The sequence below is a fragment of the Rhodocytophaga aerolata genome, from assembly GCF_030503435.1.
Classification (GTDB): Bacteria; Bacteroidota; Bacteroidia; order Cytophagales; family 172606-1; genus Rhodocytophaga; species Rhodocytophaga aerolata.
Map to the genome: position 1 here is coordinate 1 of NZ_JAUKPO010000037.1, position 57,671 is coordinate 57,671.

The 57,671-nt window shown below is 41.2% G+C and carries 49 protein-coding genes (1 of these 49 running past the window's edge); 29 read left to right on the forward strand and 20 right to left on the reverse strand.

Annotated features, from left to right (window positions below; all coding sequences use genetic code 11):
- Positions 1 to 344: 344 nt before the first annotated feature.
- Positions 345 to 1,907, reverse strand: coding sequence for a sensor histidine kinase (locus tag Q0590_RS31355; RefSeq protein WP_302041613.1), 1,563 nt, complete (start codon positions 1,905 to 1,907; stop codon positions 345 to 347).
- A 512-nt stretch (positions 1,908 to 2,419) separates the two neighbouring features.
- Here Q0590_RS31355 and bla point away from each other — a divergent pair.
- Positions 2,420 to 3,286 (forward strand): subclass B3 metallo-beta-lactamase, encoded by an 867-nt coding sequence (bla, locus tag Q0590_RS31360; RefSeq protein WP_302041614.1) that lies wholly within the window; start codon positions 2,420 to 2,422, stop codon positions 3,284 to 3,286.
- A 351-nt stretch (positions 3,287 to 3,637) separates the two neighbouring features.
- On the opposite strand, the gene Q0590_RS31365 is transcribed toward bla, so the two are convergent.
- Positions 3,638 to 4,639: a TIM barrel protein gene (locus tag Q0590_RS31365; RefSeq protein WP_302041615.1), complete on the reverse strand. Its 1,002-nt coding sequence runs from the start codon at positions 4,637 to 4,639 to the stop codon at positions 3,638 to 3,640.
- A 92-nt stretch (positions 4,640 to 4,731) separates the two neighbouring features.
- The gene (locus Q0590_RS31370) at positions 4,732 to 7,539 is read right to left on the reverse strand and encodes a PQQ-dependent sugar dehydrogenase (RefSeq protein WP_302041616.1); all 2,808 of its coding nucleotides are present in this window, start codon (positions 7,537 to 7,539) and stop codon (positions 4,732 to 4,734) included.
- A gap of 148 nt (positions 7,540 to 7,687) precedes the next feature.
- Here Q0590_RS31370 and Q0590_RS31375 point away from each other — a divergent pair, with 148 nt between their 5' ends.
- The 3 genes from Q0590_RS31375 (at position 7,688) to Q0590_RS31385 (ending at position 9,890) form a co-directional block, all read left to right on the forward strand.
- Complete coding sequence (locus tag Q0590_RS31375) at positions 7,688 to 8,461, forward strand: NUDIX hydrolase (protein ID WP_302041617.1); 774 nt, start codon at positions 7,688 to 7,690, stop codon at positions 8,459 to 8,461.
- Positions 8,462 to 8,703: 242 nt separating this feature from the next.
- Entirely contained in the window at positions 8,704 to 9,492 is a 789-nt protein-coding gene (locus tag Q0590_RS31380; RefSeq protein ID WP_302041618.1) for an RpnC/YadD family protein, read from the forward strand.
- A gap of 92 nt (positions 9,493 to 9,584) precedes the next feature.
- The gene (locus tag Q0590_RS31385) at positions 9,585 to 9,890 is read left to right on the forward strand and encodes a hypothetical protein (protein WP_302041619.1); all 306 of its coding nucleotides are present in this window, start codon (positions 9,585 to 9,587) and stop codon (positions 9,888 to 9,890) included.
- Positions 9,891 to 10,079: 189 nt separating this feature from the next.
- Here the strand turns inward: Q0590_RS31385 and Q0590_RS31390 are convergent, their stop codons facing one another.
- From Q0590_RS31390 to Q0590_RS31400, 3 genes are all read right to left on the reverse strand, one after another.
- A complete protein-coding gene (locus Q0590_RS31390) occupies positions 10,080 to 11,222 on the reverse strand; it encodes a bifunctional nuclease domain-containing protein (protein ID WP_302041620.1) in 1,143 nt (380 codons plus the stop codon).
- A 305-nt stretch (positions 11,223 to 11,527) separates the two neighbouring features.
- Entirely contained in the window at positions 11,528 to 12,034 is a 507-nt protein-coding gene (locus Q0590_RS31395) for a hypothetical protein (protein WP_302041621.1), read from the reverse strand.
- A 162-nt stretch (positions 12,035 to 12,196) separates the two neighbouring features.
- Positions 12,197 to 12,634, reverse strand: coding sequence for a UPF0158 family protein (locus tag Q0590_RS31400; protein ID WP_302041622.1), 438 nt, complete (start codon positions 12,632 to 12,634; stop codon positions 12,197 to 12,199).
- Between the two features lie 402 nt (positions 12,635 to 13,036).
- On the opposite strand from Q0590_RS31400, the gene Q0590_RS31405 reads away from it, so the two are divergent.
- The 8 genes from Q0590_RS31405 to Q0590_RS31440 all read left to right on the forward strand — a co-directional run bounded on the left by Q0590_RS31405 (position 13,037) and on the right by Q0590_RS31440 (position 25,817).
- Positions 13,037 to 13,837 carry a GNAT family N-acetyltransferase gene (locus Q0590_RS31405; protein ID WP_302041623.1) on the forward strand — a complete coding sequence of 267 codons (801 nt, stop codon included), beginning with the start codon at positions 13,037 to 13,039 and terminating at the stop codon, positions 13,835 to 13,837.
- An 84-nt stretch (positions 13,838 to 13,921) separates the two neighbouring features.
- Positions 13,922 to 14,440 (forward strand): hypothetical protein, encoded by a 519-nt coding sequence (locus Q0590_RS31410; protein ID WP_302041624.1) that lies wholly within the window; start codon positions 13,922 to 13,924, stop codon positions 14,438 to 14,440.
- Complete coding sequence (locus Q0590_RS31415; RefSeq protein WP_302041625.1) at positions 14,440 to 15,135, forward strand: hypothetical protein; 696 nt, start codon at positions 14,440 to 14,442, stop codon at positions 15,133 to 15,135. Before Q0590_RS31410 ends, Q0590_RS31415 begins: the two co-directional genes overlap by 1 nt.
- 433 nt (positions 15,136 to 15,568) lie before the next feature.
- Positions 15,569 to 19,630 carry a hybrid sensor histidine kinase/response regulator transcription factor gene (locus tag Q0590_RS31420; RefSeq protein ID WP_302041626.1) on the forward strand — a complete coding sequence of 1,354 codons (4,062 nt, stop codon included), beginning with the start codon at positions 15,569 to 15,571 and terminating at the stop codon, positions 19,628 to 19,630.
- Positions 19,631 to 19,799: 169 nt separating this feature from the next.
- Positions 19,800 to 22,235, forward strand: a complete 2,436-nt coding sequence (locus Q0590_RS31425; protein ID WP_302041627.1) for a TonB-dependent receptor — start codon at positions 19,800 to 19,802, stop codon at positions 22,233 to 22,235.
- A 93-nt stretch (positions 22,236 to 22,328) separates the two neighbouring features.
- Positions 22,329 to 23,408 carry a hypothetical protein gene (locus tag Q0590_RS31430; protein ID WP_302041628.1) on the forward strand — a complete coding sequence of 360 codons (1,080 nt, stop codon included), beginning with the start codon at positions 22,329 to 22,331 and terminating at the stop codon, positions 23,406 to 23,408.
- 2 nt (positions 23,409 to 23,410) lie between these two features.
- A complete protein-coding gene (locus tag Q0590_RS31435) occupies positions 23,411 to 24,904 on the forward strand; it encodes an MBOAT family O-acyltransferase (RefSeq protein WP_302041629.1) in 1,494 nt (497 codons plus the stop codon).
- Positions 24,905 to 25,166: 262 nt separating this feature from the next.
- Positions 25,167 to 25,817 (forward strand): HAD family hydrolase, encoded by a 651-nt coding sequence (locus Q0590_RS31440; protein WP_302041630.1) that lies wholly within the window; start codon positions 25,167 to 25,169, stop codon positions 25,815 to 25,817.
- A gap of 302 nt (positions 25,818 to 26,119) precedes the next feature.
- Here the strand turns inward: Q0590_RS31440 and Q0590_RS31445 are convergent, their stop codons facing one another.
- Positions 26,120 to 26,419, reverse strand: coding sequence for a hypothetical protein (locus tag Q0590_RS31445; protein WP_302041631.1), 300 nt, complete (start codon positions 26,417 to 26,419; stop codon positions 26,120 to 26,122).
- Positions 26,420 to 26,430: 11 nt separating this feature from the next.
- Complete coding sequence (locus Q0590_RS31450; protein ID WP_302041668.1) at positions 26,431 to 27,459, reverse strand: papain fold toxin domain-containing protein; 1,029 nt, start codon at positions 27,457 to 27,459, stop codon at positions 26,431 to 26,433.
- A gap of 401 nt (positions 27,460 to 27,860) precedes the next feature.
- Here Q0590_RS31450 and msrA point away from each other — a divergent pair, with 401 nt between their 5' ends.
- Complete coding sequence (gene msrA, locus Q0590_RS31455; protein WP_302041632.1) at positions 27,861 to 28,352, forward strand: peptide-methionine (S)-S-oxide reductase MsrA; 492 nt, start codon at positions 27,861 to 27,863, stop codon at positions 28,350 to 28,352.
- Between the two features lie 342 nt (positions 28,353 to 28,694).
- Here msrA and Q0590_RS31460 read toward each other — a convergent pair whose 3' ends face one another.
- From Q0590_RS31460 to Q0590_RS31475, 4 genes are all read right to left on the reverse strand, one after another.
- On the reverse strand, positions 28,695 to 29,387 hold the full coding sequence (locus Q0590_RS31460) for an aspartate/glutamate racemase family protein (protein ID WP_302041633.1): 693 nt from the start codon (positions 29,385 to 29,387) through the stop codon (positions 28,695 to 28,697).
- 906 nt (positions 29,388 to 30,293) lie between these two features.
- Positions 30,294 to 31,004, reverse strand: coding sequence for a class I SAM-dependent methyltransferase (locus Q0590_RS31465; protein WP_302041634.1), 711 nt, complete (start codon positions 31,002 to 31,004; stop codon positions 30,294 to 30,296).
- 695 nt (positions 31,005 to 31,699) lie between these two features.
- The gene (locus Q0590_RS31470) at positions 31,700 to 32,188 is read right to left on the reverse strand and encodes a hypothetical protein (protein ID WP_302041635.1); all 489 of its coding nucleotides are present in this window, start codon (positions 32,186 to 32,188) and stop codon (positions 31,700 to 31,702) included.
- A gap of 1,710 nt (positions 32,189 to 33,898) precedes the next feature.
- The gene (locus Q0590_RS31475) at positions 33,899 to 34,570 is read right to left on the reverse strand and encodes a hypothetical protein (RefSeq protein WP_302041636.1); all 672 of its coding nucleotides are present in this window, start codon (positions 34,568 to 34,570) and stop codon (positions 33,899 to 33,901) included.
- Positions 34,571 to 34,722: 152 nt separating this feature from the next.
- Here Q0590_RS31475 and Q0590_RS31480 point away from each other — a divergent pair, with 152 nt between their 5' ends.
- The 4 genes from Q0590_RS31480 (at position 34,723) to Q0590_RS31495 (ending at position 38,369) form a co-directional block, all read left to right on the forward strand.
- Complete coding sequence (locus tag Q0590_RS31480) at positions 34,723 to 35,016, forward strand: hypothetical protein (RefSeq protein WP_302041637.1); 294 nt, start codon at positions 34,723 to 34,725, stop codon at positions 35,014 to 35,016.
- A 432-nt stretch (positions 35,017 to 35,448) separates the two neighbouring features.
- Positions 35,449 to 36,273 (forward strand): class I SAM-dependent methyltransferase, encoded by an 825-nt coding sequence (locus Q0590_RS31485; protein WP_302041638.1) that lies wholly within the window; start codon positions 35,449 to 35,451, stop codon positions 36,271 to 36,273.
- A 378-nt stretch (positions 36,274 to 36,651) separates the two neighbouring features.
- The gene (locus tag Q0590_RS31490; RefSeq protein WP_302041639.1) at positions 36,652 to 37,392 is read left to right on the forward strand and encodes an SDR family oxidoreductase; all 741 of its coding nucleotides are present in this window, start codon (positions 36,652 to 36,654) and stop codon (positions 37,390 to 37,392) included.
- Positions 37,393 to 37,436: 44 nt separating this feature from the next.
- Complete coding sequence (locus Q0590_RS31495) at positions 37,437 to 38,369, forward strand: helix-turn-helix domain-containing protein (protein WP_302041640.1); 933 nt, start codon at positions 37,437 to 37,439, stop codon at positions 38,367 to 38,369.
- A gap of 167 nt (positions 38,370 to 38,536) precedes the next feature.
- Here the strand turns inward: Q0590_RS31495 and Q0590_RS31500 are convergent, their stop codons facing one another.
- The 5 genes from Q0590_RS31500 to Q0590_RS31520 all read right to left on the reverse strand — a co-directional run bounded on the left by Q0590_RS31500 (position 38,537) and on the right by Q0590_RS31520 (position 45,601).
- On the reverse strand, positions 38,537 to 40,660 hold the full coding sequence (locus Q0590_RS31500) for a xanthine dehydrogenase family protein molybdopterin-binding subunit (RefSeq protein ID WP_302041641.1): 2,124 nt from the start codon (positions 40,658 to 40,660) through the stop codon (positions 38,537 to 38,539).
- A 92-nt stretch (positions 40,661 to 40,752) separates the two neighbouring features.
- Complete coding sequence (locus tag Q0590_RS31505; RefSeq protein WP_302041642.1) at positions 40,753 to 41,760, reverse strand: FAD binding domain-containing protein; 1,008 nt, start codon at positions 41,758 to 41,760, stop codon at positions 40,753 to 40,755.
- Entirely contained in the window at positions 41,757 to 42,578 is an 822-nt protein-coding gene (locus Q0590_RS31510) for a 2Fe-2S iron-sulfur cluster-binding protein (RefSeq protein ID WP_302041643.1), read from the reverse strand. The genes Q0590_RS31505 and Q0590_RS31510 overlap by 4 nt, the downstream gene beginning before the upstream one ends.
- A 687-nt stretch (positions 42,579 to 43,265) precedes the next feature.
- Positions 43,266 to 44,312: an MBL fold metallo-hydrolase gene (locus tag Q0590_RS31515; RefSeq protein WP_302041644.1), complete on the reverse strand. Its 1,047-nt coding sequence runs from the start codon at positions 44,310 to 44,312 to the stop codon at positions 43,266 to 43,268.
- A gap of 398 nt (positions 44,313 to 44,710) precedes the next feature.
- Entirely contained in the window at positions 44,711 to 45,601 is an 891-nt protein-coding gene (locus Q0590_RS31520; RefSeq protein WP_366970574.1) for an SDR family NAD(P)-dependent oxidoreductase, read from the reverse strand.
- A gap of 217 nt (positions 45,602 to 45,818) precedes the next feature.
- Here Q0590_RS31520 and Q0590_RS31525 point away from each other — a divergent pair, with 217 nt between their 5' ends.
- Complete coding sequence (locus Q0590_RS31525) at positions 45,819 to 46,367, forward strand: TetR/AcrR family transcriptional regulator (protein WP_302041645.1); 549 nt, start codon at positions 45,819 to 45,821, stop codon at positions 46,365 to 46,367.
- Positions 46,368 to 46,508: 141 nt separating this feature from the next.
- Here the strand turns inward: Q0590_RS31525 and Q0590_RS31530 are convergent, their stop codons facing one another.
- The gene (locus Q0590_RS31530; RefSeq protein ID WP_302041646.1) at positions 46,509 to 47,603 is read right to left on the reverse strand and encodes a D-2-hydroxyacid dehydrogenase; all 1,095 of its coding nucleotides are present in this window, start codon (positions 47,601 to 47,603) and stop codon (positions 46,509 to 46,511) included.
- A gap of 461 nt (positions 47,604 to 48,064) precedes the next feature.
- Here Q0590_RS31530 and hmpA point away from each other — a divergent pair, with 461 nt between their 5' ends.
- Positions 48,065 to 49,279: an NO-inducible flavohemoprotein gene (gene hmpA, locus Q0590_RS31535; RefSeq protein ID WP_302041647.1), complete on the forward strand. Its 1,215-nt coding sequence runs from the start codon at positions 48,065 to 48,067 to the stop codon at positions 49,277 to 49,279.
- A 446-nt stretch (positions 49,280 to 49,725) separates the two neighbouring features.
- On the opposite strand, the gene Q0590_RS31540 is transcribed toward hmpA, so the two are convergent.
- On the reverse strand, positions 49,726 to 50,199 hold the full coding sequence (locus Q0590_RS31540) for a hypothetical protein (RefSeq protein ID WP_302041648.1): 474 nt from the start codon (positions 50,197 to 50,199) through the stop codon (positions 49,726 to 49,728).
- A 358-nt stretch (positions 50,200 to 50,557) separates the two neighbouring features.
- Here Q0590_RS31540 and Q0590_RS31545 point away from each other — a divergent pair, with 358 nt between their 5' ends.
- From Q0590_RS31545 to Q0590_RS31590, 10 genes are all read left to right on the forward strand, one after another.
- A complete protein-coding gene (locus Q0590_RS31545; RefSeq protein ID WP_302041649.1) occupies positions 50,558 to 50,791 on the forward strand; it encodes a DUF2249 domain-containing protein in 234 nt (77 codons plus the stop codon).
- A 15-nt stretch (positions 50,792 to 50,806) separates the two neighbouring features.
- A complete protein-coding gene (locus Q0590_RS31550; RefSeq protein WP_302041650.1) occupies positions 50,807 to 51,118 on the forward strand; it encodes a cupin domain-containing protein in 312 nt (103 codons plus the stop codon).
- Positions 51,119 to 51,124: 6 nt separating this feature from the next.
- On the forward strand, positions 51,125 to 53,002 hold the full coding sequence (locus tag Q0590_RS31555) for a cbb3-type cytochrome c oxidase subunit I (protein WP_302041651.1): 1,878 nt from the start codon (positions 51,125 to 51,127) through the stop codon (positions 53,000 to 53,002).
- A 2-nt stretch (positions 53,003 to 53,004) separates the two neighbouring features.
- The gene (locus Q0590_RS31560) at positions 53,005 to 54,021 is read left to right on the forward strand and encodes a cbb3-type cytochrome c oxidase subunit II (protein WP_302041652.1); all 1,017 of its coding nucleotides are present in this window, start codon (positions 53,005 to 53,007) and stop codon (positions 54,019 to 54,021) included.
- A 49-nt stretch (positions 54,022 to 54,070) separates the two neighbouring features.
- On the forward strand, positions 54,071 to 54,331 hold the full coding sequence (locus tag Q0590_RS31565) for a hypothetical protein (RefSeq protein WP_302041653.1): 261 nt from the start codon (positions 54,071 to 54,073) through the stop codon (positions 54,329 to 54,331).
- Between the two features lie 10 nt (positions 54,332 to 54,341).
- A complete protein-coding gene (locus tag Q0590_RS31570; RefSeq protein WP_302041654.1) occupies positions 54,342 to 54,749 on the forward strand; it encodes a cytochrome C in 408 nt (135 codons plus the stop codon).
- 1 nt (position 54,750) lies between these two features.
- On the forward strand, positions 54,751 to 55,146 hold the full coding sequence (locus Q0590_RS31575) for a group III truncated hemoglobin (RefSeq protein WP_302041655.1): 396 nt from the start codon (positions 54,751 to 54,753) through the stop codon (positions 55,144 to 55,146).
- 80 nt (positions 55,147 to 55,226) lie between these two features.
- Entirely contained in the window at positions 55,227 to 55,712 is a 486-nt protein-coding gene (locus tag Q0590_RS31580) for a hemerythrin domain-containing protein (RefSeq protein ID WP_302041656.1), read from the forward strand.
- Positions 55,713 to 55,750: 38 nt separating this feature from the next.
- Positions 55,751 to 56,200 (forward strand): RrF2 family transcriptional regulator, encoded by a 450-nt coding sequence (locus Q0590_RS31585; protein WP_302041657.1) that lies wholly within the window; start codon positions 55,751 to 55,753, stop codon positions 56,198 to 56,200.
- A gap of 80 nt (positions 56,201 to 56,280) precedes the next feature.
- A complete protein-coding gene (locus Q0590_RS31590) occupies positions 56,281 to 56,583 on the forward strand; it encodes a hypothetical protein (RefSeq protein WP_302041658.1) in 303 nt (100 codons plus the stop codon).
- Between the two features lie 30 nt (positions 56,584 to 56,613).
- Here the strand turns inward: Q0590_RS31590 and Q0590_RS31595 are convergent, their stop codons facing one another.
- A protein-coding gene (locus Q0590_RS31595) for a Fic family protein (protein WP_302041659.1) crosses the window boundary here: on the reverse strand, positions 56,614 to 57,671 show its 3' portion. 64 nt of this gene lie beyond the right edge of the window; the window shows 1,058 of its 1,122 coding nt (coding positions 65-1,122); its start codon lies beyond the right edge, outside the window — the gene reads right to left on this strand; its stop codon occupies positions 56,614 to 56,616.

Sequence of the window (57,671 nt, forward strand, 5' to 3'; positions counted from 1 at the left end):
TTAGATGTAACTAAACCACGTAAGAGTTTTAATTCTCCACTTCCTTTTAACTTTGTAGGTGTTCAGATAGGACTTCAATTTAATTTACTTGAATTTTAGTTACTCTTTATTGAAAGGTCTTAACTTATGCAATCCTGCTTGTCAAAAAAAATAATCTTTTATAAAATGAAAGCTAGAAAATTTATATAATTAGGCTCCTTGTTTTTTTGACACTTGTATAGAAGAAAAACTTGAGGATAGATCATGAAGAAAGATTGCTTATTTAGTTTCTCAGAAGGGGTAATTGTTTTAAACTTTCCAAATCTAATTAATATTAATTATCCTATCTCTTCTGTACTTATCATTCATAATGGAACCCTATTGGGCAAGGTCAGCGAAAAAAAGGTTCCTTTTCTAAACTGGCTTTTAAGGGTAATACTTCCTTGCAAGACGTTTACTGCTTGTTTGACAATATAAAGACCTAAGCCTGATCCTTCTGATTGGTCGGTGGCTCTAAAAAACATATCAAATAAATTGCCTTGATAAGCTTCTTTCACTCCTACTCCATTATCCTCAAAGATTATTCTCCCTTGAGAAGGGGAAATGTCAATTGTAATCTTTAAAAAACTCTCATCTTTTGAAAAGTCCTGATACTTGATGGCATTTGAGAGTAAATTGGAAAAAATCATTTTCAGCCTGAAAGCGTCTGAGTAAAAGATTTCTCCATCCAGATGGGTAGAAAGTTTGAGCCGCTCCACTCCTGTAGGGCTTGAGAGTTCTGCTAAACATTCCTCAATAAGGGTGGGAAAGTGGATGTGTTCTTCTTTAACTGGCGTACGTGCATTTCTAGAATATGCCAGCATCGACTTAATAAAGGCATCTAATTTTAGCACTCTTCCTTCTATTAATTCCACATACGCCATTTTGGTCTTTTCCTCCTTTTCCCCTCGGATTATGGTGACTAAGCCCAGGATAGATGTTAGGGGAGCCCGTAAATCATGGGAAGTTTTGTAAACAAACTGATCAAGCTCAAAATTCTTCTCATGGAGCTCCTCTAAGGTAGCTTCTAGCATACTTTGGCTTTGTTTTACCTCTTCTATATCAGTATAGGTACCAAACCACTTGAGAATACTGCCATCCTGATCCTTGTAGGGTAATACATCTACTTGAAACCACCGATAGATTCCATCCTTGCGGCGCAATCGGAGCTGGATCTGGTAGCTAGTTCCATTAGTCACTGCCCTTTGCCGAGCCTGTAAGGTGGGCACTACATCTTGAGGATGAAGCGCTTTTGTCCATCCATCGCCTAAGATTTGCTCCATGGATAAACCTGTATAGACTAGCCATTGCCGATTCACAAAGTCAGCCCCTCCATCAGATGCATTACTGAACACAAGGATAGGAATTTCATTGACTAAGAAGGTATATTCTTTGGAGATAATTTCTTTAGCCAGTTCTGCTTGCTTATGCTTAGAGACATCCTGTATGGCTCCTACCATGCGAACTGCTTTGTTTTGGGAATCATACACGACATACCCTCGCTCCAGCACATAGGCATAGGAACCATCCTTTCTGCGGAACCTGTACTCTTCTTGCCAATGGCTTCCTCCGGTCTGAAATAGAGCTTCCAGACTTGCCTCTACTCGCTGTTTTTCTTCGGGATGCAAATGAGAGGACCAGAAATCAATCGTATGTGCAATAGATGCCCGATCATATCCTATGAGCGTAAGAAAGCCTTCACTCCAGGAAAGGTGGCCTGAAAGCAAATCCCATTCATAGACGGCATCATTGGTGGCTTTCAGGATCAGCTCTTTTTGTTCTTCTGCTTTGGTAAGGGCTTTTTTCAAGCGAATAATTTCTTCCAGGAGCTCTTCCCGGGAGAACTCCTGGAAAGAATCTTTAATTAAATTATCTTCTGGTAGTTGCATAGACTAGGTAAATAATAGGGTTCACACAGGTAAGGGCAAAATACTACATCAAGGTAGCAATAAAATCGTGCTTTAATTCCTTTAAATCAAAGCTTTATATAATAAAATAGCTCCTGGCAAAGAAAGTATTTTTTTGAATAGTAGTAACAAGGACTAATAAAGGAAGGGGCCTGTCGACCAGTGCTGTTTGGTTGATAGCAATAGATTGCCCGTCAAGTAGTAAGTCAATCTCCCAAAAAGGCTGCCTTGCAAATAGAATTGTGTATGTTAATACCCTTGACTCATTGGACATAATGCTAAATCCAAAATGGGTATGACAAACATTGTTAGGCCTCCTTTTCGGACAGAAGCCAAGAAGAAAATTTAAATGTGATTTTTCCCGCTATTGTTGATGAGTTACCTGAAAGGGGGAATTATTTTGACCACCCCTATGTACAAAGCCGAATAAAAATCACACATAAAGAAGATTTTTTAATTAAGTTGGGGCAAAAAGAGTATATCAACCCGAAAAGATGTTAAAAACACTAATACTATTTATAAATCTTTCGATTCTCTGCTTTGAAGCACTCGCTCAACAAGTCATAGAACCTAAATCCACCCCTAGAGAATGGTCTACCCCTTACCCACCTTTTCAAATTGCCGGTAACCTCTATTATGTAGGTACGTATGACTTAGCCTGTTACCTGATTACAACTCCAGAAGGAAGTATTCTTATCAATACCGGACTTGCCTCTTCACAGCCACTGATTAAAGCCAGTATTGAATCATTAGGCTTTCAGTTTTCAGCTATCAAAATCCTGTTAACCACTCAAGCCCACTATGATCACCTGGGAGCCATGGCGGCTATCAAAAAAATAACCCGGGCCCAAATGATGATCAATGCAAAAGATGCAGCCGTATTGGAAGATGGGGGCAAGTCGGATTACGCCTTGGGAGGCCAAACAAGTACCTTTGAGCCTTTACAGGCAGAGCGTTTATTGCAAGATGGGGATACTGTCACACTCGGCGATATGCAGCTTGTCATGCTTGATCATCCGGGTCATACGAAAGGTTCTTGTAGTTTTCTCTTCAATGTAAAAGATGATCAGCGCACTTACCGGGTGTTGATAGCCAATATGCCTACGATCGTTACAGACAAAGACTTTACCCAAATACCTGAGTACCCAGATATTGCAAAAGATTATGCCTACACCCTAAATGAGATGAAAAAGCTCTCCTTTGATATTTGGCTGTCCTCGCATACAAGTCAATTTAGTCTTCATAGCAAACACAAACCAAATCAGAGCTATAATCCGGCTGTTTTTATTGATCAAAAGGGCTATCAAGCAGCCATTAACAACCTGCAAAAGGAATTTCTCAGCAAGAGAAAAGCCAAGTGATCCGGTTTTATGATAGTTAATTTATTCGCCCTTTTATTGTAACTGTTTATGTGGACAAGAGGGGAAAGTGATCAAATTATTATCTTCCCCTCTTGCCCTATTTTACTATTAATAGGAATAATAAAGGGGGATATAAATTAACTCCCCCTTTACAGGTACTCCATTATAAAAATAAAAGTGGGCGAGAGGGGAAAAATTCATGAAATAAAATTTGGGTGTACAGTTTTCACCTCTTTCCCGCTTCTTTCAGAGGGTATTATTTGTTAAGCTATCTGAACTAAGTAATTAGCGCATAGAGTAAAGGTACAAATTTTCTGTATTTTCCTGTAGAGTAATTATTGTACTAACCGGCTAATCGAGGGATGCGCCGACTTTTTCCAGCAGGCGTTTGGTAGCCATAATACCTTCATATTCGCTCAAGTAATTTCCTTTACCGCCTGACATTTGCTTGATAAAAGCCCCTTCATATTCTATTCCTATATACCCCTTAAACCCAGACTCTTTAATAATTTTTAACATTCTGGTGAAATCGGTTTCTGTATCGTTGCCTTTGTCGTCGAACACATGGGTTTTGGCACTTACACCTTTGGTATAAGGCATCAATTTCTTCACACCCTCATATTTATCATACTCGGCAATCACTTTGGTTTTCATAAAAGCTTCTATGGTTTGTGCTTCCGGTTCTGTTCTTCTAATGAAATTGCCAAAATCAGGCAGTACGCCAGCATAGGGATTTTTTACTTTTTTCATCACCCCTACCAGCCAATCTGGGTTGGTAGAAGGACCAAAATGATTTTCTACAATGATGGCCATTTTATTCTTTTTGCCATAGTCTACCAGTTTGCCATATCCTTCAATAGCAGCTTTGGCAACCTCTTCATCCGTTCCTTTCCCGTTCAGATTCACCCGGATGGCATAACACCCTAGGAACTTGGCGGCATCTACCCACTTATAATGATTTTCAACGGCTTTATTTCGTTCAGCAGCATCCGGGCTACCCAGATCGCCTTCACTATCTACCATAATGAGCACATTCTTAACGCCTAAGTCATCGGTGCGCTGCTTGAGTTCTTTCAGGTAGGCCTGGTCTTTGGCTTTGTCCTGAAAAAACATGGATACATATTCTACATTGCTGATCTCAAAGTCGTTTTTGGCCATAGCCGGAAACTCCATGTTGGTCATTTTGCCGCCCATCAGCAAACCTGCCAGGGAAAATTCGGCCAGAGATATATCAAAAAACAGTTTTTTATCGGCAGGCTGTGCATTCAATAATTCGGGCCAAAGGGCTGTAAGACCGAGGCCGGCAGCACCTACACCTACTTTTTGTAAAAATTCACGACGGGATGATTGCATGGTATAAGAAGTTTAAAGATTAGGAAGAAAATAGAAAAGTGGCCCTATTTCTGCATCTTATGGATGAAGCAGAAATAGGGCAGGGATAAGCTTTACTCACCTGCAGCGGCAGATCCGTTGGTATTGTTATGGTATTGAAGCGTATATAAAACAAACAAGGGCTGATTTTTTACCTTTTCGTTTTTGAATACATAGTATACATCATGTACGCCACTCACATTAGTTAATTTTGCTTTTACCTGTTGTGGCGGTGTGCTCATTACTGGTGTGTTGGTGTTAATAATTTGGGAAGTTTCGCCGATCAGCTGGCCGGTAGGTGAATCCAGACGGATTTCTATTGTACCCCCTGCGGCATTGAGCTGGTCTTTGGGCGCTGCCACAGTAAACTCGATCTGATTGATATTAGTTAAGTCGGTTTTGCTGAACCCCACATGGCCGCCTGCACCCATCACAATGACCATCTCAACCGGAAACCCAGGTATTTTAAATTTTTGAATGCCTTGCGTTTTATCTGCGGTGGCAGCCGTTACTTTCGGATTACGCAATACCAGTACTTCTTCCGCTTTGGCTGGTGGCACCCCATTGGCCCCTTTATCGGTATAGGCGGCTCTTACAATAAACACGCCCTGGTCGCCAGCATTCTCAGGGACTTTGGTGGTATACGTGCCTTTCAAGGGTAGATTCACTACTGGTTTTTTCTCCACATCCAGGCTCAGTACATATTGAATGATGTCTTTGGCATCACTCAGGGAGAGTTGTGGATGGGCTGTCATGACGGCATCTCCCCATACACCGCCACCCCCTTGTATGACCTTAGTAGCCAATTTGTTTACGGCCTCCGGATCATTTTTGTACTTTTTAGCCACCGAAATATAGCTGGGGCCTGCTGATTTTTTATCAAGCATATGGCAAGATTTGCAATCACTTGCTTCCATAAGTTTTTTGCCGGAAGCAAAGGTAACAGAGGCATCTGCGGTGCGGTGTCCCTGGGCAATTTCTGCCTGATCAAAGCCTTCTTTCAGATAATCTATGGTGAGGGCTACCTGTGATGGAGAGATTTTACCATTTTCCAGACTGCCATCTTCTTTGTCATTCACCTTTACTTCATAGGTAAAGGATTGATTGGGGAAATAGAAAGTTTTGTTGCCTTTTCCCCTTTCGAAAGACAAGGTAGGGGCTTCATTTCCGGCTTTGATTTCCGTTTGAGCGGTAGATTTCTCTCCCTGCGCATCAGTTACTGTGAGTATGGTCTGATATACGCCTGGTTTATCAAAGGTAAAGGCAGGGTTAGCTTCCATAAAGGTTTTAACCACGGCTCCGGCCTTGTCTGTTATTTTCCATTCATATGTCAGGGCATCTTTATCAAAATCCTGCGTACCTTCGGATGAAAACTGAACGGCGAGCGGCGTAGCACCTAATTTTTTATCTACCGACATTTGTACAATCGGTTTGCGGTTGCCGCCATTGTATTCAATGCGAACCAGCCTGGCATCGTCATTTTCCTGAAACCAGCCGGTGCCGTATTCCAGCATATACATATCTCCTTCCGGGCCAAATTCCAGTTCAATAGGATTGCTAAACTTGTAGCTGGGCATAAAACGCTCCATCCGCAGGTAGTTGCCATCGGAATCCAGTGTAACAGCCATGATCCATCCTCTCATCCATTCGTAAATGAACAATTTGCCATTATAATAATCCGGAAAAGGACGTTTGGCATTCTTGAAGTCTTCTTTGTAATACACTGGTCCGGCCATGGCACTTCTGCCACCAGTTCCCAGCATTGGAAAAAGAATAGATTCAGTGGCTGGATACCAGACCATGGCTCTCTGGGCTGGTGGAAGTTCGGTAAGGCCGGTGTTGTTGGGGGAATTGTTGATTGGCTTAGCTGGGTCGAATTGAGTGCCTGGCTTGCCGGTAGAGAAATCAAAATCCCAGTAGGCTTTATTGTTTCCTACAAAATATGGCCATCCGTAATTACCGGCTTTTCTGGCTTGGTTAAATTCGTCCACGGCCTGCGGACCCCTGTAAAGGGAATCTACCCCAGAATCCGGACCCACATCTCCCCAATACACGAATCCAGTTTTTTTGTCTACGGAAATCCGGTAGGGATTGCGGTGGCCCATAGTGTAAATTTCAGGCCGGGTTTTAGGGGTTCCTTTCGGAAAAAGATTGCCCTCAGGAATAGTATAGGTCCCATCAGCTTCCGGATGAATACGGATAATCTTGCCTCTCAGGTCGTTTGTATTGCCGGAAGATTTCTGGGCATCCCAGGGACTTCTTCCCGGACGTTCATCCAGAGGGGCATAACCAGTGGCTCTGGGGCTGGTATTATCGCCGGTAGAAACATATAGATTTCCTTTGCCGTCAAAGGCAATCGATCCGCCTGTATGGCAGCATTGTTCCCGCTGAACAGGCACTTCTAAGATTACTTTCTTTGAATCCATTACTAGTTCGTCGCCCCGGAATTCGTAGCGGGTAAGAATATTCTTAGGTTCATCTCCGGCAGGCGAATAATACAGGTAGATCCAGTTGTTTTTCTCATACTGAGGGTCTAAGGCCAGCCCCAGCAAGCCATCTTCCGCTTCCGACTGGTTGCCATCTTTAAAAATGTATTTGGTGCTGACCGGAATTTTAGCTACCACTTTAACCTGCTCAGTCGTAGGATTGTATAGTTTCACATTCCCTTTCCGCTCGATAAACAGTACCCGGCCATCTTTAAAAACAGCCAGTTCCATGGGTTCATCCAGTTTTTGGGCAAGCACTACTTTGGTAAACCGGTTTTCTTCCGGAACCTGCGGCGGTGTATCTTCAGGTTTGTACATGTACGACCACAGGCCGAATGCTACGGTTGGGCAAAGCAGAAGCAAAGCAGCCCTACGGAAATAAGAAAAAGTATGCATGATGATATATAATTATAAAATATTATTCAGGGAAGCTGGTATAACCGGAAGCAGATAATGATGCATAAAAAGCATATGGCAGATACAATATTAAGAAAAATTTCTAATGTGTGTCAAGTACACAATAGATTATATTTATATTTGATCTATGAATGCTCCAACATCTATAAAAGAGTTTTTCGAGAGTGGCTACCGGCAGTTTCTGCCACATGTTTCCATTGACTGTGCCATTTTTGGCTTTCATGACAACCAGCTGAAAGTATTGTTGTTAAAGATGAAAAATGTAGAAGGCTGGTGTTTACCCGGAGGTTTTATCCAATGGGCAGAACCAGCCAATGAAGCAGCCCAGCGGATTTTGCAGGAACGTACTGGTATCAGTCAGGTATTTTTGCAGCAGTATTACACGTTTGGTGAACCTGAACGGAATAAAGAGCCCAATTTAAAAGACTTAATAGATAGTCTTAACATTGAGCCAGCAGAAGATAACTGGTTATTTCGCAGGACCATATCTATTGGCTATTATGCCCTGGTTGAATTCTCGAAGGTGACTCCAACAGTTGATCTGCTTTCAGACGAGTGTTGCTGGTGGGATATGCATGAACTTCCAAAATTACTGTTTGACCATGACCTAATGATCGGACAAGCCCTTCAGACACTGCGGATGCAGCTTAATTTTCATCCGGTAGGTTATAACCTATTGCCTGAAAAATTCACCATGCCTGAACTGCAAAAACTCTACGAAACTATTCTCGACCGCCCTTTAGACCGGCGGAATTTTCAGAAGAAGATGCTTTCTCTGCGTATTCTGGAACGTATGGATGAACGGAAGAGTGTAGGCCCTCATAAATCTCCGTACTATTACCGTTTTGATAAAAACAAATATGATCAGGCTTTACAAGCCGGAATCTTGTTGGGATTTTAAAAATAATTAATAGTAAAATAAGCCATTGCTAGTTTTGTAGTATCCTTAAAATAAGGAAAAATGGAAAAAGAGCAAATTTAGTATCCAGATTCTTAAGTTACCTGAAAGGGGGATATGTTTTAACTCTCCTGTTATCTCATACACCATTCGTAAAAATGATTTGCAAGGCAAGCTATAGAAAGCAGCGGTATTTATAAAATAGTTGAAAAGTAGTATCTTGGCTTTACAAACTGACTGATACCTTGGCTAACGATTACGATAAAATACTCAAGGAAAACATTGCTTCCGTATTCTTGCCCTTAACTGAGAAGTACCTCAACATCCGCATTAGGAAAAGTGAAGAACTAAAAGACAAACTACAAACCACTATTGAGAAGGAGCCTGACTTCATTCGCATTGTAGAAACGGATACCAATGAAAGATTTATTTTACACTTAGAATTTCAGAGTGTAGATGAAGAAGGCATGATCTATCGTATGCAGGAATATTATGGTATCATGAGAAAGAAATATGGCTTATCTGTCAAACAGTTTGTTATTTACTTAGGGCAGAAAGCTTCTAAAATGCAGACACGGTTGGCCCCTGATGAAGTCTTCTCAGGATTTACCTTAAAAAGTCTACGAGATTACTCCTATCAACAGCTATTGGCTTCTCAAGTGCCGGAAGAAATCATACTAGCCATCTTGAGTGATTTCGGGAATAAAAAGCCGGTAGAAGTACTGCAAGCCATATTAGGCAAGCTCAAAGAAATTAGTGGAGAGGAAATCTTGTTACGAAAATATATCAGGCAATTGTCAATTTTAGCCAGATTACGTAACTTAACTAAAGAAACGCAAAAACAGATTACAGACATGGGACTTACCTATAATATTACAGAAGATTATCTCTATCAGGAAGGGTTAGAAAAGGGAAAAAAAGACCTGATCATTGAAATGCTGAAAGATGGCACCTTAACCATGGAGAAAATTGCCTCATTAGCCAAAGTTTCAGTAGAGTATGTCAAGCAGGTGGCCAAAGAGTTAAAAAAGTAAAGGTCCTTTACAGCTCTATATTTCTACTAAGCAATCTAGCATTTCACCGCCAGGCAGAAACTACCTGAGTGGAAAATCATTCTAATGATAGTATGAGCAGAAAAGAGATAGAAATTAATCTTGAGGATGTGGAATTGATCATGGGTGAAACTATTCAATTTTTGAGTAACTGTATAGAAAATTGTTTCTGCAGAAACTGTAATCCATCTTTAACCACTATCACCAACTACCGCTTCTTCTTAAATGAGTTAGAAGATATTATTCTAAAAGGAGAATGCATCAAATGTAGCTCTCCCGTGGCTAGATATATTGAGACGGGTGAAAACAAGGAAAGTGCAGGAATGGCCAAGCATATCCGGGAAATTGTAAAGAAATACAAAAAGATAAAAAAACAGTAATAGATTCCCTTCCCTAACAGTAGTTGATTCTATCTTTGATCAGTAGATTCATAAAAGTAGTTAAATAAACTTCCATTTTGGGGTAACTCAAGAAGGGGGCCAGAGGGGAAATAATATTTTAAAACTTAATTTTCCCATTTTGCCCATCCGTGAAGTTTCAAGAAAGGGGACATTAATTTAACCTCTCTTTTATGCTTCCTTGAAAGTAAATTCTATGACTTTATCCACTGCCTGTTGTAATTCTTGTTGAGTTTTGGCTTTGGCTCTGACCTTATCCGGCATCAGCTTTCTGTTTCTCTCCTCAACAACGGAAATCAAGGTGGCTATGCCTATTTCTTTAGCAGGGGTATGTCTATATTTCTCAGGCACCGGAAAGCCTACTTGATCTACTACTTTTTCTGATACATAGATAGGGCTGTCAAATAGTAAGGCAAAAGTGAGTGCATCACTTGGCCTGGCGTCAAATTCCTGCAATTTTTTTCCATTACCTACTTTTATAGAAGAAACAAATACCCCATCGATTATATCATAGATATAGATGCTATCCATTTGCAATTTATGCGCTTTTATCAGGCTAGCCGTCATAGTAAAGACAGAGGGTCTGGGAGAATCTATGTGTTTAAGAGCCATCACCATCTCCATAGCTTCGCTAGTAGCAATGATGATAAGGAAAACTTTTAGATTATCTTCTTCCTGTAGCAGAATAGAGCAGTGTTCCTGATTTGTTGTGCCAATAATAATATCCACAATTCTTACTTTTTTCATTCGCTGTCTTTGTTTTAAAAGTTGATGATAATGATATAACTCGGTATAGTCTTGCAGGGCTTGTTTCAAACTTTGTCTTCCTCTGTGTAAGCGTACCTTTACTGTTTCTATAGATAGGTCACATTCCTGTGCTATTTGTTTTATGTTCTTATCTTCAAAGTAAAAAAGCTCTATGATCTTCTTGTAAACAGGGGTAAGGGAGTCAATGTGTTTACATACAATTTCCCGAACTGCTTGTATGTCTTTATTTTCTTCTACTTGTTGAAGCTGTTGAGAATAGTTTTCTAGAGAAAGATAGCTATGTTGCCTCTTCTTTAAATAATTATTGACTACGTTTTTGACAATCCCTAAAAGCCAAAATCTAAAAAGGGATTTATCTTTTAAATTACTTAGACAGAAATAGGCTTGCATACAAGCTGTTTGTAACAGGTCTTGAGCTAGATCGGCATCTTTTACCATCTGCTTAGCTTTACGCAGACACTCCGGGTAATATTTTGCTATAAGCTTATTGAAGGCAGTTCTATCCTCACTTAGGACTTGATCTATCAGAAAAGTATCCTCATTCATTTGTTAAATTTACTGTAAGTGGCTTAACATCAAGGAAAGGTTACAGAAGGTATGGTAAATTTTTAATATGAGGTTGAAAATATGAAATGAAGGTCAACAGTGATATACTTAAATGTACACAATCAGTAGTTAAACCCATAAAGCAGTGGCTGTATGTATAAGTAAAGCCAATAAGGTAAAAAGTAGAGATATTGGAGTAAGTTAAAAAAATATCCCCCTTTCATGTGACCGACAAGCTCGGTAATTATTTTTATAAATAAAGAATTTTTCCATTAAACATGCCTGAAAACTGGGGCCTTTCAATTCTATTGTTTTCTGTCATTTATTTTCCACCACTCTTTTCCCCATTTACTTTCCATTTTCCTAGCACCATCAGAAATCAGTCTATATAATGGATTGGTGTCGACAAAATCATTCAAATCAGTTTCTCGAAATTCTGAAAAAGGTATTCCAAGTATGTTGAAATACACCTTTGTCCAATCTACCATGCTGCTGGCAGTAACGGAAGAATCTTTAATGTATATGGTTGCTATATGTAAATACAGGTCACTTTGGTCATTGTCTTCCTCTTGAATATAAAAGTCTTTTGTATTTAGTTCATTGAAATAGATTTGGGCAAGACCACTTTCCAATTGTAAAGTCTTAAAGTCATCTTTCATAAAATATTCTGTAGCTATTATGCTTATATCGACGATTTTTCCGACCCACTTATTCCCTTCATTATCGTTTGTTATAGGTCTTACATATACTGACTGCAGAGGGCTACTATCCGTATCTAGCCATTTCTTTTTAAAATAATATATCCATTTCATTTTATAATTTTTATCTTCAGTATTTACAGTTCCTGGTACACTCTTACTAAAAATTATGTGAAGTAACAAACCAAGTGCTGACCCATATTAGCCCCATTGCTGTAACACATTACCATGAGGCAGAGCTAGTTATCGTATGGACGCACTATTATGGGCAGGCCTTTATTCCTCCCATGCTTGATTGAATTGATCAATCTTAACCTTGACCCAATCAATCATCTTCTGGTTCTTGAAAGCAAACCAGATTTGCCGATATTCTCCGGAGTTATCGATTTCGTGTTTGAAGTGTTGAAATGGCTTTTTCTGACTCAAGGCCCGGTAGAGCTGTTCTTGTAAGCTACTTGAAGTAAGCTGTTGGGCAAAATCCTCCATGAGCTGAAAGCCTTCTCGAGAATCCATGCCTTCAATCTCTAAGTAATCCTGCCCATTTTCTTCTACTTTTTGCATTTCCTCCTGGTAAAACTCTTCGTCAAAGTCCAGGTATTTGAGTGGGTCTGGATAGCAGACTAATTCCTGAGTATGCATATGAACAAAGCATTTTTCTCCTATCTCCAATCGTTCAGTTATTTCCTTGATCTGTTCTTTACTCAATTCTATCATTTTCCTTTCTTTTTGCTTATGTCTATAGATTAGCTTAATATAACTATTTTGCTAAAGTGATCCAATAATAATCATTGTTGTAACAACTGTGGATAAAGCTAGCCCGGCTTATTGGGTGAGCAACAGCATCCATCTTATCCACAAGCTAGGCAGCCGGGGCATTCTGTTTAAGAAGGCAGCAAGTAACAATCCTTTTATTCAGATGATCATTTAGGCAATATGCTGAATTACTCGTATGGGATATATACTTTAACTTAAATTGAAGCTTTTGTAAGCTATTAATTTAGCTTACAAAAGCTCTTAACTTTGTGGACACTATTTGGGGGAAGGCCGGTGAGCAAACAATAAAATAAAATATCTATTTGAGCAACCTTACTGCTTTCTACTAACAGAAAAATGAACATGTACATAGAACCTTTTACACCTACAGATCTTACCTCTTTGGCTGGTCTACAACCAGAAGGTTGGCCAGACATTGTCCCTGCTTATAGCTTCTATGTAAATTCCCCATTTTGCTTTCCCATCAAAGCAGTACTCAATACTAAAATTGTGGGTATTGGCACTACCATTATGCATAAATACACTGCCTGGCTGGCTCATATTATCGTTGATTCTAAACATAGAAATAAAGGCATAGGAGGGCGAATTACACAAAGCTTGGTGGAGAGCTTGCAAGCAAAAGATTGTGAGACTATCAACCTGATTGCTACTGACCTGGGTGCGCCGGTGTATGAAAAAATTGGCTTTGAAACACAAACGCACTATTTGTTTTTTAACCATCTTAAATCAGATCCTAGCTGGCAGATTTGTCCACATATTTTTCCCCTTACCGCCCATTATAAAGAGCAAATAGCCATCTTAGATCAGCAAGTAACAGGAGAAGAGAGAATGATGCTCCTTGAGCCTTATCTGACCAGCGGATATATTTATCAAGATAAGCAGGGAGTAGAAGGATTTTATTTGCCAACCTTGGGAGAAGGCTTGATCATAGCAAAGACCAATATAGCCGGAATAGAACTACTGAAACTGCGTCTTGCGACAAAAGATCATGCCGCTTTCCCGGTGGATAATGTAGAAGCTACTCAATTTTTGTATCAACATAACTTTAAAGAAGTTAGGAGTGCTAAACGCATGAGCTTAGGCAAGAAAAGGCCGGGGCTATACAACAGCCTCTACAATAGAATTGGAGGTAATCTCGGATAAAACACAACGTCTCAACATACGCCCCTTTTTGTATTACTAATAATTCCTCATATATTGCATATCGCAATTTGCGATATGCAATATATGAGGAAACATAAAGGAATGCGCCCACAAGATGTAGTGATCTTGCTTAAAATAGTGGCTCAAGATACTCAGGTCTGGAACTATCTTACACTGTCTTATGGACTTTCAATTAGTCAATCAGAAGTTTCTGAATCTTTGCATCGGTCTGCTTTTGCAGGTTTAATAGATAATGAGAAGAAATCAGTCTACAAAAAGGCGCTCTTAGACTTTCTTATCTATGGAATAAAATACGTTTTTCCAGTAAAACCTGGTGCTATTGTGAGAGGTATGCCAACTGCTCATTCAGCAAGGCCATTATCAGAAATCATTACCTCAAGTGAGATATACGTGTGGCCGGATGAAGAAGGGATAGCAAGGGGCCAAAGTATAGAACCTTTATATAGTAGTGTTCCTAAAGCAATTAAAGGAGATGTGCGCTTGTATGAACTGTTAGCTCTAGTAGATGCCATACGGGTAGGTAAAGCGAGGGAACGGAATATAGCTGTAGAGGAGTTAACCAAAAGAATGACATATAGCTAATGGTACACAGCAATATTGTACAGCTGCAAGCAGTAGCGAACGGGTTAAGTTCCTTACTAGATGAGGTAGTCTTTGTAGGAGGTGCAACTGTGGGATTATATGCCACTGATCCGGCCGCAGCAGAGGTTAGGCCAACAGATGATGTAGATTGTGTGATTGAGTTAGCCTCAAGAAATGCATTATATATTTTAGAAGATAGACTTCGTGTTATTGGCTTCCGCAATGATACAAGAGGGGGAGCACCTATTTGCAGATGGCTATATCAAAGTATAACCGTAGATATTATGCCTACTGATCCACATATTCTAGGATTTAGCAATCAATGGTATAGAGATGGGATCAAACAGGCCATTTGGTATAAACTACCAAATAGAGAATCTATTCAAATTTTTACTTCGCCTTATTTTATAGCTTCTAAATTAGAAGCCTTTAGGTCAAGAGGGGAGAAGGATATACGTACCAGTACAGATTTTGAGGATATTATCTATGTCTTTGATAATAGGCCATCCTTAGAAGAAGAAATCCGGCAAGCACCAATTACTGTAAGAAGTTATTTGCAAGATCAATTGGGCATGTTGCTTGCTAGCAAAGAAACCGATGAAGGTATTTATTGTGCATTACCAGTAGGATCAGGGGAAAAGCGGTTGAAAAGGATCAAAGATATTATGTATAAGGTAGTAAACCACTCCAATTGAATTACTCAAATTGCCTACTTGGATGCAGTTATAAAAACCTCCCCTTTCAGGTAACTCATCGATCAAGAATAAAGCAAATAATTTTACATGATCTTTTTCTACTTTTACTATTATTCTTTTCCCCTATTATTAGGATCTCATAAACTTATCATTGTCAATGTTAGCGAGAAAAATGATTTATAATTTATAAAGTATCTTCTAAAAATGTTGGAACCAATGCATCAAGCTAAATAATTAACAATTAACTATTAATCAAGCCAGTATTTTTAAGTAGTATATGGAAAAACTCTAAAGTTTAATTAAATTATATTCAGATTCAGTATGAGCTATGGGATTGCTGCTTCGAATATTTGCTATCCTTCTATTTTTGCATGTCCAAGCGTTGCTCGTAGGACTAATGCTCTGCTTTGCACAGGCTCAACCTGTCAATTTTATGCCTGCCCCTTTGCCGGAGGAAACTTCTTTTGGATTAATTACTGGCATTACCCAGGACAAACAAGGATTTATATGGATCAGCTCCAATTCTGGTGTTTTCCGCTTTGACGGGTACCGCTGGACAAGCTATCTTGATCCTGCCTCTCCAGTTAACAACCGTAGCGAGTGTATTTTTGCTGATGAAGATGGACCAATCTGGGTAGGAACTTTCTCTAGAGGGCTTTTTCAGGTAGACCCTGCGACAGGTGTATTTACACATGTCCGGTTAGGTACAAAAGCAGATTCTTTAACAGCAGGCAATTCCTTTGTAACGGTTCTCACCCAGGACCGGAATGGGAAGCTTTGGGTGGGTACCAATAATGGACTCTATCACCTGAACCCTAAGACCGGCCATTATATTCATTACCAGCATGATCCTGCGGATCCGCAGAGTTTGAGCCACAACCATGTGCGGGTGGTGTATGAAGACCGGAATGGAACTATCTGGGTAGGTACAGGCAGTCCCTGGGAATCATTACCCGGGGAAGGAGGATTGAACCGGCTCAACCCTAAATCCGGGATATTTACCCGTTATCTGCATAATCTACATGATCCTTCAAGCTTAGCTCATAATCAGGTGCGGGCTATTCTGGAAGATAGCCGGGGTACTTTCTGGATAGGCACTTTTGGCGATGGACTACATACCATGGACCGGGAAAAGGGCACTTTCAGGCGCTATCCGGCAGATACCCTTCATCCGGAAAAGCTCAGCCGTCCTTTTCCTTCCATCCAAGTACCTATGCCCTCCACTGTTGGCCTCACTACCCAGGATGGTGTTACGTTTATTCATGAAGATGCAGCAGGAAATATCTGGATCGGGACAAACGGTTCCGGGCTGGTGCACTATGCACCAGCAACCCACACAGTAACCCGCTACAACCCAATGCCTGGCCGCCCGGGCACACTCCAGGAAGCTGGCCCCTGGTGGGCACATACTTCAAGAGAGGGGATGTTATGGATTAGTACATATTTTGAAGGACTCTACCGGGTTGATCCACTGAAAAAACCTATCCCTTATCACCATATGGGATTCCCGGTTGCAGGTATTGCACAAGACACTTCCGGCAGGTATTGGCTGGGCACGCCTAAAGGACTTATGCTATGGGATACAAAAACCGGTATCAGGCGTCATTTTGTACATAATCCGAATGATTCAACCAGCTTAAGGAATGATACCATCCGTTCTTTACTCAAAGACCGCCAAGGAACATTGTGGGTAGGAACCCCAAAAGGCCTGCATCGCTTTGACAGGACTACCCAGGGTTTTACCCGTTTTCTGCATGATCCAAACAATCCCCATAGTTTACGCGGTAATTTCATTACTAACCTCCGCCTGGATAGAAAAGGCATGCTATGGGTAGGATCCGTACAAGGCCTGGACAGATTAGATCCGCGTACAGGTGGGGTAACGCATTATCCATTTACCGGAGGTCCGAACAAAGCTACCAGAATCACGGCTTTGCTAGAAGCAAAAACAGGCGATCTATGGGTGGGAGTCTATACCAATGGCATTTACCGCTTAGATCCCGAATCCGGTAAATATGCGCATTTCCTGGGCGATGCCATTGTTTTTACCCTCTGCCAGGATCACAGGGGTATCATATGGGCAGGTACAAATAATGGGCTTTTCTACCTGGAGGCTGATTCAGGTGATTTTAAGGCTTTTGTAAACCCCAATACAGGCAAAGGCATGCCACCCATGAAAACTATTATTGAAGATGATTACCATTCACTCTGGTTAAGCACCACTATAGGACTTATCAACTTGAATGAGAACCGCACCCAAATGCAGATTTATGGGAAGGACTATGGTGTAGATGGCGGGCAGTTAAGCAATTTTGCTATCCATAAAAGTCCAACCGGAGAATTATTCTTTGGTAGCCGGACAGGATATTTTACTGTTTCACCGGGTGAACATCTGAAACGGGATACCTTGGGCCCGCAAATAGCTATTACTGATTTTAAAATAGGGGAAGAGTTAGTGAAGCCAGGGGCAGAAAGCCCGCTTCAGGAGCCGCTTTCTGTAGCGAAACAAATCACGCTGCTTTACCATCAGAATTCCTTCACCTTTGAATTTGCAGCCATGCATTATGCCAATCCAGGGCAGAACCGCCATTTATTCCGCCTGGAAGGCTATGATGATGTCTGGCGTAGGGCGGGCAGTGAAAAAACGGCTTATTATTATAATGTACCTCCGGGCTCGTATACCTTCCGGGTAAAAGCAGCCAGCAGCCAGCAGGTATGGGCTGAAAAAGCCATTACCGTTGTGGTGCTGCCGCCCTGGTGGCTCACTGATTGGGCGTATGTAGCCTATGGAATTTTACTATTGGTACTGTTGCTGCTGGCACGGAATCAAATTATCCGGCAAGAAAGACTCAAAGCAGGTTTCCGCATCAAACAAGTAGAAGCAGATAAGTTAAGAGAACTCGATAGCCTCAAATCCCGGTTATTCTCCAACATTTCACATGAGTTCCGTACGCCACTTTCCCTCATCCGCGGAACCATTGAGAAATTATATAAGAATGAAGCTTCTTCCGAGCACAATTCCGATTATCAGCTGATCGACAGGAATGCTAGCCGACTTTTACAGTTAGTTAACCAGCTGTTGGATCTATCCAAGATAGAAGCTGGCAAAATGCAGGTAGATAGGCAGCCTTTGGATATAACCGGTCTTTTGAAGCAAATGGCTAGTTCATTTGTGTCCCTGGCCGAAAGCAAAGGTATTACCTACCGGTATTACTTGCCGGGTGAGGTTACTTATGCCGCAGCAGATGCAGATAAACTGCAAAAAGTAATCACTAACCTGCTATCAAATGCCTTTAAGTTCACGCTTTCAGGCGGAAGTGTCATCTTGCGGACCACATTGGAAATTACGGCTGCGCATGCTGCTACACTGCGCATCACGGTGGAAGACACCGGTATCGGTATTTCAAAAAGCAAACTACCCCACATTTTCGACCGCTTCTATCAGGCAGATAACTCAACTACCCGGCCCTATGAAGGCACCGGATTGGGTCTGGCGTTAACCAAAGAGCTACTGGATTTGCTTGGAGGCAGCATAGCGGTAGAAAGCACAGAAGGAAAGGGTACCGTATTTTCTGTTGAACTGCCCCTTGCCTTACTGCCTGCCTCTGCTGTTGAAGAGCCACAAGTCCAAACAACCGCGCAGGAAAACCCTGCTGACAGTGCAGCAATACCTCTCACTGCTTCAATAAACGGCAAAGCGGAAGGCAGCAAACCACAGCCGGAAACGATTCTTATCGTAGAAGATAATGCAGACCTGCGCCAGTTCCTGAAAGAAAGCCTGACCTGTCAGTATACTGTATTGGAAGCCGGAAACGGAGAGCAAGGTGTTGAGCAGGCACTGGAAAAAGTACCCGATCTGGTGATTTCAGACCTGATGATGCCTGGGATGGATGGTATTTCCCTTTGTGCTACACTTAAAACCGATATGCGCACCAGTCATATACCCCTTATTCTGCTCACGGCAAAAGCAGATATGGAAAGCAAACGGCAGGGGCTAAAAACCGGAGCCGATGATTATCTGACCAAACCGTTTTCTATCGAAGAGTTGCACCTCAGGGTGAAAAACCTGATTGAAGGCAGACGGAAGTTGCGGGAGTTGTTTAGCCGGCAGGTAAGCCTGGAACCTAGCGAACTAGCCGTCACCTCCACCGATACCCGTTTTCTGCAGAAGGTAATGGCGGTCATAGAAGCCAATATGGCTAATACAGCCTTTGATGTGGAAATGCTGAGTCGGGAAGTGGGCATGAGCCGGTCTAATCTGCACCGCAAACTTATGGCGCTGACCGGGCAAGCAGCCAATGAGTGTATCCGCACCATCCGCTTAAAAAGAGCCATCGGTTTATTTGACAAGGGAATTGGCAGTGTAGGAGAAGTAGCCGCACAGGTCGGGTTTAACAGCTTAAATTACTTTGCCAAGTGTTTCCGGGAAGCCTATGGCATGACTCCCTCCGAATATATCCATAAGAAAACCACTGCCGGGCAGCCGCAGGAATAACTAACAGTCCTTCCATCTGTGCAAATCCTGTCCTGACCAATGGAACAATTGTGTCAAAGACTAGAACAGGTGTTGCAAGCAACCAAAATTCCCTTCTTTTCAACATCAGTGCTCACCTGAAAGCACCTTTTAAACTTAGGTTTGGGTAGTACCAACAAAGGGATTACCTATGAAACCTATGCATGTTACCCCGTTATTTATCATCTGGTTCGTTCTCCAGTACTCTGGCTTTGCTATTGGTCAAACCTATCTGGCAGGCACGATACAAACCAGTGAAAAAGAAGGCATTCCCTTCGCAAATGTGCTGCTTCTGCAAGCAAAGGATTCTTCATTGGTAAAAGGCATGGTGAGCAGCCAGTCGGGCAAATTCAGGTTGGATCATATACAGGAAGGTACATACCTGCTGATGGCTTCCATGATAGGTTACAAGAAAACCTATTCTTCCCATTTTGCCATTTCTGCTGAACACCCACAGGTAGAGTTGCCTGCTTTGATACTTTTGCCGGAAACCAGGCAACTGGAACAAGTAACCGTAATAGCGCAAAAACCTATATATGAACAGCAAATTGACCGCACCATCATACATGTAGCCAACAGCATTATATCGGGTGGCAGTACCGCTTTGGAAGTATTGGAAAAAGCCCCGGGCGTAACCGTAGACCGGCGGAACGATGGCATTTCCCTGCAAGGCAAAGATGGTGTGCTCCTAATGATTGACGGGAAACAAACCTATCTGGCGATGGCCGATGTAGTAGCGATGCTGAGAAGCATGTCCAGTGATAATATCGAAAAAGTTGAGCTGATCACCAGCCCTTCAGCTAAGTATGATGCAGCAGGCAATTCAGGTATTATCAATATCCGCCTGAAGAAAAATAATACTGTTGGCACCAATGGTTCTTTGTCCATTGCCGGAGGCTCCGGGCGGTATGACCGGGAAAGAGGCAGCCTGCAAGTCAATCACCGCACACAAAAGTTAAATCTCTTTGGGAATGTAAGTGCTACCCGTGGAGGCAATTACTGGTTGCTAACTACAGACCAGGACAGACAGGCCGAAGACCAGCATACATTCATTAATCAGACGACAAATCTACGCTTTAGAGACCACGGACAGAATGCCAAAGCCGGAATGGACTATGTGCTGGGTAAAAATACAACGATTGGCCTGGTATGGAATGGCTTCTGGAGCAATCATCAGGAAAGCGGGCCAGCCAGTAGCTACTTCCGCAATCGACCTGACGGACCTGTATACATGGATGCGCAAACCGATAAAACCTTATCGAATGTAATTTCCAATCAGGTGGGAAACCTTAATGTTACGCACAAGTTTACAGGCAAAGGGGGAGACCTGACTGCTGATGTAGATATAGGCCACCTGCGGAAGGTATTTTCCAATGCATTACTGACAGCTACTACCTTTGCCGATCAGCCGGCAACTACTCTGGACGGATTGTTGAATTACATGCCGGTTGGCATCACTATTTTTACAGCTAAAACCGATTATAGCCAATCACTGTCTAAAAGCTGGAAAATGGAAGCAGGCTATAAATATAGCGCGGTAAAAACGGACAATGATTTAACCTTCAGTCTGGGGCCAGCAGGCGAACTGCAGCCCAATCCGCAGCTTTCCAATCATTTCCAGTACACTGAGCAAATTAATGCCCTCTATGCCAACTTTTGGGGGAAACCAATTGCTGCAACTGAAATAATTCTGGGACTTCGGGCAGAACATACACATCCTATTGCCCACTCACTCAATCTGCAAAAGCGGGTGGAAAGAAACTACCTGAACCTTTTTCCCAGTGTATTTATCTCCAGAACACTCAGCAGGCAGAACCGGCTCACTCTCTCCTATATCCGGCGCATCAACCGCCCTAACTATGAATTATTGAACCCTGGCCGTTCCTATGCTGATCCGTACCTATATACCCAGGGCAATCCCTATTTGCAACCCCAATACACCCAGACACTGGAGGTAAAACATGGGTATAAGGAAAAATTCTTTACTTCTCTGTCGGCCAGTTACACCGACAACCTGATATTTACGCTTGTCCAGCCCATTACCCAGACAATCACCGAGCGGCTGCCTTCCAACATTGGCAAATCGCAGATCTACACCATGTCCGTAAATTTTCCGGTAAATCTGCTGAAGGGATGGTCGCTACAAACTACGATATTGGGCTATTACAGCCGCTTTCAATACCGCTACCTGGAGCAGCCCTTTGCTGTAGAACAGCTGTCGGCCAGATTAAATGCCAGTAGTGCAATAATCTTAGGAAAAGGATGGACAGCTGAACTCAGCGGCTGGCTGAATACGCCCAGAATGAACACATTTATTCATTTTCCCTGGCTGGGCACCGTGGATGCAGGCCTGCAAAAAACACTCAATGCCAGGTTAAAAGCTAAACTGAGTGTGCAGGATCTGTTTCATACCAACCGGATCATAGGAGAGATTCATACGCTTAGTTTTAACAGAGACTTCCGGATTACACTCGATACCCGCGTAGCTATGCTGAACCTTACCTATACGTTTGGCAATGAAAAACTTAAGGGAACCAGGCAGCGAAAAACCGGCTCGGAAGATGAACTGCAGCGGACGAAAGAATAGGTATATACAAAACGGCATCCTGCCATACCTGCCAACCAAAAGCATTTACCAATCAAGTAATAAATACTCACCACTAACCTTAACCAAACTCTTATGCAAACACCTACCTATACCAGAGCCGCCTTAGGAACCTTACTACTGGTGGCCGCTTTTATTGCAGGCTGGGAAACATACTGGCGCAGCGAGGGATTTCCTGTTTCTTATAATGATGATGGGCCATTATGGGCCAATAAACGGAAAGAAATCTACCACTCCACAGCTTCTGCCCCGGTAATTATTGGTGCGTCCCGGATAAAGTACGATGTAGACCTGGCCACCTGGGAAAAAATATGCGGCCAGAAACCTGTTCAACTGGCCTTAGTTGGAACCTCCCCCAGACCAGTGCTGAAAGACTTAGCCGATGATGTAAATTTCAAAGGATTTGTGCTGGTAGATGTGTCGGAAGGATCTTTTTTTACACCCACCGGCTCACCATATGAAGCAAGAGCCAGAGAACGTATTGCTTTTTATCCCAAATGGTCACTTGCCCAGCAGGGGAGTTTTCAAGTTAACCGGGTGCTGGAATCAAGTTTTGTATTCTTAGACGACAGGTTTTCGCTAAGCGCTTTACTGCCGGCTTTGCCATTGCCCAAGCGGGAGAGCATAAAACCATCTCCTCCTGCCTTTCCCCGCGCATGGACATATGTCAACTTTGACCGGCAAACTTTCATGAGCCAGCAGGTAATACGCGATACAACCCTTCTTAACCAGGTAAAAAAAGTATGGATGTGGTCAATGTCCGTACAAAAAGGACACGGAGGCGATACCTTACAGACCATGCTGGATGAAGTAAAGCTCTGTATAGATAAGATAAAAGCCCGTGGAGGAAAAGTACTTTTTGTGAGGCCTCCCTCTAATGGACCTTACCGGGAGCATGAAAAGAAAGTTTTCCCCAGAGAACGCTATTGGGACAGATTACTGGCCTATACCCAAACAGCCGGGATCCATTTTGAAGACTACCCGGATCTCGCCCATTATCAATGCCCGGAATGGTCGCATCTGACACCTGAAGATGCCATCCCTTTTACTGCCAGCCTGATCCGCATCATGCGGCAAAAATCCGGGTGGTGGTCTTCCACTGGTCTTTCCACGCCTTCTTCCTTTACTTCAACTTCTTCCACAAACCGCTTCTGATCATGGTATTCAACTCCTATATATTCATTCTCTTTTTTGGCTTCGTATTGCTTCTGCACCACTTACCCTTTTCCTGGAAAGTAAAAAAGCTGAACCTACTGCTGGCAAGTTATCTGTTTTATGCACTATGGAATCCTCCTTTTATCGTGCTGTTATGGTTTTCTACCTTAGTCGATTATCTGGTAGGGCTAGCATTATATAAAGAAAAGAATGCCTGGAAGAGAAAATCTTTGCTGTTGGTAAGCCTGGTAGCAAATCTTGGATTACTTGGGTTCTTTAAATATGGAGGATTCTTGTTAGATAACTTCATACAATTGCTTTCCATAGCCGGTATTACTTACCAACCGCCCCAAATGGATATTATTCTTCCGGTAGGGATCTCGTTCTATACCTTTCAGACTTTATCCTATACACTGGATGTATATTGGAAGAAAACACCTCCGGAAAAGTCACTATTGGACTTCTCCCTGTTTGTCACCTTCTTTCCACAACTGGTAGCAGGACCTATCGTCCGGCCGGATGGACTCATTCCTCAATTTAAGCAACCTGTACAGGCAACAAAAGATCAACTGCTGTGGGGTTTATTTTTGCTTTCTCTAGGATTGTTTATGAAAGTAGGTTTAGCTGATGGAATGCTGGCAGTTCCGGCTGATACAGTATTTGGCGCAAAAGAGTCACTTGTACTGCTAGATGCCTGGATGGGGGTACTGGCTTTCTCTATGCAGATTTTCTTTGATTTTGGCGGTTATTCTACCTGTGCCATCGGGGTTGCCTTATGTCTGGGATTTACCCTACCTGATAACTTCCGATACCCTTATGCAGCCATTGGCTTTTCGGATTTTTGGCAGCGCTGGCATATTACGCTTTCAACCTGGTTGAGAGATTATTTGTACATTCCTCTGGGAGGAAATCGCAACGGTCATGCACGAACCTATCTGAATCTGATGCTTACAATGGTGCTAGGTGGGCTTTGGCATGGTGCCGCATGGACTTTTGTGGTATGGGGTGCCATGCATGGGTTATTTTTATGTGTGGAAAGACTATTGAAAGAATGGTTACATAACCCCAGCCAGTTACGCACAACAGCAGAACCAGCACTGGCTGGTAATATGGTGAGTAAATCTTCATTTATACCAACTGTTAAGTTACCCAAATTAGGTGTTAATTTCAGCCTGGCTTTACTTACCTTTTTTCTGGTGAATGTTACCTGGGTGTTCTTCCGGGCACCAGATTTTGCTACAGCAGGCAGGTTACTAGTTTCTATGTTCAATCTTGCCAGTGAAGGAAATCCGGTTTTGTCATATATGGAAATTCTGAAAGTAAGTGTGCTTACTATACTAGTACTCTTTTGCCATTGGTATATGCGAAATCGTTCTTTAATATCGATAGCAAGCCGTAACTCTTGGTGGATGCTCACTTTGGTATTGTCAGCTATGCTTATCCTGCTTATACTGACTCAGAAAAGCACCAATTCTTTTATCTACTTTCAATTTTAAAGTGTCCTCTTTTCGGGTGACCTCCTCCCAAAAAATAAGACCGTTTGGAAGTAAAGCCAAAGGGGAAGTTAATTTAACCCCCTCTTACTGATAGAATCCATTTCAGTGACGTATAGCAGAGAAGCCAGTTATAGAATGGGCAATTTATGTTTACCGGAAAAGCTTGATTGTAGATTCAGCGATAGGGCATTCTTCTAAGCAGCAAAATTTTGTTTTTTTGCTTTATTGCAGCTACATTTAACCCATTCTTGCCTTATCAACTATGCGCCTGCTTACTAATCTTAAGGCTGTACTCTTTGATCTGGATGACACATTGGTGCAAACCAAAGTTACCCGCTATCAAGCCATCATAGCTTTAGGAGAAAGGTTTTATAACTATTCCATCAGTGAAGCCATGATTGACCAGTATTGGGGAATGCCTCATCAACTTTTTTACACAAGCTTGTTTAAGGAAGTAGATACAGATGTAGAAAGAATTCTAAAATACCGAAGCCAACTTTGTGAGCAGTTCCCTAATGCCGCTTATCAAGATACCACACCCACAATTGAGTATTTAGCAAATAAATATATCTTAGGAATGATTACCGCATCAGGTAAGGAAATGATTGACTCAGAGATAGCCCCTTTGCATCTACCTTTAGATAAGTTCTTATTTATTCAAACTTCAGAGGATACCCACTATCACAAGCCAGATCCCAGAGTGTTTATTCCTGCCCTACATACACTAGCCGGTTATGATATAAGTTCTGAGCAGGTGTTGTATGTGGGAGACTCTTTAAAAGACTATCAGGCGGCCAAGGATGCCGGGTTGCAGTTTATCGGCATTGCTGATCGGACTACTTCCGGGCAAAGCTTTAGGCAAGCAGGCGCTCAATATGTTACTAGCCTGTCAGCGTTTACCCAACTAGTATAACTTCTCGTAATCCTTCCTTTTTGTGCTTTTTACATGTCATAAAAAATACCCCTTTCGAGTAACTCATTTACCCCTTACTCACTCCTCTGTAAAATTGAGGCTGAAGGGAGAGTAGTAGTTTAAAGGCAAAAAGCAAAGCTCAGCTTAAGCTGAGCTTTGTAGGAAGCTTCCCTCTAGCAGTTAATTCCATTTGAAGCTTTTCTCATCCGCCGGTTGTGGATCTTGAAGCTACTGTAATAGGGTACTTGTTCTGCTTCTTTAAAAGAATAGTGCCTTGCAAAGCACTACTTAAGAATATAATTTTAATTAGGCTTATCCTCATTAATAATCTTATCAAACAAAATAAAAAATTTAGCGAGAGCATCTGCTTCATCTTCAGAATAAAATAGTAGAATTCTATCCCATGAATGTGTATCTTTCATGTTGTAATAGTCTTCAACAGCTTCTTGAATATAATGCATAAGATGCATGTCCTCCACCCCAGTCATATCCCTTAAGTACCATCCATCTAAGAAAGCTTTTAGACAAGAAACACTTTTTTTACCTAGATAAGCACTTGGTCTTTCTTTTATTTTTAAAATTAGTTCTTTTATTGAATTCATATTTTATCTATTTAAAATGGAGTGACATCTACTTTGTATCCAAAGGGAGAATATAAATCTTTTATCCAAGTATCATAATCAATACCATCAGTATTGAAGTTATCATATATTTTCCCATCTATAAGAACGGCTCTATGAGTACCATTTGTTGCAATATTCTTCCCTAATCTATCGCTATGAATAGAGTATCCACCCCTTTTTCCATGAATAGGTGTAGTTATATCAATAATCTGCCCTTTTATTCCTGCTTTCTTAAGAGCATTTACAATAGCTTCTGCACATAGTTTGCATTGAAACTCTTTCGCATATTTTTTAGCAACAGCAGCTGCAATTTGTTGAGCAGTTTGTTTACCTCCTTGCTTTGCCATTGCAACAATAATAGCTGTTGTCCAAGCAGGAGCTGTTTTGATTGCATATTGTGCACCTATTTTTATACTCATTTTAACTCCAGTTCCTACTTCCGGAACTATATCAAGCCAATCAAGTGCATAATCCAAACCGTCTGCTTTATCATTTTCATCAAACACGCTGTGGCCCGTAGAATACTTTGAAACAGCATTTACAGCCGCCGTTGGTGGGAAAAACTCTAGGGCTTTCTTCATCTTTTGATGACCAGGGCCGTCTTCTACCCAATAGGCATCTTCATAAAAAGCCGGTTCCGCTGGAGCTGCTTGTTGTTTCTTTTTCTTAGAATCATCCCCACCTCCGCCATTACCCGGATCTTCTGATGAGCCGCCCGGATCACGGCTGGAAGGATCATTATCTTCCGGTAAGAGCCCACTTGGATCAGCTAAGGTGGAGGGATTGTTATAAGCATATTGATAAGGATTGATACTTGGAATGATAACAGTCAATAAATCTACTTGATGAAATCTGCCTACTTGCGGATCATACGACCGGAAAGCTGTCTGCACCCAACCTAACCCAAACTCCTCTAATTGTTCTTGACTCAAAAATTTGTGCTTATCATCTGGTGCGCCTCTCTTCTCAATACCGGCTAAATTAAGTCCGAAGGGATCATAATGATTTTCCTGTACAATGACCTTGTAGGTTCGCTAAATTTATTTGGGAGATCTAAATATGTAAAGAAAATTAAAGTTGGGCTGGTTCAAACCAAGAGTTTCAAGAAAGGGGAGGTTATTTTAACTATGAATTTTTGTAACATTTATTTGAACATGGACTATAGGTATATCTACAGTGGGTATGTATCTTTAGGTGTATCCCATAACAAATAAAAGTTTTATGAGTTGACTATAGTATCACTAATGACTATCTGTTCTCATGAGCCCGCTCCTTCTTAGCTTCTCTACCACCTATGGTATCACTGATATGTGTACGGTATTGTATGAATGCCACTTCACTACTAAAATGGATGTGTGAACTACCAAAAGCCATCTATTAAGGGATTCAATAGAGAAATTATTAACCTAACACAATGAATATGGAAAATTTAAAAAAAGCATACTTAGCCGGAGGCTGTTTCTGGGGGATGGAAGATCTTTTTCGAGTCCGTCCGGGAGTAAAAGATACCGAAGTTGGCTACATAGGAGGATCAAATGAAAATCCTACCTATCACAATCATCCAAAACATGCCGAAGGCCTTGAAATTAGCTATGATGCAAATGAGACATCATACAGGGAACTATTAGATTATTTTTTCAGAATTCATGATCCAAGCACAGTAGATAGGCAAGGTAATGACATAGGCTCCAGTTATCGTTCAGCATTGTTTATCCAGAACCAACAAGAAAGAAGCGATGCAGAGGAAATTATCCGAATCGTTGATGAATCGGGACGCTGGCCGGGTAAAGTGGTAACGACGCTAGAGCCTTTCACTCAATTTTGGCCTGCTGAAGAGTACCATCAGGATTACCTTGTAAAACACCCAAATGGGTACACCTGTCATTTTGAGAGGTTTGGAACATTCTTGTAAAATCTTCAGCTTGTATTGGCATGTTAAGTCCTACATATACTTAACATGCCATTTTTTTATACCAACAACAACCAATGTTATATTGACTTGAAAGAGTATTTGTCTGCAAGCGTTTCAACCCATCTGAAAAATTATGTGAGATAAAATTCAAGCCATGAATTCTATTGTAATTATTCCATCTTGATGGTTACCCCAAAGGGGAAGTTAAGTTAACATTCTCTGTGGCTTTACTTATGCGACGTCTAGTTAAAAAGGGGCTCAAATAACCCGGTTTTGTATATAGCAAGTTCATAGACGGTTAAGGTCACTCCATGAACCCTTATAAGATAGTGGTAGTTGTTACTATTGTAACGCCATTTCAACCGCTTTTTCTGCATGAATTCTCGTTGTTTGAAATAAGTCCACGCTAATATCACTTGGGCTGATTAACAGTTCTATTTCTGTACAGCCTGAAATAATGGCTTGAGCTCCGTTTTGAACTAAATGGTCTATGATTTCCAAATAGCGTTGTTTAGACTTGTGGGTAATGATTCCTTTGACTAATTCTTCATAAATGATTCGATGAACATCCACACGTGCTTTCTCATCGGGAACCATCGTCTCAATATTGAATTTGTTTTTATATCGTGCTTTTAAAAAGTCCTCTTCCATTGAAAACCGTGTCGCCAATAAGCCAAGTCTGTTATAGGATTTTTTTTGTATTTGCTCTGCTGTGGCATCCACAATATGCAAAAAAGGTATGTTGATACTGTGCTCTATTCGCTCTGCCACTTTATGCATGGTGTTGGTGCAAAGAAGGATCATGTCGGCACCACCGAGTTCAAGTTTTTGAGCCACGGAAATCATTTTTTTAGCAAGTAAGTCCCAAGATCCTGTATGTTGTAGGTGGGCAATTTCGGCAAAGTCCACTGAGTACATCAGGCAGTTGCAAGAATGGACACCCCCTAATACATGCTGTATTTTTCTATTGATGATTTGGTAGTACAACGCTGAACTTTCCCAAGACATCCCACCTATAAGCCCAATTGTCTTCATGTTTTGTCTCTATTATTTTAGTTTTTGCTATCAAATTTGCACTACTTGTCAGCCTAACAGTTTTTTAGGCAAATATTCACAGGAACACTTTCTTAGAGTAGGGTCCCTGGTCTTCCTTTTAAATTACTCCAAAGGAGAAGGTAAATTTACTTTCCTTTGGGAGTAACTTAAATGCCAATTAATATTTCCTGACCGCTTGATGAAATAGGATAAGCCTACCAGCACTTATATCGATACTGCTAAATACCAGGCTGCCAACGGGGATACTTTGACCAAAAGAAGGGCATCTTCGCTTTTCATTTGAAGACCAAAGCTTTCTTTGTATTTTCCAACAGATTAAGCCTTGCAACTTTTTGGAAATGGGGTAAATTCTGCTTGTTAACAATGGTTCTGGCAATAATATATACTCGAAGCCCCAAGGTACATACAATAAAAAATACCATAAGAAACATAGCAGGATGCAAAACTAAGTTAGTAGCTATTTCCATAAACTTGATCGTTTTCTTGAAAATATAAACATACACAGATAAAGCTAATGATAATGCTACTATTTAAGGTAGTTATATAACTTTCTAAAGAATTTTTTTTCTCAATGAGTGAGAAAATACATTTATTATACTTAGCTGATTTATGCACTAAAATAGATGAACTAGAAAATGGTGTTCCCTTTTAAAAATGGAGAGTAAAGAGAGCGTGTTTAGCATCTAGTTTGTTAAGTTTCAGGAAAGGGGGAAATAAATTAACTCCCTTTTCAGGTAATCACTCAAGGAATCGTTCTCTAAGATGAATTCAAATGTTTTTCTTTAGTCTATCCGACGACCTACACCGCTGAAGTACCAGGTAAAACGCTCCATCTACAATCACAACCCCATCATTGGCATGTACCTGCAAGTTCCTCCCCTCTGTTCAATCCCTTGTTTTCTGAAGCAATAAACAGGTAAGATGATGCAATTGCGTCTTTTCTACTTGAATACTTGGCATCAAGCGTTCACCAAAAGCCCATAATTCTCCGCTAAAGACTTTATAATAAGTTTGCTCTATAATTTTAAATGACGTCTGCGTAAGCCATTCATTGATTTCATTTCTGGAGTATATTTGGGTGATGAAGCTTGCCTGCTGATCTACTCGGGCAGCCGGATGTTTATAAATATCCCCATGATAGTGATGCTCATTGTAGGGAAAGGTTAATATCAAATACCCGTCCTTTTCCAGCAGTTGATGCACATTGTTGACAGCCATCTGATGATCTTTGATGTGTTCTAACACACTTAAACAGGTAGCAAATTGAAATTTATCTTGCAGTTGAGGCTGGACAATGTCATCTTTGAGTATTTTATAATGCCTATTAAAGTAATGACTCCAATACAGATCTATTTTATCAATGGCTGTGATCTGATAGCCACAATTGGATAGCAGATGCGGCCAGGAAGATTGGCCTGAACCAATATCAAGAATTTTCCCTGTACACAATCGCTGTAAACAAGTAAAGGCAAAGCTATACTCAACGGGTCTTTCATTAATGGTTTGAAAAGGTCTTTTGCGCTGTTCTAGCCTCAGTAAGGGTTCCAGATAGAGTTTTCCAATAAAGTTATAGGCATTTACAAAAATTTTCCTCATTTGTTAAAAGTTTAAATACTACAATCCCCTGTTTTTATGTACAGGTGTCTTTGAAACGCGGTCATTCTTGTTTATAGTATATTTTATTATTAGTTCAATTCAAACCTTATCAGTGGGTTAGCAAGAGGTGTTTGGCTACCTGCAATTCTACTTCTTGCTTCTCTGTTTCAGTTTTTTTAGGGTGTTAAGAAGGAAATCAGATAAAGGATGAAACTAGTAGGGCAAGAGGGGAAAATAATAGTTTGAAACTTTCTTTCCCCTCTTGCCCATTTTTTAGAGGCCTCAGTAATGAAAGAAGGTTAATTTAATTCCCCCTTTGGCTTTACTGTAAAAATGAGCAAGCGGGGAAGAAGTTGATTTAAAATCGTATCCAGCAATTACTTCCTTTCCCCTATATGAAGTTTCTTGGAAGTGGCGGTTATTGGAGACTTGAATCTAAGCATAGGTACAGTCAAAGATATATAGGCGAAAGGAAATTTGCAGATAAGTAGTGCTTTAGTGCCTTTATCCAACTTGTTTGGTTATGTAACTGTACTTGGCACCCTTACCAATGACAAGCTAGTATGTAACTTGCATGTTATATTCCTGTTCCATGAGCTACTACTCAACAGAGGTTAGCGAAGCCCTTTGATTTTAAATGAGAAAAGCCGGATGAGTCCGGCTTTTCTTTTATCTAACATAAATTATTCAAGCAATTATTTCTCTTTGGCTGTTAATCCAACTGGTATTAAGAGATTTCCTTTATCATAGAGGTTAATATAAATATTAAGGGTATCACTGCTGCCCTCCCAGTAAACTCTATACAAATCCAATAGACCTGTATTATCAAATGGTCCATTAGGGGTCTTAAAGGCACAACAACTACCTGCTCGATAATATTTAATCTCTTCTCCGTTTGGACCGAGCAGGCCGTTTAAAAATCTTCTTTGATTTCTAGGTCCACTACTTTCCTTGCTACCTCCTACTTTGATCGGATTAGCTTGGTTATAGCCATACGTTTTATCATTACTAGCTTCAGTCAGATAATACGTATTGTCATTTAAAAACTCTACCTTTTTGGTGCGTGTATCTCCTGCTGCAGTTTTAGCAGAACCTGATTTTTGGCTACTTGCACATCCAAAAAGAAAAGCTAAGCCACATATAAAAAATGCTTTTTGTATGTTGAAAAATTTTATATAGTGCATGACTCTGTTAAATTTGCACTTATATACCATTGATTACTGCCAAGGTAACACAGCCTAGCTTTATAGCTGCAATTCTACTTGCCACTCTATTTAGGAAAAGAAATCCAAACAGATTAGAGAATGGGTTAAAGGGTAGAATAGCTATAATTCTATTTATTTTCAAACTCATTGAAAATAAGTATTGATAAGTTTTAGGCAAGGATAAGTCTTTTCTACTTGGTTATTTACCCCTAGGTGTCAGACCCCTATTTTTCATACAGATGTATAAAAGAAAAGTGAGTGGGATCTATCCTTAATTATATGTATGGAGTGGTTACCGGAAAGGGGGAATCACGGTAACTTCCTCATTGATACTACTCCATCTTTGAATGTAAAAATGGACTAGAGGGGAAATGAGATTTTTAAAACTTTACTTTCCCCTCTAGCCCCTTACATATCATATTGGCCTCTATAAAGCGTTAAAAGTTGTAAACATGAAAGTAGGTAGAAAGAGGAAAGCTTATGACCAAATGAAGAAAACTCCGTCCTAGCCTAATTTTTCGGCTATCAGCTTTCATTATTTTTGATCGTTTCGCTCACAGCTATCATTAAGTAATATTATGGCTCTCCAGATTGGAAGGCCAGTTAAAACTAAATATAAACATACTGCTGAATAAAAGTAGTGCGTTATCAAACAAACTAAAATACCTTTAATGGGGTATTGTATAAAATAAATAAAAAGCCTCTCCAAAAGAGAGGCCCTTTATAGTATGTTCAAACTTTTAACTTCCGTAAAAATACGGATACGAATAGATTGTGTACAATAGGTATTAATACGTAAAAATAAAAAAGCCCCTCTGAATGAATCGAATGGATGAGAATATATAGGTACAATTCATAGATAGGTTATTTCTGCCGATCATAAGACCGACCGGATAATGACCAAGAACGGAAGGGATCGAGTTTAATCCCTTATTTGCCTTCGTATCGGCCGCCGATCCTATAGGTCTTTGTTGTAATTTTGGATAGTTAATTTTACCACCCCTTTGGCTTTACTTCTTATGTAAGTGATTTATTGGGAGGAGATCAATGAATATAATACTCTACTAGCAAATCACCCTCGCAGGCCATCATAGAAAGACAAAATAAATGGCCAGTTTTATTGTATTTCAACAGATTTTACAGTACATTTATAATGTAAAAAGTATCTGATTCATTAACACCCTCGAATCATATTTCCTTCCATACTTTTCACTAGGCATAGGCGGTGAGTCTAGTCTTTTACCAATCAATCTGAAAGTATTTTAATTAATCCCTGCTTTCTTGTTGGTTCCCACAACCTTGTAACCTTCTTCGGTTATCATGCTACCATCTCTATTAGAAATGCTATTCCTATGCTTTTCAGAATCTATTTTCATCTCCAAAAAAACTAAAAGAAAAAAATCCAACAGTAAAAAATCAAAAAAGAAGAAAGGCGACACGCACCGCCATGTACCTATCAAGTCACTAATTGATTTAATCAATAATGCTTTAGAACTTTATAATAAAGATGTTTTCGAAGCGGTACTTGACATTATTAGAGAAATTACTAATAATCTACTAAACTAGTTGTAGTGGATAGTAGCCGGAATATATCCGGCTACTTTACTCAATAATTTCTTCTATGATCCAGATATCCTTAATGTTCAGCCCAGAACTACTTCTTATGGAGTAGAGGAAATAAAAAAAGTCTTAAGAATTAAAGGTTAAACTAGGCCAAAACCGCTCTTTAAGAGCTTCAAAAAGTTCGGTTACTGACCATAAAGGAATATTTGACTCATGGCTTGAGTTTGGATCCGACATTGTCATTATTGTTGTTCCTGTTCTAAATCTGCCATTATCGAAAGCTACTGGGTACAGAATAGATGAAAGCATAGTAGGAAGATTATCTTTATGTGGAAAAGTTAAAGCAAAGTGTGCTGCAACTTTATTTCTCCATATATCAACCTCATTCAATTCTACAATAGATTTAATATACTCATTACATGTTTCTTTAATATTGTTATGTGCTTTCTTAGTTTCAATATCAGTAAGACTTATCGAAAGATCGGCTTGAGAAATTTTACCTGTTTCTTTTCCAACAATAAACCCAGCTAATCTAGCATAGTTCATAATGGAGATGGAAAACCAATAGAATAGACTAGGAAGGGTATTATACAATTCTTCTGGAATATGTTCATGAGCACCCCAGATATATACATTACTTCTTTCTGATGCAGGTTGAATTTTTAATTCATGTGGTCGTATGGAATTATAAATTAGGATTAAACCATGTACTAAGCTTATTAAAGCATTAGTTTCATTTACATATTTATTTCTATCTACTTCTATATTTAGAACATTATCAATTATGAAGCTATTCATTGAGATATGAGATTAATTAATTAAAATAATAAAAAAGCCCAAACTTCACCTAGGCTTTCAATATCTCTAATTTAAATTATTTACTTTTCACACTCATAGGTATAACAGGCCATCATTGGAAAGCCTTTCAAGAAAACAATCTGGAAGAAGTGATGGCAGATTATACTGAAAACTCTATCCTCAGCACACCGGGCTCTACGTATAAGGGATTAGCAGCAGTAAGAGGAAATTTTATAGCTTTTAAGGCTTTTTCTATTCAGCAAAATCCACTCAATCTCAATAATACCGTGGTTGAAAGGGATATAGCTTATATCCTTTGGCAAGCTAATACACTAACCTTTAAACTTGTGTTTGCTACTGATACCTTTTATCATTTAGGATGGAACAATCATCAACTAAACCTACGGCGGATTCTCATAAAGCAAATAGAGATACAGTTAAATTAACTACCCCTTTCTTGAAACTCACTAAGAGGGGCAAGAAGGGGAAAACATAGCTCACTAATTCAAATTTCTTCTTTCTCCTTTTGTCCTCTTTTTTAGTAAAAGTAAATTGCTGTTTTTGTCTATCTGTATCAGGACAAGACCAACTTAAAAACAGCCTGTTCTTCTCTTGTTTTGCTTACCTAAAATTACGTACTTGCAGCATCAAATTATCTTACTAACATATAGCCACTTTTCTTTCATTATAGCTCTCCCAGAGCTTGTATGATCACCTATTGTTAATTCATAACAGCAGCAAACCTATATTTTAGTAAGAACTTATGCAGGTATATCCTCCTGTAGGTAGCTCTAGCTTAGCTTACCTACCAATATTTCTTTATCAGATTTTTCATTGCTTGTTGGTTTTTCCCAAAAAACATTCATCCTCCCATTGCTATGAAACCACAAAATTTGATCAATAGCGAGATTGAAGCGTTTTATTGTAAAGTTTCTGATGAGGATCGGTATACAAAAGGACTTGGTCCTTTAGAACTAGAAAGAAACAAAACGCTCATAGGTCGTTACATAAAATCACCTAAACGGGTGGTTATAGATGTAGGAGGAGGGACAGGAATCTATTCCCAATGGTTAGCAGACCTTGGCCATCAGGTGCATTTAGTAGATCCTGTGGCCAAACATATCCGTAAGGCTAAAAGTAGGATGAGTGAACATAAGCAAAAATTCACTTGCTATCTGGGAGAATCCAAAAGGCTTTGCTTTGCAGATAATTTGGCAGATTTGGTCCTTGTTCATGGTCCCCTGTATCATCTTCAATCCGGAAGTGAGCGAATAAAGGCCATCAAAGAAGCTAAAAGAGTGTGCAAGAAAAATGGAGTGATCCTGGCAGTAGCCATCAACTATGCTTCTTATACGCTTGTAGGTCTTTTGAACGGCATGATTCATCAGCAGGGATTCTATCAGATGTGTAGAAGCCATTTGCTGACCGGTTTGCACAACCCTCCACAAGATAATCAGGCATTATTCTTACCCCAGGCTTTTTTTCATAAACCTGATGAATTGATCAATGAGTTCAAGCAGGTAGATTTACGGGAAATAGATTTGATAGCCGTGGAGGGGATGAGTTGGTTAGATAAAGACTTTTTTCAAAACTGGGAAAACCCGGTGAAAAAAAAGGCACTCATGTCTCTTTTAGAGCTAACCGAAAAGGATCCATATTTAATTTCCCTGAGTCCGCATATGATGATTGTTGGCAGAAAGTAAGGTGTATGAGGGACTTATTATCAGAGGGTATCTATCCTGCACTCTTCAGGGAGTAGCCTGCAGATCATTTTTCTTCTACCAATTGTTATCAGTACTAAAGGTGCGTTTTTGTGTTTCATCATACGCCCCTTTCTTGTGACTTAAGAAAACCTGTGTTCTTTTTATCTCCATCTTAACGTGGGAACTCATTTTATTCCTATTAGTTTAATTTGAACCTTTCCGAATGCGAAAAATTGAACTTCTGTCATTCCAGGTTTAAAAGACTCATATTAAATAACTGTGAACCTTGTTATTTGCTACTTCGACTACATTTTTAACTATTTCGGCTACACTGTTGTATTCTGTATTGCAGAACTTTGTCCTATACAACGAACGAACATGAAAAGCGCAATAGAAGATAAAGTTATAGTAATTACCGGTGCCAGCAGTGGCATTGGGGAAGCAATGGCAGACCTGTTAGCAGCCCGTGGTGCCAAAGTGGTACTTGGTGCACGTAGAGCTGAGCGTTTAAAGCGGATAGCCAATCGTATTGGGGAAAATGGCGGTCAAGCAGCATATATGGAAATGGACGTAACGCGACGAGAGGATTTAGTAAAACTTACAGCAGTAGCCATTGAAAATTTCGGCAGGTTGGATGTGATGATCAACAACGCTGGTATTAGCCAGCTATACCGGATGGAAGAACTGGACCTTGATGGATGGGAACAAATGATCGATGTAAACCTGAAAGGCACACTTTACGGCATTGCGGCAGCCATGCCCATATTCAAAAAACAAGCATCAGGCCACTTCATCAATATTATATCCACGGCCGGTATCAGTATCGTCCCAACAATGGGAGTGTATGCAGCAACTAAAAATGCGGTACGCACCATCAGTGAAGCTTTGCGGCAGGAATCAGAGGGTCGCTGGCGCGTAACCGGTATCTCGCCAGGATATGTGAGCACTGAATTCGTAAGCAACATCAAAAACGAAAGCATGAGAACTACTATCCAAAAACAAGCTGATCAGATCGCCATTCCGGCAAGCGCCATTGCACAGGCGGTCGCCTATGCGATTGAACAGCCAGACAATGTGGACGTGGGAGATATTGTAATCCGACCCACTGCTCAAAACTGATGCGATCTTTTTTATATTTATATCACTGAAATAAGTAAACGATCATGAAGCAGTCGACTGATGTTAGATTAATCTTTAGCAGTATCGCTGATCTGATGCAGCGGCTTGGCTTGCCGGCACCCTTGCATCCGTTGATCACCCTGATCGATTACGATAAACAGCCAATGGATCTTACCGATGCCGGCCATTGGTTTGAACTCGATTTCTACAAGATATCCTTTAAAAAAAGTTTTCATGGTAGTGTGAAATATGGCCCCAGGCAATATGATTTCAAAAACGGTGGTCTGGCGTTCTTGGCTCCTCATCAGCCGGTCCTGCTTTCAGGCGACCCTACCGACCATGAAGGGTATGCCCTGTTTTTTCATCCTGACCTGTTAGCCCAACATGGGCTGGCACAATCCATTCATAGCTATGGCTTTTTTTCGTATGCTGTCAGTGAGGCCTTATTTCTTTCCGAAAAAGAAAAACATGTCGTTGCCTTACTTTTTGAGGCAATGGCAAGGGAACTGGAAAATAATATGGATCAATTCAGTCAGCAGGTGCTAGTTTCGCAGCTTGAATTACTGCTCGCTCATAGTAACAGATTTTATAACCGGCAGTTTCTCACGCGAAAGGGGGTATATCATGAGCTGATCAATCGCATGAACCTCTATCTCAATGATCGATTAGATAAGCAAGATGGGTTAGAGATTGGCTTACCTTCTCCACAGGAGGTAGCCCAGCACTTGAAGGTCTCCCAACGATATCTTTCAGATATGCTCCGCTCGCTAACAGGCAAAACTACTCAGCAACATATACATTTGTTGCTCGTAGAAAAAGCAAAAGTATTGCTCAGCCAGACCACACTCACTACAGCTGAGATCGCCTATGGATTAGGTTTTGAGCACCCGCAATCGTTTAATAAATTGTTCAAGCAAAAGACAAAGGTATCTCCTAGTGCATTTAGGCGAGGAAGTTTTTCAAAAACAGGTGATTAAGAGTAGACTAAACACAGCCATAGGTTAATGGTTTTCTCTGATCCTCCCACAAAAATGCGGACAATAAGTTAAGCATCAATTCTGGTACAGATAGAATTTAAACGGTAATAATAAAGGGGGAGTTAAAGCAACTATACTTTACTTTCCACAATAAACCTTTTCGTTATTTACAATAACTTATCTGGGGTAATGGGCAATTCACGAACCCGTTTTCCGGTTGCATTAAAAATGGCATTGGCTACTGCTCCTGCCACTCCTACAATACCTACTTCACCAATTCCTTTTACTCCTAATGTGTTTGGCTTTGTGTCTATTTCATTAATAAAAATGGTTTCAATTTTTCCAATATCCAAATTAGAGGGAACGTGATATTCTGCCAGGGAACGGGTAACAAAATTTCCCCAGCGTGGATCGAGTATAGATTCTTCGGTAAGTGCCATGCCTATGCCCCATACACATCCCCCGATAATCTGGGAACGGGCTGTTTTCGGGTTCAAAATCTTTCCGGCACCTGTTACTGCCAGAAAGCGGGGAACTCGTACCATCCCGGTATATTTGTTTACCCACACTTCTGCAAAATTAGCATTAAAACTATGGGCAGAATACTGGTCTGCATCTGCAGGTGGTTTGGCATCCATCCTGGTTTGAAATTCGGCGATATTTTCTGAAACCATTAATGATGCAGCTGTTGGCCTGGCAAAAAACTGTTTGCCGGATTTAGCTAGCAACTCATCGGTAATTTTATTGCAGGCATCGTTTACGGCATTGGCAAAACTGGCAGCGCCTACCGAACCTACCGAACCAGCGGCTGGGGGTAAGGACGAGTCTCCAATATGTACGGTTATATTTTTAATTGGTATACCCAACGCATCGGAGGCGGTTTGTGCAATAATGGTGTGTGTACCGGTGCCCAGGTCGGAGGCAGCTAGTTCAATAGTTGCTTTTACGTCACTACCTTTGCGGGATAATTTTACAATGGCTGAAGTATCCCGTTGCCGGGCAGGATAAGACCCACAAGCCACACCATATCCAATTAAATATTCTCCCTGTTCCTGTTGACGTGGTTCCATTTTTCGCTTTTCCCACCCGAATGCTTTGGCTCCTTCCTGTAAACACTGAACGGTAGTGCGTGATGACCAGGGTTTGCCATTTGATGGATCTTTGGCAGGCTCGTTTTTAATCCGGAATTCGATTGGATCTATTTTCAGCTGATAGGCCAGTTCATCCATAGCCGATTCGAGGGCAAAACTGCCGGTAGACTTTCCTGGTCCACGGGTATAGGTGGGTAAAATGATGTTCATGGGTACTACCCGGTAGGAAATGAGAGAATTAGGCGTCTCATACATCACTTTAGAACAGTCGCCACAAGGTTCCACAAACTCATTATTAATGGCACTATGTGTAGTTGTTTCATGTGCCAAGGCAGTCAGTTTACCATCTTTGGTTGCCGCCAGCCGGATCTTTTGCTGATTTTTCTGGCGAAGCCCCACTGAATTAAACATTTGCTGACGGGTAAGCGCTAATTTAACAGGGCGATTAACCGTTTTAGCTGCCACAGCTGTAAGTACCAGGTTTGCCCATTGTCCTCCTTTTGACCCAAATCCTCCACCAATATGCGGCGTAACAATGCGGACATTTTCAGGTTTTATATTCAGCGTAGCAGCTGCGGCAGTTTGTGCTCCATTCACAATCTGAGATCCATTATACAACGTCACTTTTTCGCCTTCCCAGAAAGCAATGGTGGAATGAGGTTCCATCGGATTATGGTGTTCAATAGGTGTTTCATACACAGCTTCCATTTTGAACTCGGCATTATTGAAAGCACTTTCTACATCACCCCGGATGGCATCGGCTTTCTCTTCTTCTTTGGGTAAAACTGCTTCTTTGGCATGTTTTGCAAAATCTACTTTTGCTTCCCCTTTTTCATACGTTACCTTCACAAGCTTTGCTGCATAACGGGCTTGCTCAAAAGTTTCGGCAACCACTACACCAATATGCTGGCCATAGAATTCAATATCTGGACTTTGCAGTAAAGCTCCTCCCCGGATGCCACCTTTCGCATTTAATTTGGGTGCATTTTTATGGGTGATCACAGCTAACACACCAGCTGATTTTTCTGCGTCCGTTGTATCCATTTTTGTAATCTTCCCAGCGGCGATGGTGCTCTTAAAAATAACGGCATGTGCTGTATTTTTGAGTATATAATCTGTGGCATAGGTAGCAGTTCCGGTTACTTTCACTATGCCGTCTATGCGGTTTATGGCCTGACCAACATTCTTCACTTCACTCATCTGGATAAGGTTGTTTGTGTGGTTAACATTGTGGTGTTTGCTTCAATTAGTAGTAGGCGATGTAAATCCTGCTATTTATTTTGTAAGGTAACTTACGCTTTTCCTCCAGTCATAGCCTGCATCAAAGCTCTGGTTATGGCACGTTTGCCCAATTCAATTTTAAATTCGTTGTGTTCCAGTGGTTTTGCACTTTTCATTTCCAGTTCGGCCGCTTGTTTAAAATTGGCTTCAGTAGCTTCTTTGCCAATCAGGAATTTTTCGGCTTCCAAGGCTCGCCAGGGTTTATGGGCAACACCACCCAGAGCTATTTTAGCTTGCTTTATGCGGGTACCCTCTAATTCAACGCCGGCAGCTACAGAAATAAGCGCAAAGGCGTAACTCGCCCTATCCCGTACTTTCAGGTAATAAGAGGTATTGGCAAAATTATTTATTGGAATTTCAATGGACGTAATCAGTTCGCCCGGATTCAGCGTATTATCTTTCTGGGGCGTATCTCCCGGCAAACGGTGGTAGTCGGTAAAAGGAATGCTCCGTTCTTTTCCATCTGCACCTTGCACTTTCACTACCGCATCCAGAGCTGCCAGCGCCACACACATATCCGAGGGGTGAACTGCTACACAAGCTTGGGACCAGCCAAAAATGGCATGCATCCGATTGATACCTTCAAGAGCCCCACATCCACTTCCCGGTTCACGCTTATTGCAGGGCATGGAGGTTTCATAAAAATAAGGGCATCGGGTACGCTGATTCAGATTCCCGCCATTAGAAGCCATATTCCGGATCTGTGCAGAGGCACCAGCTAGTATTGATTGTGTAAGCAGTGGGAAATTCTGCCGGATTAACGGATGATTGGCGGTGTCTGTATTTTTACCTAACGCACCGATAGTTATACCTCCTTTATTTACACCAGTTGTAATTGCTTTCACCTCAGTCAGTACCAGGCGGGTAATATCTACCAGCTCAGTGGGTTTTTCCACATCTTCCTTCATCAGATCAAGCAGGTTAGTTCCTCCTGCCAGGTATTTTGCATGGGGATTTGCTTTCAGCTTTTGGGTGGCAGCAGATACAGTGCTTGTGGGCGTATAAATAAAAGGTCTCATTTGTTGTCGTTTTTGGGTAGATCAGAGGTGTTGCTTGCTTGATTGTCATCCACAAATTGCCAGTTTTGGGCTACTCCTTTGCCAGTATGTACTTCGCGGATGGCATCTACAATGTTAGGATACGCCCCGCAACGGCAAATATTCCCCGACATTCTTTCCCTGATCTCCTCCTCTGACAGACTAACGGCCCCTTTACTCGTTTGAACATTGGCTGTTACATAACTCACTTCTCCATCTTTTGCTTCACTGAGTAAAGATACGGCTGAGCAAATCTGACCGGGAGTGCAATAGCCGCACTGAAACCCATCGTGCTTGAGAAAGGCAGCCTGCATGGGATGGAGTTCACCGTCTTTAGCTAAACCTTCAATGGTAGTAACCGATTTATTGCTACAACTTGCTGCCAGCGTAAGACATGAAAGTACCCGCTTGCCATCTACTAGTACCGTACAGGCACCACATTGTCCATGGTCACATCCTTTTTTTGAACCAGTTAATTGCAATCGTTCACGAAGGGTATCCAGTAAAGTCATTCTGGAATCCAAGGAAAGAGATTTTTTTGCACCATTAACTTTAAATGAGAGGGTAACAGCATTTTCAATGCTTTCTATAAATGGTTGAGTAGCTGGGCTGGCAAGTAGTTCTTGTCCCCCAAATAGCTCAAAGGCCAGAATACCACCACCTGCCATGGTGAGTTGTTTTAGAAAATTCCGCCTGGATTCTCCAAACTCCGAAAGGTCTGATACATCTTCTGATAAGATTTCTGAAAGTAATGCTTTTTCGTCTTCGGTGAGTCCCTCGTTTTGATTCTCTTCTGTCATTGATTCATTTGATTTTGAGTGGGCAAAATTAAATCTGCAAAACCTAATAGCCTGGCTTGTATACAACCGATTTTTGTTGATCCTTGTTTTGGACTATCACCTCGCTCACAAATCCGGAAACCGATATCGCACTTGATAAAATAATTACCTCAGTAGGGACTCAATTGTGAAAGGAGGGAAAGTAAAACATAGGCAGGCCGGAATAAAAGAAAAGGATTAAAAGAAATCTTCACTAGCCTAAGCTCCTTTCCGATTTTCCTCTAATCCTTTCTTAAGAGTTAATATTTATTTCTAAAGTATTAACTACAGAATAAATATTCATACGGGATTGAAAAACAAAAGTTACACAGGAGATGCATAGTTTTTCACCTACCTTGTATAGCTGTTGGCTATGAGTCATACGTAGAGTGCTTTAGGTTAACTCACCCATTATTGAGGCCTCACAAATGGGTATAAGAGGAAAGATAATATTATATGGAATTAAGAGGTACATTATTCACCCACCCTCTTGCCTATATATGAAAGTAAGTTAAAATAACTTCCCCTTTCGGGTAACTTCAATCCTTCCTATTTACTATGATAGAGTGAATGTTTGTTCTTCTTTGGGTTTGTCCGAAAAACAGGGGGCTGCCATTTCCTTCTATCCCTTTCTGGCAACACATTTTTGGGGAAAAAGCTGTGATAAATTCATCTTATCTCCCGCCACCACTGCGAGAATAGTTGGTTATTGTCATTCAAATACACTGTTTCCCCTATTCTTGGTGTTACTAGTGAAATAGGATGGTTTTTGTCTTTAAGTTCAGTAATCGTTCGTAAGGGCTCATCCCAGGGATGATTAGCTAACTTGAATTTTGAGGAATGTACTGGAAATAAACGTTCTGCCTTCAAGTCACGTGCCGCTTGGAGCACTTCCTCAGGTAGCATATGAATGGCTTGCCAGGCTACATTGTATTGTCCATTGTCTAAAATCGCCAGATCAAAACCATTAAATTTTTTGCCCAGCTGCTCAAAATGGGTATCATACCCGCTATCACCTCCTAGATACAGCTTATAATCAGCCGTCTGCAAAATATACGACATCCAAAGGGTATTATTTCGCGTTAGACTTCTGCCTGAAAAATGCCGGGCAGTTGCCGTATGCAGGGTAAAATCATCGGATATAGAAATGGTTTCGTTCCAATCTTTTTCAATGAGTATATTTTGATCAAAACCCCAGTATTGGAAATGTTCGCCTACGCCCAATCCGCAAACCACCCCTCTTATTTTTGGTTTTAGTTTCATAATAGTTTGGTAATCTAAATGGTCATAATGGTCGTGTGTAATGAGCAGATAGTCGATTTGGGGCAAATCATCAGCGGTATAAACATCCGTACCTGCAAACGATCTGGTCGTATAAGGTACAGGGGATGCATTGCCGCTGAAGACAGGATCTACCAAAAATCGCTTCCCGTCTAATTGAATAAAATAGGAAGAGTGGCCAAACCAAATTAACACATTTTCATTCTTGGATAGTGCCTTTAAGTCTGTTTTAATAGAGGGTATGGTATCTATGGGGGTTGTCCTTGGAAATTTTCCAAAGATAAAATCCCACGTAATCTTGATCATGGAATACCCTTCGGTAATGAAGGGAGTAAAGTGTATATTTTGAAAACTTCCCTCCTTAAAATTAGGCGATTGTTTTAGTAGTTCCAGTCGCTTGCCACTTGGGGCTTTGCCGAATTGAGGCTGTTGCATATACAGTACTGTAGCTATGGCCAAAACACCTATTAACATGAGCGTTATTATCATTAGTTGTCTTATAAATTGTACAAGCTTGTATTTCATTTTATAGTGAAGTTCATTTCGTTCTAGGTTAACTCTTCACAGTCAAACCCTCTGCTGTTAAGCTCATTCATTATTATTTGGGTTAGGTCTGTATGGCTAACTATTCGTAAAATTTTGCCCGCCGTCTTCAAGGTCAACATTCCATTGGCCTTTTCGACTCATTGATTTAAAAACCGGCCCACCTGCCCATCTTCGTGTTTGGTTTGTATGGAAGTTTTGAATACATAAATCATACTTCTTCGTTTTTGCCTCTATTAAATATCTCAACTAACTATTTTCTCTACTACTCACAAGGAAACACGCTTGTCTTACTTGGTAGCGGAAGGATAATGGGCCTTGAGACTGCGGGCAATAATACGATCGAGCAGCCGGTCTGGTAGGAGCCTGAAAAGAATAGAAAGCATAGCCGCATCGCGGCCAATAGTGTATCGTGTACGAGGCCGTTTGCTAAGGATGGCATCAGCTATTATTTGACCCGCACATTCGGCTGACACAGCTTTGTTGATATACGACTCAGCCTGCGAGACCATTGCGTGCATCAGTTCACCGTATCTGCCATGCTGCTCGGCAGTCATGGCACTTGTTATGCGCTCAGCCTTGACACGGACTTGTGTGCTCATAGGTGTTGTAACTGCACCGGGTTGTACAACAATAACCTTTACATCAAAAGGTTCCATTTCCCGACGCAAGGCATCGCTGACCGCTTCAAGGGCAAACTTGGTGCTGGCGTAGGGCCCGTACACCCCCATGGCTCCCTTACCGCCAATGGAGCTGATGTTGACAACTCTGCCACGACTCTTGATAAGGGCAGGCAACAAGGCTTGTATCATGGCTACCTGACCGAAGAGGTTGACATCAAATTGCCGACGCCACTCGGAGAGAGGCAGCACTTCAACGGGAGCATTAATTTCGATAGCCGCATTGTTAACCAAGGCGCGAAGAGGGCGTTTCTCAGGATCTTCCCCAATACGCGTAACCAGTGCAGCAATGTCAAACTCACTAGTGATGTCGAGCATGACCGGCTCGAGATTGGTGCCACTCATAGCCCTGGCGTCAATTTCTCTGCGTACACCAGCCAGCACATGGAAGCCTCGTCTGGCAAGTTCCTGGGCTGTCGCATGGCCAATTCCAGTCGAAGTGCCGGTTACTACAATCATCTCACCCCGGAGTGGTTCTGTCTTTCTAGTTAACTTTGTCATAGTATTGGAATGAATGCTAGTACTTACAAATCTCGGTTTTGGGTGACGGGCAGCAGCTAGGTACTTACTAGAACTAATTTCATCTTCCCATTGACAGCAGAAAGTAAGCACTTGAATACTGTTAAAGAAATTATCGGCATTTTACATTTAGTCGATTTTTGTCAAATGTATATATAATTCTGACAAAAATCGTATATTTGTCAGAATTATTTTACGAATGGAAAAAGACCAAAAAGTACTTCATGCGGCAAAAAGTGTATTCCTCAAATATGGATATACAAAAACAACCATGCATGATATTGCTGAAGCCGCGGGTATATCAAGACCTGGCTTGTATCTGATTTATTCTAAAAAGGAAGAAATATATAATGCACTCGTAGAAAGCCTGTCAGATGAGCTTTCTAGAAAAGTAGAAGAAAGGGTTTTGAAAATAAATGAACCCCTGTTGCAACTAAAGGAAGTACTCAATATCTGGGTTATTGAAATGTATGCTTATCTAAATCAATCCCCGGAAAGCAAGGAACTTTATGAAACCCAATTTTCCTTTGCCAAAGAAGGCATGAAAAGAAGTACCGATTTGTTTACAACTGATTTAGAAAAGGTGCTAAAAAACTTTCCATCTACTAGTTTCAATAACAATGTAAAACCAAAGGATGTAGCCTTGATAATTTCATCAGCTGTGATAGGCTTCAAGAAAAATTCGGATACTTTGGATGAGCTGAAGGAGAAAATTGAATTGCTGATTCGGATCTGTATAAAAAACTAAAATGGGCTTGTTTGTAAGAGCTTAATAACTAAGGCAGGCGAAATCTGAACCTCCTTGTAAAAGTGGACGATGAAAAGAGAGCGGATGTAGTAATAATATTCTGCAGTTTCAGCAAAGGGGTAGTTATTTTAACTACCTCCCTTAATAACCCTTCATCTTATCCACTACATTCATCAAAGGTAAACCATTGGTATACCTGCGCATATTTTCGCACACAAGGGCGATGGCTCTCAGCTGACGAACAGGAGCCATGCCAGAATTATGAGGAGTAATCACTAGATTGGAACAAGCCCACAAAGGGTGGTCTGCAGGTAAAGGTTCAGGTGTGGTCACGTCAAGTCCTGCTCCACGTATACGCTTGTCCTTCAAAGCTTTCACTAACGCTTGCTGATCCACCAGACCGCCTCTTGATACATTGATAAAGTAGGCAGATGGTTTCATCTTAGAGAAGACCTGTTCGTTAAACAGCAGCTTAGTTTGTTTAGTTAAAGGAGCCGCACTCATCAGCACATCCACTTGCGGTACCATCTTCATCAAATAAGTAGGATCATGTAGCTCTGCCACAAATTCAGGTTTAGGCAAAGGTTTGGCATCAGTTGCCAGCACCCGCATATTAAATCCATAATGTAAACGCCGGGCGGTTTCTGTGCCTATGCCTCCCATGCCTACAATCCCAATCGTTTTTCCATACAGGTCATCTAAGGCAACATTGGTTGTTTGTAACCATGCACGTTCTTTGAAGGCAGGAATGGATTCTTGCGCTAACCCCCTTGTTAAGCTTAGTAAAAGGCCAATAGCCGATTCAGCGATCACAGGTGCATACACACGCTGCATATTGGTGAGCAGGCAAGGATGCTCCATAAGTTCCATAGGCATGTTTTCAACGCCTGCGCCAAAAACTTGCACCCACTTAAGCTTTTTAGCCTGGCCTATAAGAGATGCATCTACAGAACCAAGAATAACTTCAGCGTCGGCAATATGTGCATTTATTTCTTTGGTGTCTGCAAGCATAAGTAATTCAACGTTATTGCCTGCTGATCTTATTTGCCCAATTTCAGCTTCTGATAGCTTCTGTGTAGAGATCACCTTTATAGGACCAACCACTGCTTGAGGGGTTGAAGCAGCAGGAAAAGTGGAGTAAGCTTGCACTAAGGGTGTATCTGTCAAACTTAGCAGAGCTCCTGTGGCAGACAGATTAGTAATAAAATTACGTCTTGAAATAGGTTCTGTTGCCATAGCTATAGGATTTCTATTTGAATCTAGCACTTATTCAATCAAAAACAAATACCAAAAATTCAAATAGGTATTTGTTTTTGATTTTATTTCCCGGGTATTAGCCCACTAGGTAAGTTAGGGAAATAATCCAACAGGATTGTAATAGATTTATTCTTTACATTCATTTAAAAATAATGAAATGGATGGTTAAAATAATGTCCCATTTACATTAACTACACAAACGGGTAATTAATTAACCGGATCTACTCTCAGATTATCCTCGCTACAGCGTAAGAATGAATCAAGAGCACATTCTTTCTTATAGCTGATGGATGCCTGCAGGCGTATACTTTTAGTAAACTATCTTTATTCACTATAAAGTTGAGATCAAGCATAGCCATAGATGAGTTTTGTCATTCATTGTCTTGTGGAAAGAGCCTACTTTTGCCTTTTTTAGTAGTCAACTTTTCTTGCAACCATCTATGATCACTAACAAGCAAAAACAATTAGTCAAAGACACAGCGCCTATTCTTCGGGAGCATGGCCTGGTGTTAACCTCGCATTTCTACAGACGCATGTTCACTCATCATCCGGAGCTGAAAAATGTATTCAACATGGGTAACCAGCAGAGTGGCAAGCAGCAAACAGCCCTGGCCCTGGCTGTGCTGGCCTATGCCGAAAATATAGAGGACCCTTCCGTGCTAGCCTCTCCGGTAACTAAGATTGGCCATAAACATGTCAGTCTGGATATCCGGCCGGAGCATTATGCTATTGTGGGCAAGCACCTGCTAGCCTCTATCAGAGAAGTGTTAGGGGATGCTGCCAGCGATGAATTAATAGATGCCTGGGCTGTTGCTTATAGCCAATTAGCCGCATTGATGACTGGGGTGGAAGCAACCCTGTATAGTCAGGCGATCGCCAAAGAAGGGGGCTGGACCGGCTGGCGGCCTTTTCAGGTGAAAGAGAAAGTAAAGGAATCCGAAGAAATTACCTCTTTCTATCTCTATCCGGCCGATGGAGGCAAAGTAGCCGATTTTTTGCCGGGACAATTTGTGAGTGTACGTTTGTTTCTACCTGAGCTTAATTTGTTTCAGCCCCGGCAGTATAGTATATCGAATGCCCCTAATGGAGAGTATTACCGGATTTCGGTGAAAAAGGAAACTGGAGCTAATATTCGTCCCAATGGCATGATCTCTAACCGTTTACACGAGCATGTGAAGGAAGGAGATATCCTGGAAATGGCCTCACCGGCTGGTGATTTCATTTTAGATACCAGCAAAGAAGGCCCGGTAGTGCTCATCAGTGGGGGAGTAGGCCAAACACCCCTGATCAGTATGCTCGAATACCTGATCAGCACTTCCAGCCACCGGGATGTCGTCTGGATTCATGGCGCGCGTAACATGGCTGTACATGCGTTCAAAGAACAGATTACTAGTTTAAAAGACCAAAGGGAGCAATTCCAAAGTCATATCTTTTATGATGTACTGGATGAATCCTTGCCCCTGGAGGAATACTATCCCGGGGTAGTGGACCTGCAACAAATTAGCCATGAAGTTATTTTACCGGATGCCCAGTATTACATCTGTGGACCTGCTCCCTTCATAGAAAAACAATACAAGGACCTAGTGAAACTAGGTATAGAGAAAAGCCATATTCACTATGAAGAGTTTGGACCCAATGTGCTTGCCTTGCCTTAGCAGGGGATCAGCAGTAAGGGGCAGTTGATTGGATTACCCATAGGTATGTACCACTATTGGTGAAGACAGGGGTGGAGGCTAATGGTTGTTAAAACTTTATTCTCCCATCTTGCCCCACTTTACAAGGGAAGCCGTAGTATCAAAGAAGTCATTATTACTTACCTTCTCTATGACAGGGCTAGACCTTTCGTGGATTTGATACAAGCATCCTTGATACATGCTGTCAATTTTTCGAGAAAAGCCCAAAACTAAATACATGAACTCCTCCTTGATAGTCAATAAAGCAGGTATAAGTGAAAGAGAAACCAATCCCAAACAGATCAGGAAATGTGTATAGAAAAGACGCTCTATACTTAATTTGGAATAAAAAAATAGTTGCTCAAAAAAAGCTGAATTACCGGCTATTAATCCATTGTAACCTTATCTATATTGATAGCTTGCAGGCTTTATACTCCCGCACAACATGATGTCGGAAAGAACATGCTGCTCGTAGCGGAGTACAAAGCCAAAAGAAAACAAAAAGCGGGGTTGTAGCGGGGTTGTAGCTCGATTGAAAAACGGGATTTCATGGGTTTGCTAAAGCACCTAAAGCCTTGAACTTTCATGCCTTTGGTAGCTACTCCGTCCTTGAATCTACAGCTTGCTTCTCCAACGCAAGCTGCTTGCTGTTCAAGGACTGTTTCCATTTGGTCTTTTAATCCAACCATATTATAGACCTGCTTAAGCTGGCTGAGAAAAAGATATTTGGTACCATCCTCAAAACTTCCCTCTTCATCAATTAAAGGTTCTAAAATGGAAGGATCTAATTTTCTGGCACTCTCAAAAAGAGTAGTCAAAAACAATTCCTGACCGCCTACATCATTTGATAAGGTTGATCCTTTGGCAATCGTTAGTGTTTGTTCGATCTGTTCTATTTCCATGGTAGTAGTAGCTGTATTTCCACATATAATCTCTCAGCTAAGATAATTTTTACTTGTATCTACGCCTGATCACGATCACTCCTGCACCTATATACTTTTGGCTCCTGCTAAAGTAATAAGCCTTAGCGGCGCGCTTATCAACTTGCAGGTATTGTTTGGGTGATATTTAACAGGTGCTAGGCGAGTCTCTATAAGCCTAAAACTATAAGCATAAAAGCTGACAAGCGATCGATACAGTCTACTATAGTGAGAAGTAATACTGACTGGGTTTTTTATTCTTAATCTTAATTTCTATTTCGGATAAACTTATCCTTTTTAGATTTTATTCGTATATTTGATTAACTAGACCCCGGAAACTATGGAACCTTCATTTATTCTGGATGCAACTATTTTATTGCCTCATAGCAAGCATAAGATCTTGTTCGAGAAGTTCGATAGCCTAAAAGTCGGAGGATCTTTTATAGTTAAAAATGACCATCATACAAAGTCATTTTATCATTTATTGAAAAGCCACCGCGGTGACCGTTTTGAGTGGAAATATCTGCAATCCGGGCCTGTCGTGTGGAAGGTCATCATTCAAAAAACTATGTAAACAAATTAATCAGCTATGGGAAAAGCATCTATTACCAGATATAGTATCGCAGAAGATTTTGAGTATCCCAAGTATGGAATAAGCAGCCAGGCATTACTTAAATCTGTGGGAGGCAAAGTCATGCTATATGTATTTGCCCAGGGAGCGGAGTTAAAAACCCACAAAGCCAATTCAGATGTTCTGGTGGTTATTCAAGAAGGAACAGCCACTATTACATTAGAAGGAGAAACCTTTGATGCCCGGCAAGGTACATCTGTTGTTTTTAAAGAAGGCCAGTTGCACTCACTCAAGGCAAATGAACCATTCAAAATGCTACTTATAAAATAAGCGCTCATGACAAAAGGAAAAACCCTGCCCGCTTTCATTTCTGATCACAAACTAACCCTGCTGGTAATGGCTAGCTTTTTTGCCATCACATCCGAAGGGTTTGCCCAGCAAGCAACAGAACAAGGAAGCTTTTCTATCTCAGAGCCAGGCATTATGATTATGATTTTGCTATTTTTGCTACCGCTACTTATTGGCATACTCATCCTTGTTTTTAAGCTCAAAAATCTATTTAGATCTATTGAAAAGAGTGACGTTAAGCAGGAAGCCAGAAATTTTGCTGCCTATCTGAATGAACTCGATGAAGAGCAATTGGCTTTAGTTCAAAAGCGAAAGGAAAACCTTGAATACAGGACCAAAGCGAATGAGCTATCAGGAACATTACCTCCCGAAGACGCAAGAGGACTTGTGGTTGCCAGTATTGAACATGTAAGTCCGCAATTTATAGCCCCCAAACGTAAAGCCCTTCCCAGGCCTGCTATTGACCCCAGACTCACGAAATTGATCCTGTGGTTTATTGGAACAGCTACTTTCTGGCTTGTATTCGGCACCACCATCGGAGAGTATTTAGGAATTAAGTTTGTGGCACCCGATGTAGATCAAGTGAGCTGGTTGAGCTTTGGCAGGCTCCGCCCTATTCATACCAATTCTGTATTCTGGGGGTGGTCTTCTCTGGCTATGCTGGGGCTTGCCTATTACGTGGTGCCTATGGTGAGCAATACTTCTATCAATAACATTAAACACGGCTGGCTCAGTTTACTATTCATCAATGCATCCGTTGTGATGGGCACCATTTTCCTGGCCGCAGGCATAAACAATGGAGGCGGTGAATTCAGAGAGTACATCTGGCCGGTTATGCTGTTATTCGCCATTGGCATAGTTCTGACTCTAAGGAATTTTTTCCTGACTGTGGCACACCGTAAAACCAAGGAGATATATGTATCCAACTGGTATGTCATTGCGGCCACCATGTTTGTGATTGTTATCAGTATTATAGCCTATGTACCATACTGGCAGATTGGCCTGGGAGAATCCATTATTCAGGGATACTATATGCACCAGGGAGTGGGTATGTGGTTTATGCTCTTTACCCTCGGACTCATTTATTATTTCCTGCCGCAGCAACTCAACCGCCCGATATATTCTTATAGTTTAGGCATACTGGCTTTCTGGGCACAGATCCTGTTTTATACCGTTATCGGCACGCATCATTTTATTTTCAGTTCTATCCCCTGGTCGCTGCAAACGACGGCCATTGTGGGAAGTGTGGGCATGGTGATCCCGGTGGTGGCCGGCACAGCCAACTTCCTGCTCACTTTCAGAGGCGGATGGAATAAACTACGGGATAGCTATACCCTGCCCTTCTTTCTGGTGGGCATTATCTTTTATTTTACCGGCTCGCTACAGGGAACTGTGGAAGCTTTCCGCTACACCAATCTGCTGTGGCATTTTACTGACTTTACCGTTGCCCATTCACACATAACCATGTATGGCATTATCTCCTTTTTTATGTGGGCAGGTATTTATGCCATGGTTCCCAGGCTAACAGGCAAAGAACCTCCTCAGCTTTTAGTAGGTGCTCATTTCTGGATTGCCCTTATCGGGCTTATGTTCTATAATATTCCACTCATGATCGGGGGAACCTTAAAAGGGTTAAGCTGGATGGAAGGAAAACCCTTTATCGATAGTGTGGTATTGATGGCCCCTTACTGGCTATGGCGGGCAATAGGGGGAAGTATGATGTGGTTTGCCCACCTGATATTTGCTTTCAATCTCTACAAGATGATTGCAAAAAAGACCTCACCTGATATTAAAGACCTTGCTTTGGAATATATGGAAGGAGAGAATCATGACAAACATGCCCAACCTTCACCCTCAACGATGTAAATATGGATTTCTTCAATAATCATAAGTATTTATTTGGTGCGGCACTCCTGCTTTTTCTGGGGCTAACGCTGGCGGTTGCTATACTACCTGCCATCAGCAATCAGAATAATAATGCGCCGCTGCCGCAAGCAGTAGCCTTAAGTGATGAAGCAGCCAAAGGGAAGATGATCTATATAGCTGAGGGATGTGTAGCCTGTCATACCCAGCAGGTAAGAAATGTGGATATGGACAAACTATGGGGATCAAGGCCCAGCATTTCTGCGGATTATGCCGATATTAAGCGGACAGATTTCTGGCGCAACACAGCTACCCTGATGGGAACTGAACGTACCGGCCCGGATCTGATCAATATTGGTAACCGTCAGCCTAGTTCCGACTGGCATCTGCTGCATTTATACAATCCCAGAGCCGTAGTTTCTCAATCTATTATGCCCGCTTATCCCTGGTTGTTTGTTGAAAAACAGAATCCTGGAAAAGAGGATATAGTAATTCATGTGCCGGATGAATTCAGGAAAAAGAGTAGTGGAAGCCTGGTGGCATCCCAGGAAGCCTTACACCTGGTTGCTTATCTGCAATCGTTAAAGCAAACGCCCTTGCCCGATGGCACACCTCAGCCCTCATTCCTCTATAAAGCCGAAAAACCCGATGTAAAAGAAATGGTGGGTAATCCTGAAGAAGTAGCCCTTCCGGACGGGCAAGCCTTGTACAGCTCCAATTGTCAGGCATGCCATCAGCCAAACGGAGAAGGATTAAAAGGCGCTTTTCCGGCTTTAAAAGAGAGCAAAATTGTACTGGATGAAAACCCGGAATTGTTTGTAAAAATTATTATGCAGGGATATGATGCTAACCCGGCTTTTGGTGTAATGCCTGCCGTAGGTATTAACAATCAACTACTACCGGAAGCAGTGGCCGCCATCATGAATCATGAACGAACCAGTTGGGGAAATTCGGCGAGGAAAGTAACAGCAGCAGAGGTAAAAAAGATCATGGAACTGATCGGTAAAGAAGTTCCTCAATAGATGAATTTTGTATAAGACAAAGGCTAACCGCTCTCAAGTAAACAATCTTATGATGAAAAAATATGCCCTACTCATTATCCTGCTACTCATCAGTAAGTGGAGTATAGCCTGTCCGGCATGTGAAGCGCAGCAGCCAAATATACTGAAAGGAATCACCCATGGCGCAGGCCCCGAAAGTAACTGGGATTGGGTAATTGTGGGAATAACCGCAGTACTGGTTTTGGTGACCTTATTTTATACCATTAAATGGCTCCTTAAACCAGGTGAATCCTCAGAAACACATATAAAACGATTATTTATTGATCAGTAAATAAAGGTACATGGAACCAAAAAGTAAAGTAACACTATTTATAGATGATGAAACCCAGCCTTTTGCCCAGTTTGAAACGCCAGTTAAATTCGAACTCGATACCAGGAAACTTTTCGATGGCCTTCATCAGTTAAAAATAGTGAGCCAGGAGTGGTCGGGAAAGGAAGGAGTTAAAGTAATTCCTTTTAAAGTCCGCAATGGGCCTGCCATAGAAGTGGAAGGGTTGCAGGAGAATGATACGGTGGATGGTATAGTACCTCTGATGGTCAATGCCTATAGCAAAGGGGATCAAAAGAAATTTATTATTGACGGAAGTGAAACGCCCCGTCATATTCCCAGCTGGCTGTGGGTATTAATTGTTGCTTTTATCGGCTGGGCTATTTATTATCACATTATGTCAGGCAGCATTCCCAATTAACATGAACACAAAACACGATATACAGGGACTGGAGGATATTAAGCTGATGGTGGATGATTTTTACGGCAAAGTGGCCAAAGACGAGCTACTGGCACCCATTTTCAACTACCGGCTTTCTACCTACTGGGTACCGCATCTGGAAAAAATGTACACGTTCTGGAATGCGGCACTATTCGGGGTGAAAGGATATGTGGGCAATCCGTTTGCCAAACATGCCACCATGCCAGTAACAGCAGTGCATTTTGAGAGGTGGTTAAGCCTGTTTAATCAGACGGTGGATTCACATTTTGAAGGTCCTATGGCCCAGGATGCCAAAAGAAGAGGCTTGATTATGGCCACTACCTTTCAACGCCGGATGAATAATCAACGAGGAGAGAATAAAATTACAATTGTGTAAATCAAGAAACGTTAGTATAGGCTTCTGCATGGGGTTGCTTTTTTCCCGCATCCAATGTATAAATTAATTAGGATCATCTTATGGCTACAAAACCAATTAAACGGAATGTAAACATTGTAATTCTCTCCCGTGACCATCATTTTGGCTTGTTATTTTGCTGGAAAATCAGGCAGGGCATCAAGAAAAATGTAGCGGCTGAAAGGATTAAAAACTATGTAAGCTATTATTGGCATACCCATCTTCATAATCATTTTGAGGAAGAAGATATATATATATTTCTGAAGGTGAATGACGATGCATGTAGAAAAGCATTAGAACAGCATGAGCAAATCAGAGGGCTGATGAAACAAATAACGGATGCAGATAATACAGCAGACCATAGACTTCTTGCCGGGCTGGCAGATCTGGTGGAAGCCCACATCCGGTTTGAAGAAAGGGAATTATTTCCTCACCTGGAAAAGGTGCTAAATGAAGGGGAACTCAAGCGTATTGGTGCAGCGTTGGAACAGTCTCATGCAGTTCCGAATCCGGATAATTATCCGGATGAGTTCTGGACTAGTAAATAGATACCTAGACAAGAGAGTGTATTGTTAAAGAGTATGGTATGATTTCAAAAGCATGTAAATACGGATTAAGGGCTGCTATTTTTGTAGCTTCTCAGGCAAAAGAAGGCATAAAGCTGAATGTAAAACAAATAGCCAGGGAAATAGAAGCACCTGAGGCTTTTACCGCCAAAATTCTGCAAATTTTAAATAAACACCGGATCATTACTTCGCTGAAAGGGCCTTATGGAGGTTTTTATATCGAACAATCCCAGTTAGAAGAACCAATTATAAATATAGTAAATGCCATTGATGGACTATCGGTATTCCGGGAATGTGGATTGGGCTTGAAAAATTGCTCATCCAAACATCCTTGCCCGATGCACGATCAATATGCAGAGATACGCAACTCCATGTTACATACTTTTCAGCAAACCTCTATCGGCCAACTGGCGCAGGGTGTAAAGGGAGGTTCCTCGTATGTGAATAATTTAAAAATAAATGTATCATAAGCAGGTTGGGGTATTCTGTAACAACGATCACTTCTATAACAAGGCTTGTTGGTAGTATTGGTAGAAATCCACAAGTGGTTGTGAAGATCCTGGGAGCAGTTGAAAAAAAGAGTATCATTGATGATAAAAGAGCTGCGGGCTGTCCCAAACGGTACTACCGCAATGGAGCTATTGAAATTGTCTATATGCATAATACGGCTGATCGGATAACCATTACAAATACCGACAACAAACCCCTGGAAGAGTTTATAAACTTGTATGGTCTCAAAGAGTTGTCAGGCCCCCTGTTTTTCGTACAGATAGCAAAAAGAAAAACATACTCAAATCAAGGCTCAGTCGCTTTACTGTTGAGTTACCCCAAAGGGGTAGTTAATTTAATTTGAAATTCTATTTTACTTGCTAACCATTGGATGTTATCCCTCCAGTATCCGGATCAAATCATTATTCAAGTAATATACCTGTTTCCAGTCTTCTTTTGGAGAAACTATCCCTAATTGGGCTAGTTGAGCCATATATTTTGTTAGGGTTGTCCGGCTGGAAATGGAGAGGATTTCTCCAATGATTCTAGGCTTAATATAAGGTTGAGTAAAAATTGCTTCATTGACCTCTTTATTATACCAGTTTAATTGCTTTTTTCCATAATCAAGCGTTGTGCTCATTTGTTCCAAAATCTCATCTATCATGCGATTTGTGTTCATAGCTGTCTGCTCTACAGCTGTGAGCATATAAAGAATCCATTTTTTCCAGGCACCCATTTGAGTAACTGCCTGCAGATTATAATAATATTCATCCTTATGATCAATGATGTATTTACTCAGGTACAATACCGGGTGTGAAAGCAACCGTTGATTGACCAGATATAACAGGTTTAGTACTCTTCCTGTTCTTCCATTACCATCTGTAAAGGGATGGATCGCCTCGAATTGATAATGCGCAATAGTCATTTTCAAGAGTGGATCCGTCGGGTAGGCTTGATTATCATTCAAATACTCAATCAGGTTCTTAAGTTTTTCTTCTAAGATTCCCACGCCTCTAGGTGGGGTATAGATCACTTCTCCCGGCCGATGTTCACTATTGCCTCTTTTGATTACCACTAGTGATTGTGGAGGTCTTATTTTCTGGGTACTGTTTTTGATTTTCTGATAAATTTGGATGATTGTATCTAAGTCAATTTCACCACTTTGGGAAACAATCTTGTGGCCTGTCCATAAAGCTTCCCGGTATCTGAGTACCTCTTTGATAGCGGGGCTTGCAGTTTCTTCCCGATGGATGTCAGCGGTTGCTTTATATAATTCATCGTCAGTTGTAAATATATTTTCAATGGCTGAAGAGCTTTTAGCCTCTTGTAAAGAGATCGTATTGATCAACATCGTCGGATTGGGCAACCTAAGGATATTCCTGTTCAATTCAGCTAATGCCCGGCTCGCATAGCCCCACTTTAATAGAATCTCAGGATCAAGCACTATTGAAT

What these genes read in the sequence shown, in the direction of transcription:
- Q0590_RS31355 (WP_302041613.1), bottom strand. Translation starts at nt 1,907, where the DNA reads ATGCAACTACCAGAAGATAATTTAATTAAAGATTCTTTCCAGGAGTTC.
- bla (WP_302041614.1), top strand. Translation starts at nt 2,420, where the DNA reads ATGTTAAAAACACTAATACTATTTATAAATCTTTCGATTCTCTGCTTT.
- Q0590_RS31365 (WP_302041615.1), bottom strand. Translation starts at nt 4,639, where the DNA reads ATGCAATCATCCCGTCGTGAATTTTTACAAAAAGTAGGTGTAGGTGCT.
- Q0590_RS31370 (WP_302041616.1), bottom strand. Translation starts at nt 7,539, where the DNA reads ATGCATACTTTTTCTTATTTCCGTAGGGCTGCTTTGCTTCTGCTTTGC.
- Q0590_RS31375 (WP_302041617.1), top strand. Translation starts at nt 7,688, where the DNA reads ATGAATGCTCCAACATCTATAAAAGAGTTTTTCGAGAGTGGCTACCGG.
- Q0590_RS31385 (WP_302041619.1), top strand. Translation starts at nt 9,585, where the DNA reads ATGAGCAGAAAAGAGATAGAAATTAATCTTGAGGATGTGGAATTGATC.
- Q0590_RS31390 (WP_302041620.1), bottom strand. Translation starts at nt 11,222, where the DNA reads ATGAATGAGGATACTTTTCTGATAGATCAAGTCCTAAGTGAGGATAGA.
- Q0590_RS31395 (WP_302041621.1), bottom strand. Translation starts at nt 12,034, where the DNA reads ATGAAATGGATATATTATTTTAAAAAGAAATGGCTAGATACGGATAGT.
- Q0590_RS31400 (WP_302041622.1), bottom strand. Translation starts at nt 12,634, where the DNA reads ATGATAGAATTGAGTAAAGAACAGATCAAGGAAATAACTGAACGATTG.
- Q0590_RS31405 (WP_302041623.1), top strand. Translation starts at nt 13,037, where the DNA reads ATGTACATAGAACCTTTTACACCTACAGATCTTACCTCTTTGGCTGGT.
- Q0590_RS31410 (WP_302041624.1), top strand. Translation starts at nt 13,922, where the DNA reads ATGAGGAAACATAAAGGAATGCGCCCACAAGATGTAGTGATCTTGCTT.
- Q0590_RS31415 (WP_302041625.1), top strand. Translation starts at nt 14,440, where the DNA reads ATGGTACACAGCAATATTGTACAGCTGCAAGCAGTAGCGAACGGGTTA.
- Q0590_RS31420 (WP_302041626.1), top strand. Translation starts at nt 15,569, where the DNA reads ATGCCTGCCCCTTTGCCGGAGGAAACTTCTTTTGGATTAATTACTGGC.
- Q0590_RS31425 (WP_302041627.1), top strand. Translation starts at nt 19,800, where the DNA reads ATGAAACCTATGCATGTTACCCCGTTATTTATCATCTGGTTCGTTCTC.
- Q0590_RS31430 (WP_302041628.1), top strand. Translation starts at nt 22,329, where the DNA reads ATGCAAACACCTACCTATACCAGAGCCGCCTTAGGAACCTTACTACTG.
- Q0590_RS31435 (WP_302041629.1), top strand. Translation starts at nt 23,411, where the DNA reads ATGGTATTCAACTCCTATATATTCATTCTCTTTTTTGGCTTCGTATTG.
- Q0590_RS31440 (WP_302041630.1), top strand. Translation starts at nt 25,167, where the DNA reads ATGCGCCTGCTTACTAATCTTAAGGCTGTACTCTTTGATCTGGATGAC.
- Q0590_RS31445 (WP_302041631.1), bottom strand. Translation starts at nt 26,419, where the DNA reads ATGAATTCAATAAAAGAACTAATTTTAAAAATAAAAGAAAGACCAAGT.
- msrA (WP_302041632.1), top strand. Translation starts at nt 27,861, where the DNA reads ATGGAAAATTTAAAAAAAGCATACTTAGCCGGAGGCTGTTTCTGGGGG.
- Q0590_RS31460 (WP_302041633.1), bottom strand. Translation starts at nt 29,387, where the DNA reads ATGAAGACAATTGGGCTTATAGGTGGGATGTCTTGGGAAAGTTCAGCG.
- Q0590_RS31465 (WP_302041634.1), bottom strand. Translation starts at nt 31,004, where the DNA reads ATGAGGAAAATTTTTGTAAATGCCTATAACTTTATTGGAAAACTCTAT.
- Q0590_RS31470 (WP_302041635.1), bottom strand. Translation starts at nt 32,188, where the DNA reads ATGCACTATATAAAATTTTTCAACATACAAAAAGCATTTTTTATATGT.
- Q0590_RS31475 (WP_302041636.1), bottom strand. Translation starts at nt 34,570, where the DNA reads ATGAATAGCTTCATAATTGATAATGTTCTAAATATAGAAGTAGATAGA.
- Q0590_RS31480 (WP_302041637.1), top strand. Translation starts at nt 34,723, where the DNA reads ATGGCAGATTATACTGAAAACTCTATCCTCAGCACACCGGGCTCTACG.
- Q0590_RS31485 (WP_302041638.1), top strand. Translation starts at nt 35,449, where the DNA reads ATGAAACCACAAAATTTGATCAATAGCGAGATTGAAGCGTTTTATTGT.
- Q0590_RS31490 (WP_302041639.1), top strand. Translation starts at nt 36,652, where the DNA reads ATGAAAAGCGCAATAGAAGATAAAGTTATAGTAATTACCGGTGCCAGC.
- Q0590_RS31495 (WP_302041640.1), top strand. Translation starts at nt 37,437, where the DNA reads ATGAAGCAGTCGACTGATGTTAGATTAATCTTTAGCAGTATCGCTGAT.
- Q0590_RS31500 (WP_302041641.1), bottom strand. Translation starts at nt 40,660, where the DNA reads ATGAGTGAAGTGAAGAATGTTGGTCAGGCCATAAACCGCATAGACGGC.
- Q0590_RS31505 (WP_302041642.1), bottom strand. Translation starts at nt 41,760, where the DNA reads ATGAGACCTTTTATTTATACGCCCACAAGCACTGTATCTGCTGCCACC.
- Q0590_RS31510 (WP_302041643.1), bottom strand. Translation starts at nt 42,578, where the DNA reads ATGACAGAAGAGAATCAAAACGAGGGACTCACCGAAGACGAAAAAGCA.
- Q0590_RS31515 (WP_302041644.1), bottom strand. Translation starts at nt 44,312, where the DNA reads ATGCAACAGCCTCAATTCGGCAAAGCCCCAAGTGGCAAGCGACTGGAA.
- Q0590_RS31520 (WP_366970574.1), bottom strand. Translation starts at nt 45,601, where the DNA reads ATGACAAAGTTAACTAGAAAGACAGAACCACTCCGGGGTGAGATGATT.
- Q0590_RS31525 (WP_302041645.1), top strand. Translation starts at nt 45,819, where the DNA reads ATGGAAAAAGACCAAAAAGTACTTCATGCGGCAAAAAGTGTATTCCTC.
- Q0590_RS31530 (WP_302041646.1), bottom strand. Translation starts at nt 47,603, where the DNA reads ATGGCAACAGAACCTATTTCAAGACGTAATTTTATTACTAATCTGTCT.
- hmpA (WP_302041647.1), top strand. Translation starts at nt 48,065, where the DNA reads ATGATCACTAACAAGCAAAAACAATTAGTCAAAGACACAGCGCCTATT.
- Q0590_RS31540 (WP_302041648.1), bottom strand. Translation starts at nt 50,199, where the DNA reads ATGGAAATAGAACAGATCGAACAAACACTAACGATTGCCAAAGGATCA.
- Q0590_RS31545 (WP_302041649.1), top strand. Translation starts at nt 50,558, where the DNA reads ATGGAACCTTCATTTATTCTGGATGCAACTATTTTATTGCCTCATAGC.
- Q0590_RS31550 (WP_302041650.1), top strand. Translation starts at nt 50,807, where the DNA reads ATGGGAAAAGCATCTATTACCAGATATAGTATCGCAGAAGATTTTGAG.
- Q0590_RS31555 (WP_302041651.1), top strand. Translation starts at nt 51,125, where the DNA reads ATGACAAAAGGAAAAACCCTGCCCGCTTTCATTTCTGATCACAAACTA.
- Q0590_RS31560 (WP_302041652.1), top strand. Translation starts at nt 53,005, where the DNA reads ATGGATTTCTTCAATAATCATAAGTATTTATTTGGTGCGGCACTCCTG.
- Q0590_RS31565 (WP_302041653.1), top strand. Translation starts at nt 54,071, where the DNA reads ATGATGAAAAAATATGCCCTACTCATTATCCTGCTACTCATCAGTAAG.
- Q0590_RS31570 (WP_302041654.1), top strand. Translation starts at nt 54,342, where the DNA reads ATGGAACCAAAAAGTAAAGTAACACTATTTATAGATGATGAAACCCAG.
- Q0590_RS31575 (WP_302041655.1), top strand. Translation starts at nt 54,751, where the DNA reads ATGAACACAAAACACGATATACAGGGACTGGAGGATATTAAGCTGATG.
- Q0590_RS31580 (WP_302041656.1), top strand. Translation starts at nt 55,227, where the DNA reads ATGGCTACAAAACCAATTAAACGGAATGTAAACATTGTAATTCTCTCC.
- Q0590_RS31585 (WP_302041657.1), top strand. Translation starts at nt 55,751, where the DNA reads ATGATTTCAAAAGCATGTAAATACGGATTAAGGGCTGCTATTTTTGTA.